Origin of the sequence: Clostridium sp. JN-1 (genome assembly GCF_003718715.1) — a bacterium.
Lineage (GTDB): Bacteria > Bacillota > Clostridia > Clostridiales > Clostridiaceae > Clostridium_AV.
Map to the genome: position 1 here is coordinate 2,709,799 of NZ_CP033465.1, position 57,671 is coordinate 2,767,469.

Annotated in this window: 57 protein-coding genes and 8 tRNA genes (2 of these 65 only partly in view); 21 read left to right on the forward strand and 44 right to left on the reverse strand. The window is 30.4% G+C overall.

The window, feature by feature from the left end; all coding sequences use genetic code 11:
* Together EBB51_RS13035 and EBB51_RS13040 are read right to left on the reverse strand one after the other, a co-directional pair.
* On the reverse strand, positions 1–588 hold the 5' portion of the coding sequence (locus EBB51_RS13035) for a TIGR01212 family radical SAM protein (protein ID WP_123054843.1). The gene continues 345 nt to the left of window position 1, outside the view; the window shows 588 of its 933 coding nt (coding positions 1–588); the start codon lies at positions 586–588; the stop codon falls past the left edge of the window.
* Between the two features lie 52 nt (positions 589–640).
* Positions 641–1,750 (reverse strand): hypothetical protein, encoded by a 1,110-nt coding sequence (locus tag EBB51_RS13040; protein ID WP_123054844.1) that lies wholly within the window; start codon positions 1,748–1,750, stop codon positions 641–643.
* Between the two features lie 169 nt (positions 1,751–1,919).
* Between EBB51_RS13040 and EBB51_RS13045 the strand changes: the two genes are divergently transcribed.
* Positions 1,920–2,816 (forward strand): radical SAM protein, encoded by an 897-nt coding sequence (locus tag EBB51_RS13045; protein ID WP_123054845.1) that lies wholly within the window; start codon positions 1,920–1,922, stop codon positions 2,814–2,816.
* Between the two features lie 18 nt (positions 2,817–2,834).
* Here EBB51_RS13045 and EBB51_RS13050 read toward each other — a convergent pair whose 3' ends face one another.
* The 3 genes from EBB51_RS13050 to murI are packed head-to-tail and all read right to left on the reverse strand — an operon-like array spanning position 2,835 to position 6,186.
* The gene (locus EBB51_RS13050) at positions 2,835–4,625 is read right to left on the reverse strand and encodes a heme NO-binding domain-containing protein (protein WP_123054846.1); all 1,791 of its coding nucleotides are present in this window, start codon (positions 4,623–4,625) and stop codon (positions 2,835–2,837) included.
* A gap of 54 nt (positions 4,626–4,679) precedes the next feature.
* Positions 4,680–5,354, reverse strand: coding sequence for a helix-turn-helix transcriptional regulator (locus EBB51_RS13055; RefSeq protein WP_123054847.1), 675 nt, complete (start codon positions 5,352–5,354; stop codon positions 4,680–4,682).
* A gap of 55 nt (positions 5,355–5,409) precedes the next feature.
* The gene (gene murI, locus EBB51_RS13060; RefSeq protein WP_123054848.1) at positions 5,410–6,186 is read right to left on the reverse strand and encodes a glutamate racemase; all 777 of its coding nucleotides are present in this window, start codon (positions 6,184–6,186) and stop codon (positions 5,410–5,412) included.
* Positions 6,187–6,536: 350 nt separating this feature from the next.
* Here murI and EBB51_RS13065 point away from each other — a divergent pair, with 350 nt between their 5' ends.
* Positions 6,537–8,435 carry a glutamine synthetase gene (locus tag EBB51_RS13065; RefSeq protein WP_123054849.1) on the forward strand — a complete coding sequence of 633 codons (1,899 nt, stop codon included), beginning with the start codon at positions 6,537–6,539 and terminating at the stop codon, positions 8,433–8,435.
* Positions 8,436–8,494: 59 nt separating this feature from the next.
* On the opposite strand, the gene EBB51_RS13070 is transcribed toward EBB51_RS13065, so the two are convergent.
* Positions 8,495–9,151 carry a Crp/Fnr family transcriptional regulator gene (locus EBB51_RS13070; RefSeq protein ID WP_190285288.1) on the reverse strand — a complete coding sequence of 219 codons (657 nt, stop codon included), beginning with the start codon at positions 9,149–9,151 and terminating at the stop codon, positions 8,495–8,497.
* 176 nt (positions 9,152–9,327) lie between these two features.
* Between EBB51_RS13070 and larA the strand changes: the two genes are divergently transcribed.
* Both larA and larD read left to right on the forward strand, forming a co-directional pair.
* Positions 9,328–10,611: a nickel-dependent lactate racemase gene (gene larA / locus EBB51_RS13075; protein WP_123054850.1), complete on the forward strand. Its 1,284-nt coding sequence runs from the start codon at positions 9,328–9,330 to the stop codon at positions 10,609–10,611.
* Between the two features lie 61 nt (positions 10,612–10,672).
* Positions 10,673–11,383, forward strand: a complete 711-nt coding sequence (gene larD / locus EBB51_RS13080; protein ID WP_123054851.1) for a D/L-lactic acid transporter LarD — start codon at positions 10,673–10,675, stop codon at positions 11,381–11,383.
* A 149-nt stretch (positions 11,384–11,532) separates the two neighbouring features.
* Here the strand turns inward: larD and EBB51_RS13085 are convergent, their stop codons facing one another.
* Positions 11,533–12,084, reverse strand: a complete 552-nt coding sequence (locus EBB51_RS13085; RefSeq protein WP_123054852.1) for a 2'-5' RNA ligase family protein — start codon at positions 12,082–12,084, stop codon at positions 11,533–11,535.
* A 173-nt stretch (positions 12,085–12,257) separates the two neighbouring features.
* On the opposite strand from EBB51_RS13085, the gene EBB51_RS13090 reads away from it, so the two are divergent.
* The 11 genes from EBB51_RS13090 to EBB51_RS13140 all read left to right on the forward strand — a co-directional run bounded on the left by EBB51_RS13090 (position 12,258) and on the right by EBB51_RS13140 (position 21,714).
* Positions 12,258–12,626 (forward strand): GntR family transcriptional regulator, encoded by a 369-nt coding sequence (locus tag EBB51_RS13090; protein ID WP_123054853.1) that lies wholly within the window; start codon positions 12,258–12,260, stop codon positions 12,624–12,626.
* Positions 12,627–12,628: 2 nt separating this feature from the next.
* Positions 12,629–13,324: an ABC transporter ATP-binding protein gene (locus EBB51_RS13095; protein ID WP_123054854.1), complete on the forward strand. Its 696-nt coding sequence runs from the start codon at positions 12,629–12,631 to the stop codon at positions 13,322–13,324.
* The gene (locus EBB51_RS13100) at positions 13,324–14,061 is read left to right on the forward strand and encodes a hypothetical protein (RefSeq protein ID WP_123054855.1); all 738 of its coding nucleotides are present in this window, start codon (positions 13,324–13,326) and stop codon (positions 14,059–14,061) included. Before EBB51_RS13095 ends, EBB51_RS13100 begins: the two co-directional genes overlap by 1 nt.
* 230 nt (positions 14,062–14,291) lie before the next feature.
* Positions 14,292–15,554 (forward strand): UDP-N-acetylglucosamine 1-carboxyvinyltransferase, encoded by a 1,263-nt coding sequence (locus EBB51_RS13105; RefSeq protein ID WP_123054856.1) that lies wholly within the window; start codon positions 14,292–14,294, stop codon positions 15,552–15,554.
* Between the two features lie 20 nt (positions 15,555–15,574).
* Positions 15,575–16,360, forward strand: coding sequence for an MBL fold metallo-hydrolase (locus tag EBB51_RS13110; protein ID WP_123054857.1), 786 nt, complete (start codon positions 15,575–15,577; stop codon positions 16,358–16,360).
* Between the two features lie 17 nt (positions 16,361–16,377).
* Entirely contained in the window at positions 16,378–16,938 is a 561-nt protein-coding gene (locus EBB51_RS13115) for a GerMN domain-containing protein (RefSeq protein WP_123054858.1), read from the forward strand.
* A gap of 118 nt (positions 16,939–17,056) precedes the next feature.
* The gene (locus tag EBB51_RS13120; RefSeq protein ID WP_123054859.1) at positions 17,057–17,557 is read left to right on the forward strand and encodes an SEC-C metal-binding domain-containing protein; all 501 of its coding nucleotides are present in this window, start codon (positions 17,057–17,059) and stop codon (positions 17,555–17,557) included.
* A 72-nt stretch (positions 17,558–17,629) separates the two neighbouring features.
* Entirely contained in the window at positions 17,630–18,109 is a 480-nt protein-coding gene (gene rlmH, locus EBB51_RS13125) for a 23S rRNA (pseudouridine(1915)-N(3))-methyltransferase RlmH (protein ID WP_123054860.1), read from the forward strand.
* 17 nt (positions 18,110–18,126) lie between these two features.
* Complete coding sequence (locus EBB51_RS13130; protein WP_123054861.1) at positions 18,127–19,944, forward strand: DUF4434 domain-containing protein; 1,818 nt, start codon at positions 18,127–18,129, stop codon at positions 19,942–19,944.
* A 100-nt stretch (positions 19,945–20,044) separates the two neighbouring features.
* Positions 20,045–21,436: an asparagine--tRNA ligase gene (gene asnS / locus EBB51_RS13135; RefSeq protein WP_123054862.1), complete on the forward strand. Its 1,392-nt coding sequence runs from the start codon at positions 20,045–20,047 to the stop codon at positions 21,434–21,436.
* 32 nt (positions 21,437–21,468) lie between these two features.
* A complete protein-coding gene (locus EBB51_RS13140; RefSeq protein WP_123054863.1) occupies positions 21,469–21,714 on the forward strand; it encodes a TM1266 family iron-only hydrogenase system putative regulator in 246 nt (81 codons plus the stop codon).
* A gap of 46 nt (positions 21,715–21,760) precedes the next feature.
* Here EBB51_RS13140 and EBB51_RS13145 read toward each other — a convergent pair whose 3' ends face one another.
* Positions 21,761–22,246 (reverse strand): dUTP diphosphatase, encoded by a 486-nt coding sequence (locus EBB51_RS13145; protein ID WP_123054864.1) that lies wholly within the window; start codon positions 22,244–22,246, stop codon positions 21,761–21,763.
* A 345-nt stretch (positions 22,247–22,591) separates the two neighbouring features.
* Here EBB51_RS13145 and EBB51_RS13150 point away from each other — a divergent pair, with 345 nt between their 5' ends.
* The 3 genes from EBB51_RS13150 (at position 22,592) to EBB51_RS13160 (ending at position 25,285) form a co-directional block, all read left to right on the forward strand.
* Positions 22,592–23,023, forward strand: coding sequence for a DMT family transporter (locus EBB51_RS13150; protein ID WP_123054865.1), 432 nt, complete (start codon positions 22,592–22,594; stop codon positions 23,021–23,023).
* Between the two features lie 97 nt (positions 23,024–23,120).
* On the forward strand, positions 23,121–24,011 hold the full coding sequence (locus EBB51_RS13155) for a selenium metabolism-associated LysR family transcriptional regulator (protein ID WP_123054866.1): 891 nt from the start codon (positions 23,121–23,123) through the stop codon (positions 24,009–24,011).
* A 74-nt stretch (positions 24,012–24,085) separates the two neighbouring features.
* Positions 24,086–25,285: a S8 family serine peptidase gene (locus EBB51_RS13160; protein ID WP_123054867.1), complete on the forward strand. Its 1,200-nt coding sequence runs from the start codon at positions 24,086–24,088 to the stop codon at positions 25,283–25,285.
* A gap of 80 nt (positions 25,286–25,365) precedes the next feature.
* Here the strand turns inward: EBB51_RS13160 and EBB51_RS13165 are convergent, their stop codons facing one another.
* From EBB51_RS13165 to EBB51_RS13220, 12 genes are all read right to left on the reverse strand, one after another.
* Entirely contained in the window at positions 25,366–26,208 is an 843-nt protein-coding gene (locus tag EBB51_RS13165; RefSeq protein WP_123054868.1) for an acetyl-CoA carboxylase carboxyltransferase subunit alpha, read from the reverse strand.
* Between the two features lie 27 nt (positions 26,209–26,235).
* Entirely contained in the window at positions 26,236–27,120 is an 885-nt protein-coding gene (gene accD / locus EBB51_RS13170) for an acetyl-CoA carboxylase, carboxyltransferase subunit beta (protein ID WP_123054869.1), read from the reverse strand.
* 40 nt (positions 27,121–27,160) lie between these two features.
* Positions 27,161–28,510 (reverse strand): acetyl-CoA carboxylase biotin carboxylase subunit, encoded by a 1,350-nt coding sequence (locus EBB51_RS13175; protein ID WP_123054870.1) that lies wholly within the window; start codon positions 28,508–28,510, stop codon positions 27,161–27,163.
* Positions 28,503–28,961 carry a 3-hydroxyacyl-ACP dehydratase FabZ gene (gene fabZ / locus EBB51_RS13180; RefSeq protein WP_123054871.1) on the reverse strand — a complete coding sequence of 153 codons (459 nt, stop codon included), beginning with the start codon at positions 28,959–28,961 and terminating at the stop codon, positions 28,503–28,505. Before fabZ ends, EBB51_RS13175 begins: the two co-directional genes overlap by 8 nt.
* Before the next feature lie 51 nt (positions 28,962–29,012).
* Positions 29,013–29,537: an acetyl-CoA carboxylase biotin carboxyl carrier protein gene (accB, locus tag EBB51_RS13185; protein WP_123054872.1), complete on the reverse strand. Its 525-nt coding sequence runs from the start codon at positions 29,535–29,537 to the stop codon at positions 29,013–29,015.
* Positions 29,537–30,778 (reverse strand): beta-ketoacyl-ACP synthase II, encoded by a 1,242-nt coding sequence (fabF, locus tag EBB51_RS13190; RefSeq protein WP_123055075.1) that lies wholly within the window; start codon positions 30,776–30,778, stop codon positions 29,537–29,539. Before fabF ends, accB begins: the two co-directional genes overlap by 1 nt.
* A 23-nt stretch (positions 30,779–30,801) precedes the next feature.
* Entirely contained in the window at positions 30,802–31,548 is a 747-nt protein-coding gene (gene fabG / locus EBB51_RS13195; protein WP_123054873.1) for a 3-oxoacyl-[acyl-carrier-protein] reductase, read from the reverse strand.
* 13 nt (positions 31,549–31,561) lie between these two features.
* Positions 31,562–32,494 (reverse strand): ACP S-malonyltransferase, encoded by a 933-nt coding sequence (fabD, locus tag EBB51_RS13200; RefSeq protein ID WP_123054874.1) that lies wholly within the window; start codon positions 32,492–32,494, stop codon positions 31,562–31,564.
* A gap of 36 nt (positions 32,495–32,530) precedes the next feature.
* Positions 32,531–33,475, reverse strand: a complete 945-nt coding sequence (gene fabK, locus EBB51_RS13205; protein ID WP_123054875.1) for an enoyl-[acyl-carrier-protein] reductase FabK — start codon at positions 33,473–33,475, stop codon at positions 32,531–32,533.
* 105 nt (positions 33,476–33,580) lie between these two features.
* The gene (locus EBB51_RS13210) at positions 33,581–34,552 is read right to left on the reverse strand and encodes a beta-ketoacyl-ACP synthase III (protein ID WP_123054876.1); all 972 of its coding nucleotides are present in this window, start codon (positions 34,550–34,552) and stop codon (positions 33,581–33,583) included.
* Positions 34,545–35,021, reverse strand: a complete 477-nt coding sequence (locus EBB51_RS13215) for a MarR family transcriptional regulator (protein ID WP_123054877.1) — start codon at positions 35,019–35,021, stop codon at positions 34,545–34,547. Before EBB51_RS13215 ends, EBB51_RS13210 begins: the two co-directional genes overlap by 8 nt.
* Positions 35,022–35,048: 27 nt before the next feature.
* Positions 35,049–36,131: a nitronate monooxygenase family protein gene (locus EBB51_RS13220; RefSeq protein ID WP_123054878.1), complete on the reverse strand. Its 1,083-nt coding sequence runs from the start codon at positions 36,129–36,131 to the stop codon at positions 35,049–35,051.
* A 304-nt stretch (positions 36,132–36,435) separates the two neighbouring features.
* Between EBB51_RS13220 and EBB51_RS13225 the strand changes: the two genes are divergently transcribed.
* Both EBB51_RS13225 and EBB51_RS13230 read left to right on the forward strand, forming a co-directional pair.
* Complete coding sequence (locus EBB51_RS13225; RefSeq protein WP_123054879.1) at positions 36,436–37,419, forward strand: DnaD domain protein; 984 nt, start codon at positions 36,436–36,438, stop codon at positions 37,417–37,419.
* Positions 37,419–38,405 (forward strand): ATP-binding protein, encoded by a 987-nt coding sequence (locus tag EBB51_RS13230; protein WP_123054880.1) that lies wholly within the window; start codon positions 37,419–37,421, stop codon positions 38,403–38,405. Before EBB51_RS13225 ends, EBB51_RS13230 begins: the two co-directional genes overlap by 1 nt.
* 133 nt (positions 38,406–38,538) lie before the next feature.
* Here the strand turns inward: EBB51_RS13230 and EBB51_RS13235 are convergent.
* The 9 genes from EBB51_RS13235 to EBB51_RS13275 all read right to left on the reverse strand — a co-directional run bounded on the left by EBB51_RS13235 (position 38,539) and on the right by EBB51_RS13275 (position 40,226).
* A tRNA-Thr gene (locus tag EBB51_RS13235) sits at positions 38,539–38,614 on the reverse strand.
* Positions 38,615–38,621: 7 nt separating this feature from the next.
* A tRNA-Asp gene (locus EBB51_RS13240) sits at positions 38,622–38,698 on the reverse strand.
* A gap of 16 nt (positions 38,699–38,714) precedes the next feature.
* Positions 38,715–38,790, reverse strand: a tRNA-Val gene (locus EBB51_RS13245).
* A gap of 9 nt (positions 38,791–38,799) precedes the next feature.
* Positions 38,800–38,874: transfer RNA gene (locus EBB51_RS13250), tRNA-Glu, on the reverse strand.
* 13 nt (positions 38,875–38,887) lie between these two features.
* Positions 38,888–38,963 (reverse strand) — tRNA-Thr (locus EBB51_RS13255).
* Positions 38,964–38,970: 7 nt separating this feature from the next.
* A tRNA-Asp gene (locus EBB51_RS13260) sits at positions 38,971–39,047 on the reverse strand.
* A gap of 14 nt (positions 39,048–39,061) precedes the next feature.
* Positions 39,062–39,137: transfer RNA gene (locus tag EBB51_RS13265), tRNA-Val, on the reverse strand.
* A gap of 9 nt (positions 39,138–39,146) precedes the next feature.
* Positions 39,147–39,221 (reverse strand) — tRNA-Glu (locus EBB51_RS13270).
* A gap of 180 nt (positions 39,222–39,401) precedes the next feature.
* The gene (locus EBB51_RS13275) at positions 39,402–40,226 is read right to left on the reverse strand and encodes a pyruvate, water dikinase regulatory protein (RefSeq protein WP_123054881.1); all 825 of its coding nucleotides are present in this window, start codon (positions 40,224–40,226) and stop codon (positions 39,402–39,404) included.
* Between the two features lie 187 nt (positions 40,227–40,413).
* Here EBB51_RS13275 and EBB51_RS13280 point away from each other — a divergent pair, with 187 nt between their 5' ends.
* Positions 40,414–41,646, forward strand: a complete 1,233-nt coding sequence (locus EBB51_RS13280; protein WP_123054882.1) for an NAD(P)/FAD-dependent oxidoreductase — start codon at positions 40,414–40,416, stop codon at positions 41,644–41,646.
* 8 nt (positions 41,647–41,654) lie between these two features.
* Here the strand turns inward: EBB51_RS13280 and EBB51_RS13285 are convergent, their stop codons facing one another.
* The 15 genes from EBB51_RS13285 to glmS form a co-directional block, all read right to left on the reverse strand.
* Positions 41,655–42,401, reverse strand: a complete 747-nt coding sequence (locus EBB51_RS13285) for an acyl-ACP thioesterase domain-containing protein (RefSeq protein ID WP_123055076.1) — start codon at positions 42,399–42,401, stop codon at positions 41,655–41,657.
* Between the two features lie 185 nt (positions 42,402–42,586).
* Complete coding sequence (locus EBB51_RS13290) at positions 42,587–43,873, reverse strand: adenylosuccinate synthase (RefSeq protein ID WP_123054883.1); 1,287 nt, start codon at positions 43,871–43,873, stop codon at positions 42,587–42,589.
* A 38-nt stretch (positions 43,874–43,911) separates the two neighbouring features.
* Positions 43,912–45,315: an FAD-dependent protein gene (locus EBB51_RS13295; RefSeq protein WP_123054884.1), complete on the reverse strand. Its 1,404-nt coding sequence runs from the start codon at positions 45,313–45,315 to the stop codon at positions 43,912–43,914.
* A gap of 179 nt (positions 45,316–45,494) precedes the next feature.
* The gene (locus EBB51_RS14035) at positions 45,495–45,620 is read right to left on the reverse strand and encodes a DUF3006 family protein (RefSeq protein WP_347560961.1); all 126 of its coding nucleotides are present in this window, start codon (positions 45,618–45,620) and stop codon (positions 45,495–45,497) included.
* A complete protein-coding gene (locus EBB51_RS14040) occupies positions 45,587–45,706 on the reverse strand; it encodes a DUF3006 domain-containing protein (RefSeq protein ID WP_347560936.1) in 120 nt (39 codons plus the stop codon). The genes EBB51_RS14035 and EBB51_RS14040 overlap by 34 nt, the downstream gene beginning before the upstream one ends.
* Positions 45,707–45,735: 29 nt before the next feature.
* Positions 45,736–46,602, reverse strand: coding sequence for an ATP-binding protein (locus EBB51_RS13305; RefSeq protein WP_123054886.1), 867 nt, complete (start codon positions 46,600–46,602; stop codon positions 45,736–45,738).
* Between the two features lie 266 nt (positions 46,603–46,868).
* Positions 46,869–47,390 carry a metal-dependent hydrolase gene (locus EBB51_RS13310; protein WP_123054887.1) on the reverse strand — a complete coding sequence of 174 codons (522 nt, stop codon included), beginning with the start codon at positions 47,388–47,390 and terminating at the stop codon, positions 46,869–46,871.
* Positions 47,391–47,571: 181 nt separating this feature from the next.
* The gene (locus EBB51_RS13315; protein ID WP_243103858.1) at positions 47,572–48,684 is read right to left on the reverse strand and encodes a Ger(x)C family spore germination protein; all 1,113 of its coding nucleotides are present in this window, start codon (positions 48,682–48,684) and stop codon (positions 47,572–47,574) included.
* Positions 48,665–49,759, reverse strand: a complete 1,095-nt coding sequence (locus tag EBB51_RS13320; RefSeq protein WP_123054890.1) for a GerAB/ArcD/ProY family transporter — start codon at positions 49,757–49,759, stop codon at positions 48,665–48,667. The genes EBB51_RS13315 and EBB51_RS13320 overlap by 20 nt, the downstream gene beginning before the upstream one ends.
* Complete coding sequence (locus EBB51_RS13325; RefSeq protein WP_123054892.1) at positions 49,756–51,240, reverse strand: spore germination protein; 1,485 nt, start codon at positions 51,238–51,240, stop codon at positions 49,756–49,758. The genes EBB51_RS13320 and EBB51_RS13325 overlap by 4 nt, the downstream gene beginning before the upstream one ends.
* Before the next feature lie 169 nt (positions 51,241–51,409).
* Positions 51,410–52,609: a methionine gamma-lyase gene (gene megL, locus EBB51_RS13330; protein ID WP_123054893.1), complete on the reverse strand. Its 1,200-nt coding sequence runs from the start codon at positions 52,607–52,609 to the stop codon at positions 51,410–51,412.
* Positions 52,610–52,803: 194 nt separating this feature from the next.
* Positions 52,804–54,375 (reverse strand): sigma 54-interacting transcriptional regulator, encoded by a 1,572-nt coding sequence (locus EBB51_RS13335; protein ID WP_123054895.1) that lies wholly within the window; start codon positions 54,373–54,375, stop codon positions 52,804–52,806.
* 235 nt (positions 54,376–54,610) lie between these two features.
* Positions 54,611–55,948 (reverse strand): Na+/H+ antiporter NhaC family protein, encoded by a 1,338-nt coding sequence (locus EBB51_RS13340; RefSeq protein ID WP_123054897.1) that lies wholly within the window; start codon positions 55,946–55,948, stop codon positions 54,611–54,613.
* A gap of 509 nt (positions 55,949–56,457) precedes the next feature.
* Positions 56,458–56,676 (reverse strand): hypothetical protein, encoded by a 219-nt coding sequence (locus EBB51_RS13345; protein WP_207667287.1) that lies wholly within the window; start codon positions 56,674–56,676, stop codon positions 56,458–56,460.
* Between the two features lie 375 nt (positions 56,677–57,051).
* Positions 57,052–57,671 carry the 3' portion of a glutamine--fructose-6-phosphate transaminase (isomerizing) gene (glmS, locus tag EBB51_RS13350; RefSeq protein WP_123054899.1) on the reverse strand. 1,207 nt of this gene lie beyond the right edge of the window, so 620 of the gene's 1,827 nt are visible here — the last part of the coding sequence; its start codon lies off the right edge, out of view — the gene reads right to left on this strand; it ends in the stop codon at positions 57,052–57,054.

Genomic DNA, 57,671 nt, shown 5'->3' on the forward strand with positions numbered 1-57,671 from the left:
AGTCTCATTAGGGAGTCCAAATATAATATGAACAACTACATCTATTTTCTTTTTTCTAAGCACACTAACTGCATTGTCAAAAACGTCTAAGGTATATCCTCTGTTTATTTTATATGCAGTATTTTCATTTGATGTTTGAAGTCCTAATTCAACCCATGTATATGCCTTACTATTAAATTTAGACAATAATTCGACAACTTGAGGCTCAAGACAATCTGGTCTCGTAGCAACAGCTAATCCTACTACATCTTCTTGAGAAATTGCCTCATTATATCTCTTTTCAAGCACATCTAAAGGAGCATATGTATTTGTATATGCTTGAAAATAAGCTATATACTTGCCGCCTTTCCACTTCTTATGCATAACACTTTTTACTTGTTCAAATTGGTGTGCAATATCGAAGTTTCTATTTCCTGCAAAATCTCCAGATCCTCTTTCACTGCAAAAAATACATCCTCCTGTGCTTATGGTACCATCTCTGTTAGGGCATGAAAATCCCGCATCCAGTGATATCTTAAAAACTTTACATCCAAACTTTTTCCTCAAAAAATAATTTAGACTGTAATATCTCTTATTATTCCAATACATACTTTTCTCCATAATCAAAATTATTTACATTTGTAAATTTAAATATATTATATCACATTTTAACTTCTTTAAAATTTTTTAAATCTAACTGCCACTTACCTATATAATTAGATACTGATTTATCATTAGCTGATTTTGGAACTACATCAAAGTTTAAATTATCCTTATCATACGAAGAGAAAAGAACATTAACTTTGTCTATAGGATACTTATCTTCAAACTTAAAAGGTATCATATCTCCGCTGTCTGCTTTATAAACTCTAAGACTTTTACTTTCATTTACTGTAGAATACTGTGCAGTTATGAACTTTTCTGTTGGTGAAAATGACATGAACTCTACTTTTGCATCTTTTAACATATCTAATGGAAATACTTCTTTCCCAATTGGCTTTTCTTTAATTTTGGTTTGTCCTTGAGACTCTTGACCTCCACCTCCTTGACCTCCTTGCTCATTATTATCTCCTCCATTAGAAGATTGAACCGCTAAAGTTTCATCAATTTTTACAATACCTAAAAAAGAATTTTTATCATAAGTAGAAATTGCTAGAGAATCTCCACCATATGAAAAACTAATTAAAGAAAACTTTTTAGGTACTAAAATTTTATTTATATTAGCTTTATCATCTTTAGAAAAAGCATAGCTGGGTAATCCTTCAAAATTTATAACAAGATTTGTATTAGCATTGTTTTTACTTCTAAGTCTTATCTCGCCATCTTGTTCAAAAGCTTCCTTTTCAATTGAATCCTTTGTATCAACAACTTTGTAATCATTATCTTCCTTAGATATTCTCACATCATACTGATCTAAGCTCGTAAAAACTTTGCTTAAGTCAGAACGACTTACCATTATCTTAAATAACCCTGCTGATCCAACTTCATTCGTTTCTGCTATATTGTATCCAAAAATTTTTAAATTTTGATTTTCACTATTAGCTGGACTTTTTGAAAGCTTTTTACTATAAAATTGACTTATATTATCTATATTGCCTTTAGCGACTGCATTCATATATGATTCAGTAACATTGGCAGCTGCTTTTATATCAAAAGCATTTGACTTATCACTTTCTGTTTTTTTGCCAGATGTACAACCTGTAAATATTAAAGGAAATATCATAATTATAAATAAAGTTATTTTTTTTACGTTCTTATGTAAAATCAACATACTATACTCTCATATCCTTCCTTTAAATAATAGTTTGTCTTTAGTTTTCCCTTAAAGTTAAATTTAATTTATAAATTATTATTTTAAATATTTAATTTTTCTTAACATCTAATCATATATACACTATAATTTAAGTTACTATATATTATTTATAATAGAAGGTGAATATATGCTGGATCTGCACAATTGCAAACTATGTCCTAGAAATTGCGGAGTAGATAGATTAAATGGAGAAGTTGGATTTTGCAAATCTCAAGAAAATGTAAAAGTTGCACGAGTATCTCTTCATTACTGGGAAGAACCATGTATATCTGGTACTCAAGGTTCTGGTACAGTGTTTTTCTCAAACTGCAATTTAAAATGTGTATTTTGTCAAAATCACAAAATAAGCTCTGATGGTATAGGTAAGGAAATAACTATACAAAGGTTGAGCGAAATTTTCTTAGAACAGCAAAAAAGAGGTGCACTAAATATAAACTTGGTTAGTCCTACTCATTACGTTCCACAGATAATAAAGTCTCTAGACATTGCAAAATCTAAAGGACTTAATATTCCTATAATATATAATACAAGTAGTTACGAGAACTTAGAAACTATACGTGCACTAAGAGGATATATAGATGTCTATTTGCCTGATTTAAAATACTTTAATGATAAATATGCTGTAAAGTATTCAAATGCAAATAATTATTTTTATTATGCATCTAAAGCTATAGAAGAAATGTTTTCACAAGTTGGAAAAGCAAGATTTGATAAAAATGGCATAATCCAAAAAGGAGTTATTGTAAGACACCTTATGCTTCCTGGTCTCTTATTTGATTCAAAAAAAATAATGGACTATCTACATAAAACTTATGGTGATTCAATATATATAAGCATAATGAATCAATTTACTCCTGCACATAATACTTCTCATTTCCCGGAAATAAATAGAAAATTAAGTCCTAAACACTATGATGTTTTAATAGACTACTGTTTATCAATTGGAATAAAAAATGCCTTTATTCAAGAAGAAGGCACGTGTTCTGAAAGTTTTATACCTGAATTCGACTTAAGAGGAATTTAATATGGGATTAATCCCATATTAAATTGTGTATCTACCAAGGTCATCTTTGAACATCTTAATTATCATCTGGAAGTCATCAACGTTACTTCCTAATTTCTTAATTTGATTAATATAATTTGTAACGCTTGCACTTACTTCCTCTGTGGAAGCAGAATTTTCTTCTGCTATAGCTGCAAGTGATTCCATATTATCATAAGCATTTGCTATAGAATTAGATTGACTTCCCAAATTATCTATTGTCTCTATCATAGACTTAGATACCATTTGTACAGCTTTAGTTGATTCATAACTCATGTCTCTTACATTATCGAGATTGCCAGTTTCACCTTGAAGTGTGTGATATTGATATTCTATTTCTTCAACCAAATTTCCTATCTCGCTGGTGAATTGTATTAAGTTTGAATTTATTTGTTCCACTGCACTCTGTGTTTGTTCTGCTAAATTACGTACTTCTTCTGCAACAACTGCAAATCCCTTTCCCTGTTCTCCTGCACGAGCAGCTTCAATTGATGCATTTAAAGCAAGTAAATTAGTTTGCTCTGAAATATCTGCAACTATTGACACTATTCCGGTAATATCTTTTGCCTTTGTTTCAAGTTCCAATCCATTATCCTTAACTTTCTGGAACTTTTTAAGTGAATTTAATATATTCTTGCTCGTATTATCTACATTCTTATAACTATTATTTATTTTTATAATTACATCTTCAATCTTTGACTTATTTTTGTCTTCAGTTTTAACTATGTTCTTTAAACTTTGAATATTTTCATTTAATATTGAAACAGTATTTTGCGTGTTTTGAGCTTGATCTACTGAAGAATCTGCTACTTGTTCAACTACTTGAGATATTTCTGTGGATGTATTGTTCATGGAATTTGATATATTATTTATGTCATTTACAAATGTATCCATTTCATCAGTAATACCCTTTATCCCAGTAAACTCCAGTCTCATACTATCCTCATATTTTTTTAGCATACTAAATGTATCCTCGAATAAATCATAGGTTTCTATGTTCTCTGTATCTATATAACTTTTATCAGTAATTTTATTAATCTCTTGTTTTATGGCAGTTTGTGGTTTCATAAGTTCATTTACAGATATGAATGCTGAAAATGCTGATACTATAGAAACTATTATAGATTTAAGTATTCCAACTAGTGGTGTACTTATAATTAAAGTAATTATAAAAGTAAATATACCTGCTTTAGCTCCTACATTTTTAATAAATCCAAAAGAAAGCAGTTTATTGAACTTATAAACCTTTTTTAAATATACTCCCTTTTCAAACTTCATTTTTAATTTTATATAGTCATCAGACCTATCTAATTCATCAACTTTTACTTTTTCGTTGAAAAACTTTGAACTTCCTTCTATTAATCCCATCAAGTAATCAAACATGCCTCTTTTTGATTTGTATTCAAATATAGCTTCTTTACCTGATACTGGTGTGACCTTTATTAAAGGCGGTTTTGCTCCAGGTATCTTTTTAGTTACAATATTATGAATATTAAACATAGAACTAAAAAATGAATATAAGTTTTCATGTTTAAAAAATGATGGGAAATCATTGTGAAATGTCTTTATATTATCCGCACCTATTTTTCTCCATAAATCCTTAACATCTACATTATTATGCTTTGCTATATGGTTTATTACTTGATTTACTTTTGAATCTTCTATGCTTTCTGTAGGTGAAAATATCTTATCTGTACTCCAACCTGCATCCTGCATAGCTCTATTTACTGGGTCATCACCATATAAGCTTCTGCAAGTTTTCATCCATGTAGAAACTACTGTACCTTTCATTTATATCACCCTTTACTCATTTTGTATTTATCTCAATACTTTTGATATATTAATTTAAAGTTCTATTTCCAATCTATTAAATTTAACTAAAATATTTAAATTTTTTATTTCAACTGTTTCCGTTCTTAAACTTTTTCTATTGCTTACAAGAAGTATTTTATTGTTATCTAATTTTTTTACTTGTCTAATAGCTCTATCACCTTCATACTCTACAAGACATATTGAATTATTCACAATTTCATGTGTTGTAAATCCAAATGCTATATCTCCCTTATCCATTCTAAAACCTATCATATCATCATCTTCTACTTTTACATACAGTACCTTATCTTGAGAATATCCTTCTATTTTATTATTTATAATTGGAATTTGTTTAAATCCTACTTTTTCTTTTAAATTATATTTATATATAGGTATATTTTTTAAAACTGATCCAAGAGCATCATTCCAAACATCACTAACATCTTTAGTTTTAGACTTTTTAAAATAAGAATTACTTTCACTTTTATCTTCATTAAAAACTTCTTCTTCAAATGACATAGTTATGTCATTTATTTGTTTTCCGAGTACCTTTGATATTCTATCAATTAAATTTTGATTTATTATCTTCCTTCCATTTTCAACATCATTTATAAAGCCTTCACTAACTCCTAATTTTTTAGCCAACTGCTTTTGTGACATAGAATTACTTTCTCTTACACTTCTAATTTTTTCTCCTACCCTACTCATATATATTTACCTCCGCATAATATGTATAACATCATTATCTATATGACTTTAAACTTTAATATTTAAGCAGATTATAACTTAATTTTATGATAGCCTCATCATTTAGTGAGTTAAATATTTCAACCTTTCCTTTTGAATCTGTATTATTTTTAATGTTATATTCCACTAATTGTCTTTCTAATTGTCTTGCAGTTCCAAGACTTCCATCTATAATAGGAACGCTTAAATTAAGCACTGCTTTAAGTGACTCTTTAATAAAAGGATAATGAGTACACCCAAGAACTACAGCTGCTATACCTTCTTTTTCATATGGTTTTACCATTTTAGTTAAATATGCCTTTACTTCCTCACCATCTGTATTCCCATTTTCTATTAATTCAACAAGGCCAGGACAAGGTAATGGTAATATATCTGAAACATCAGCATAATTATCCATTAAATTTTTAAACTTGCTTTCTGCCAAAGTCATAGGTGTTGCCATTATAATTATCTTGCCTTCTCTATGTAATTCAACTGCTGGCTTTAAGGCTGGTTCTACTCCAATTATTGGCATACTAGCTTCATACTTATCTCTTAAATCTATTATTGCAGCACTTGTAGCTGTATTACATGCAATTACAATTGCTTTTACATTCTTTTTTATCAAAAATTCAACTGAATTAAATGTTAATTCTTTTACTTCGTTAACACTCTTTATTCCATATGGAGCATTAGCAGAATCTCCAAAATAAATAAAGTTTTCGTTTGGAAGAACTTTTAATGTTTCTTTTAAAACACTTATTCCACCTACTCCTGAATCAAAAAAACCTATTGGTCTATCTTCCACTTTCACTTTACCACCTCATAAAACTTAAAAAATATTATAATATATTCATTATATAATAAAATAAAAATATATAAAACTATAATCACATTATGTATACGATATCATTGCGATAATGTAGTGTTTTTATTTAATTAAATATTAAAAAAGCTGTACTAAATTGAAAGTTTATTTAAATAAACTTTCAATTTTCTATTGACATATGTAAATATTAATTATAAAATCATGAATATATAAAAATGATAAAATGTTAATATTAATAATCAATATATATAAAAGAGTAAATATTCTTCAATTTTCAAAGTAAAATATTGGGGATTAAAAAAAAACTCTTTTATTTCTTTTTAGGAGGTAAATATATGATAAAAGATCTGATTTATGTTATCTCGAAAGAGAAACACTCAGAAAAAGATTTGAACGAAATTTTAACTACTCATCCGGAAATAAAATTTGTATCATTACTTGCAATTGACTTGGCTGGTAATGCAACTGACGAAAAAATTCCTATTAATATATTCTTAGATGATATAACAGGTTTCCTAAAGGGCGCAATTCAAACTGACGGCTCTTCTGTTGTACTCCCCGGAATTGCCACCTTAAATAATGCAAAAGTAGATATGTTAGCAGATCTTGATGTTAACTGGTTTATCGAATATAACAATGAAAATTTAGATCCTATAAGTGGAAAACCTGTAGGAACACTGAGAATCCCCTGCTTCTTGTATCATGAAAATTCACCAGTAGACTCAAGACATATTCTAAAAAACTCTGTTCAATATTTAAGATCAACTCTTCTAGATTTATTTAAAAAATACCCAGAATCACTATCAAATTTTGAAATTAAATATGATGATATAGATGATGTAATTATTACTTGTGCTACCGAACTAGAATTTTGGGTAAAAACTCCTAACGATAAATCTAGTGTTGAAGAATTATCTACTTCACAAGTTCTGCAGGAACAATACTGGTCAAAGATAAAAGGATGCGTTAGAACAGCGCTTGAACAATCACTTTCATTAATGGAGACATATGGTTTAGAACCTGAAATGGGACACAAAGAAGTTGGTGGAGTAAAAGCTAAATTAAATGAATCAGGAAACTTTACTCACATAATGGAACAGCTTGAAATAGATTGGAAGTATTCTACTGCATTACAAGCTGCTGATAATGAATTATTAGTAAAGAGTATAGTTAAAGAGGTTTTCAGAAGTAATGGATTAGATGTAACTTTCCTTGCAAAACCGATGGATGGTGTTGCTGGAAGCGGAAAACACACTCACCTTGGTATAGCTTTAAAGCTTAAAAACGGCAAAAGAATCAATCTGTTTGCTGCTCCAATAAAACACTTCTTAAGTATTTTTGGGTATGCTTCAGTAATGGGAATTCTTAAGAATTATGAAGTAATAAACCCATTTGTTTCTTCAACAAATGACTCATTAAGAAGACTTAAGCCGGGTTTTGAAGCTCCTATATGCATAGTTACATCAATAGGAAATTCTGTTGATATTCCATCTAGAAACAGAACTGTATTAGTTGGAGTAATAAGGGATGTCAACAATCCTTTAGCTGCAAGATTTGAGCTTAGATCTCCAAATCCTCATACAAACACTTATTTAGTTGTTTCTGCTTTATTCCAAGCAATGATAGATGGAATAAAATATGCAGTAACTAATGGTAAAACAGAAGATGACCTTTTAGCTGAACTTTCTAAGAATCCCGGAGATGAAGCTGATTACTTGGAAAAATCCAGGGCATACAGAAGTGAAGAGGATGTGTTTGAAGACTTTACTGATGAAGAAAGAGAAAATTACTTTGGTAAAGCACCTAACACAGTATATGAAAACTTATGTGCTCTTGACAAATACCCTGAAAAGAAAGCAGTTCTTCTTCAAGGCGGCGTATTTAATGAAAAACTTATAAACAGCTTTAGATTAGGAATTACTACAAAGTGGATTATAGAAATGAATAATAGAATTATACCAAATTATGCAGATGAAATAAGAGGTTGTAAAATGCTTCATTCTATAGACAAAGCATTAGATTTAGATGTTGCTAATTGGATGAGGATAAACGACTTAAGGTACTATCTATTAAAGGATTCTTATGAAAAGCAGAGTTTATTTACAAGAATAAAGAATGCTAGTAAAATTAACAACTATGATGAAGTTTCAAATCTTCAAATAGAACTTGATGAAAAAATCAATGAATTAAGAGATTTATACAGCACTTATAAAAAGAACTTACTAGACATCTAGTATAATGAAAATGCACTGCCTTAGGGCAGTGTATTTTTATTTAAGTAATTCTTCTAACATTAATGCAGTACAAAACCAAATAAGTAATCCACATCCAATATGTGTATTTTTTGATCTTCAATATCAATTACTTTTTCCTTTTTTAATTCATGAAGAATACGATTTACACTATTTCGAGTTGAAATTCCGCAGAATCCTCCTATGTCTTCATTAGTTATCGGAAAATCAATTAGGTATCCTATTTTTTCTCTTTTGCCAAACTTATTGATTAAGCTGTATAAGAAAGCACAAACTGCACCTTTTTTACTATTCATAGTCATGATTTGTTGGTTATGTATGCTTTTTGATAATTCACATCTATAATATTGATTTATATATCTTTGTAACTGTATATTACTATGTACATATTTCCAAAATGTAACCCGTGGAATTTTATAAAAAATTGCCTTTTGAGATTCAATCCTTACATTAAAAGGCGAAGATGTATATTTGCTGACCTCATCTTTCAATAAAGATATAATATTCGGTACACAAATATAAGATATGTTAAACTCACGTCCATCTTTTAAAATAATACTTGTTTTAATTATTCCTTTTTTTAAAACATAAGTATATTGTTCTTCTAATCCATAGTATGTTAAATATGTATGATATCTTTTAGTAACAACTGGTGTATTATGCATTTCTAAAAAGTTTATCAAGAACCCTAAATCCACATATATCCCTCCTTATACTTTTTCATTAAAACAGCTTAAATCAATTATTAATTTAAAAAAATTGTCAAAACACATAATTTAATGTGACATTTGTTAACATTTGTTGACATCATATGATATTTTATCACACTATAACTTAATTATATACTAATTAACGAAAGAGGAGGATAGATATCATGTTAAAATTTAAATTACCATATGATTCTAAGAACGTTAATTTTGAATTGAGTGAAAAAAATTTTGCCGGACTATTGGAATCGAAGCAGGGAACTTATGAGTGTAAAGAAAGAGAAAATGAAATTGTTGAAAAATCATTAGACAATGTAATAGGCAGTACTTCTTTGGAAGAATTAGCAAAAGGGAAAAAAAATATTGTCATCATTAGTAGTGATCATACCAGACCAGTTCCTTCTCATATTATTACACCTATTTTATTGAGGAGAATTCGCAGCGTATCTCCTAATGCACGTATTCGTATTTTAGTTGCTGCAGGATTTCACAGACCAAGTACAAGGAAAGAATTAATCGCCAAATATGGACAAGAAATTGTTGATAATGAAGAAATAGTAATGCACATTTCAAAGGACGATGCATCCATGAAAAAAATCGGCATTTTACCAAGTGGTGGAGAATGTATCATAAATAAAATTGCTGCTGAAGCTGATTTACTTTTAGCGGAAGGATTTATAGAAGCACATTTCTTTGCCGGATTTTCTGGCGGTAGGAAATCAGTATTACCTGGTATTGCTTCATATAAAACAATTATGGCAAATCACAGTGGAGAATTTATAAATAATAAGAATTCCCGTACTGGAAACTTGTGTCATAACTTAGTTCACGAAGATATGGTTTATGCAGCAAGAGCTGCTAAATTAGCTTTCATTATTAATGTAGTATTAAATGGCGATCATAAAATTATTGGATCATTTGCCGGCGATTTAGAAAAAGCCCATCTAGCAGGCTGTAAATTTGTAAATAGTTTGGCTTGTGTAAATAAAGTTGATTGTGATATAGCTATTTCTACAAATGGTGGATATCCTCTTGACCAAAATATTTATCAGGCAGTTAAAGGGATGACAGCTGCAGAAGCAACTTTAAATGAAGGTGGAGTAATCATTATGGCCGCTGGATGTAGAGATGGACACGGCGGACAAGATTTTTATGATAATATAGCTAATGTAAAAGATCCAAAAGAATTCTTAGATTTAGCAATTAAAACCCCTAGATCAAAAACTTTACCAGAACAGTGGACATCGCAAATTTTAGCTAGAATTCTAGTTCATCATAAGGTTATTATGGTTTCTGATTTAGTAGATCCTTCGCTAGTTACTGGTTTACACATGGAAATTGTGAGGACCATTAACGAAGCATTAAATCGTGCATTTGAATTAAAAGGAAAGGATGCAAAGGTAGCAGTAATACCTGATGGATTAAGTGTCATCGTTAAGCCTAAAAATTAACATAAAGTATTAAATAATTTGAAGTAAAAAATTTATATAAATCACAACAGGAGGAATAAACATGTTTCACAATTTAATTGCTGAATTTTTAGGTACTGCACTTATGATTATATTTGGTGTAGGAGTACATTGTGATGAGGTATTAAAAAATACTAAATATCGCGGAAGTGGACATTTATTTGCAATTACAACATGGGCATTTGGAATTTCAATTGCTTTATTTGTTTTTGGGGGTGTCTGCATTAATCCCGCTATGGCTTTAGCTCAAAGTATATTAGGAATGATTCCTTGGTCTTATTTTATTCCTTATTGTATAGCAGAATTCTTAGGTGCCCTTATTGGTGCATTAATTGTATATGTACTGTATGCTGACCACTTTAAAGCTAGTGAAAACGAAGTGGATCCAATTGCTATTAGAAATATTTTTTCTACTAACCCAATTATTCGTAATTTGCCAAGAAACTTTTTTGTAGAGATGTTTGCAACTTTTATATTTGTATCATCTATTTTAGCAATAGCATTAAAAAATGAAAGCATGCTGCCAATAGGAGTTGGTCTTTTAGTATGGGCAATCGGTATGGCACTAGGAGGTCCTACTGGATTCGCAATGAATCAAGCTCGTGATTTAGGTCCAAGACTTGCATTTCAAATACTGCCAATAAAAAATAAAGCCGACAATGACTGGCAATATGGATTATTAATACCTGGTATAGCACCCTTTGTTGGTGCTGCATTAGCTGCAGCATTCATACATTGTTATTTTGGTGTTTGATATTGTATATGGCAAAATTAATATTTCTATTTACTTTACAATTATAAAATAAGGTTCATAAACACCTTTTTATAAAATATCTGTTAAAAATAATACAGGATAATAAATTATCCTGTATTAAATATAAACTTAACTTTATGGCTGTGAAATTAAAAATCACGCAGTTCAAAAGTTTTTATAATATTAGACTTTCTATTGTTTACACTTTTCCACAATTCCATCTTATCTATTTTGACAGTATTGATTAATTCATTCCTTTTTACACTTTCACATGCCGCTACATATTCTTTGTTATTCCATTCCTTTAACCCAAAATTAGCTTTTGCGAGAGGTATATAAAGATCATTATTTTCGAAGTTATTTTCCTTAACATTAAATTTATGCAGTCTAAGCATTTCATTTATCTGTCTTGCTAACCTTATGATATATCCTTTACTTTCAACTTTAATATCTACTACTCTAAAATTTGTATTAAAACTTAAATCATTATTTATTTCAGCTTTAAATTTTTTATAAGGTTTCAATATATCAGAAACAACTTTGCAAAACTTATCTATATCTGGGTCTTCTAATACTTCCATATCTATATGAGGCATATGTATATTTTTATAAAGCTTATATCTTCTGCATATGTTCCTTTGTACTTTTTCTATATTAGAGCAAGAATTTTTATCAAATAAAGCTACTAAATAATACTTCATATTTTTTTAATCCTCCAAATCATTTCCCCATAAAATATAACTAAACTTAGTATTAATTATATCATTATATTAAAATGTCTGCAAAATGATAATATGCGAAAAATCGTATTGACTTGTATATTGTTTTAGTGTATTGTTAATATAGTACACTAAAACAATATGGAGGTATCATAATGGGAATAACATTTAATGACAAGATCCCAATTTACTTGCAAATAGTTAACTTTGTAAAAAGGGATATAGTATCTGGCAAACTTAAGCCGGGAGATAAACTTCCTTCAGTAAGAGAAATGTCTGCAAACTTCAAAGTCAATCCAAATACCCTCCAAAGAGCATACCAAGAGTTGGAAAGGGAAAATATAACTTATACTCAAAGAGGTACAGGGAGTTTTGTAAGTGAGGAGACTGATATTGTGAATCAACTAAAAAAAGAGATGGCTAAAGAATCTATATATGAATTTTTAAAACAAATGAAAAGTTTAGGATTCAGCTCAAGGGAAATAATTAATATTGTAAGACAAGAACTAGGGGAGGAATTATAGATATGGATATTCTAGTTAAAGCGTCAAACTTGAAAAAGAATTATTTCAATAAAAAAGCTTTAAATAATATAAATTTAGAAATAGAAAAAGGTAAAATAGTAGGACTTTTAGGTCCAAATGGCAGTGGAAAAACAACATTTCTTAAAATAGCAGCTGGTATATTAAAACAAAACAGCGGTGAAATATTAGTAGATGGTAAAAAGCCTGGAACTTATACAAAATCAATAGTTTCCTACTTGCCAGACAAGGACTATTTATTTAAATGGATGAAGATAAAAGATGCTATAAGTTTCTTCAATGATTTTTATAAGGATTTTGATAGAGAAAAAGCATATGAATTTTTAAAATTCATGGATTTAGATGAAAATAGCAGTGTTAAATCACTTTCAAGAGGTATGTCTGAAAAATTGTATTTAACTCTAACTCTTTCGAGAAAAGCAAAGCTCTATATATTGGATGAACCTTTAGGAGGAGTTGACCCTACTACAAGAGAAAAGATATTAAATGCTATATTAGATAACTACAGTAAAGATAGTTCAATGATAATTACCACACACCTTATAAGTGATATTGAAAGACTCTTTGACGAAGTTGTTTTTATATCTAATGGAGAAATAGTATTACAAGGCGATGCAGAAGAACTTAGACGTGAAAAACAAGTATCAATTGATGAGTTGTATAGGGAGGTTTTTAAATAATGTTAAAACTAATTAAGTATGAGTTAAAAGGCTTATATAAAGATATTATTATAATGGCTTCTTCAATTATTATTTTAAACTTATTGCTATATACACGAATCAATTCATGGCAAAGCGGTTCTATAATTGCATGTTCATCTCTTATAAGTTTTGCTGCTATGATTATAGTATTTATATGGAACATAATGTTATTTTCAAGGGATATGTATCAAGATAGTGGATATCTTTTATTTAGTATACCTGAGAAAGGCTGTGTTATTTTAGGTGCTAAAGTTTTAACAGCTTTAATTCAAGCTGTATTTATTGGATGTATAGCTTTTATATTTAACTATATAACTTATTATACAACTGAAAAAGTTATGCTAATGCAAATTTCAAATGCATTACATTTAATTAATATTAAAGGTGCAGTACTCGTTATCTTAGCATCTATATTTCAATATATTTATCTATTAATACTAATATATTTTTGCATATCATTAAGTAAGATGGCCATTAAAAGCAGAAGATTTGGTAAGCTTGGGAGCTTTATAATATTTATAGTTATTTCTATTATACTTGCTAAATTACTCGAGACTATAGTATTTATATTCCCTCAATGCTTTGATTTAACTTTGCTTTCAACAGATACAGGTATACTTTCTGTAAATATATCATCAATCATATTTAGTATTTTAACATTCATATTATTCTTCACTGGATGTTCTTATATTCTCGAAAATAAAATTGACTTGTAAAAGCGAATATAACTAGGTAATTTAATTCTAATGATGATACTTGCCCCTAAATTTTAAATTTAGGGGCTTTTTTACATTATATTACACAAAACATCGTGTTTATATTTTTAAATTTATTGTTAAAATATCATGGAATTATGATATAATAAAATTTGTGTAATAATTTGAATTTTAACATGTTGGTTTTATTATAAATATTAAATTTTGATTATGATAAGGATGGGTACATAATGAATAAATTAGTTATTAACGGGGGAAAATCCCTCTTTGGATCTATAGAAATAAATGGTGCTAAGAATGCTGCTGTTGCAATATTACCTGCTGCTATAATGGCAAGTAAAAATGTATGTACTATAGATAATATACCTAATATAGAGGATGTTCATTGTCTTGAAAGAATTCTTAAAAGTTTAGGATGTAATTTAAAAATAAGTAAGAACTCTGTTGAAATAGATAGTACTAATATAAATAACTTAAATGCAAATACAGAGGATGTTAGAAAGATGAGGGCTTCATATTATCTTATAGGGGCGCTGCTTGGTAGATTTAAAAAAGCAAGGGTAGAACTCCCGGGAGGATGTCCTATAGGGGTTAGACCTATAGATCAACATATAAAAGGATTTGAGGCTCTAGGTGCACATGTAGAGATAAAACATGGTTCAGTTGTAATATCAGCTGATAGATTAATTGGAACAAACATATTTTTCGATGTAGTAAGCGTAGGTGCAACTATAAATGTAATGTTAGCTGCATCTTTGGCTGAAGGAGTAACTACTCTTGAAAATGTTGCAAAAGAACCGCATATAGTAGATGTTGCTAACTTTTTAAATAGTATGGGTGCCAATATAAAAGGCGCTGGTACAGATATTATAAGAATAACTGGTGTAAAAGAACTCAAAGGATGTTCTTATAGTGTTATACCTGACCAAATAGAAGCTGGAACTTATATGATTGCTGCTGCTGCCTGCAGCGGTGAAGTTACCCTGCAAAATGTTATTCCTAAACATTTAGAATCAATTTCTGCAAAACTCATAGAAATGGGTGCAGAAGTTAAAGAAGATGGTGATTCTATTACAATAAAATCTGACAAAACATTAAAGGGTGTAAATATAAAAACACAGCCTTACCCTGGTTTCCCAACAGATGTACAACAGCCAATGAGTGCCCTTTTAAGTGTATCTAAAGGTAGAAGTATCATCAATGAGAGCATATGGGAAAGCAGATTTAAACACGTAGATGAGCTAAAGAAAATGGGTGCTAATATAAAAGTTGAAGGTAGAACTGCAATTATAGATGGAGTAAGTAACTTAACAGGCGCTGTTGTCAAAGCTACAGACTTGAGAGCTGGTGCAGCTATGGTTATAGCTGGACTTATTGCAGAAGGAACTACTGAAGTATTGAGCATAGAACATATAGACAGAGGGTACCCAAACATTGAAGATAAGTTCAAAGCTCTAGGTGCTGATATTAAAAGAGTTTCTTATTCTGAATAGTATCTTATAGGAGAGTTGCCATGATTTTTTGTCCTTTATATAGCGGCAGCAGCGGTAATAGTATATTTGTTGCTGCACATAACACTAAAATATTAGTTGATGCTGGTCTTGCCGGCAAGAAAATAGAAAGTGCTCTTTCACAAATTGGTGAAAATCCACAAGATATAGATGCCATATTTGTAACTCATGAACATATAGATCATATAAAAGGAGTAGGTGTTCTATCTAGAAAATATGACATACCTATATATGCAAATGCACTTACATGGAAGGCTATGGCTAAATCTATTGGCAAAATAAAAGAAGATAATATAAAAGTACTTGACAATAAATATATTAACATTAAAGATATGGATATATTAAGTTATAAAATTTCTCACGATGCTGCATCCCCTTTTGGATATTCCATAAATTGTGGAAGTAAAAAGGCTTGTATAGCAACGGACCTTGGATTTTTTCCAAAAGAATTAAATCACATCTTAAGGGATGCTGATGTGATCTTACTAGAAAGTAATCACGATACAGAAATGCTTAAGTTTGGACCATATCCTTATGTACTAAAGAGAAGAATACTTAGTGACCTAGGTCATTTGTCTAATGATGACTGTGGAAAAGCAATAGTTAGTATTACAAATGGTAAATTTAAAAATATCATATTAGGACATTTAAGCAAGACAAATAATTATCCCGAACTTGCTTATCAAACTGTACTAAACGTACTAAACAGTGCAGGGATTAAGGTAAATTTAGATTTAAATTTATCAATAGCAAAAAGAGATATGCCTAGTAACTATATAAAATTTTAATAAAAAAGGGTGAAGCTATGAAAAAAACTCTTTGTTTAATAATATCGTCTGCTGCCGTGATATCATCCTTATTTTATGGATGTAGTAGTAAGGATCTTTTGAGTTCAAACAACAAAGAAAAAGAAAAGCAAATAGTTTTATCTAATGAAAAGGAAAATACCTTAGACTTAAATTTGTATTTTAATTCTTCATCTTCACCAAACAACCTCAAGATGTTGAAAGAAGAGAGGATAATAAAAAAAGACGAGCTATTAGGTGAAACTATCATAAATGAGTTGATTAAAGGTCCTTCAGTCAAAAGTGAATCAAAACCATTACTTCCTAAGGATACTAGACTTATAAGCTTTTCTGTAAATGACAACATTGCATATATAAACTTTAGTAAAGAAGCAAATATATCAATGTCACCGCAAGTTGAAAAGGCTTGTTTGGAAAGCATTATTTTGTCTCTTAATCAGATTTCTTCAATACACAAAGTAAAGCTTTCTATTGAAAATAAAGATGTTAACATATGGGGAAATCATTTTGATTTATCTAAACCGCTTGGCAAAAATGACCTTGATAATTCTAAATTGTAGTAACTAATATAATCTTGCTAAGTTATTACACATTTTCGTGCTAAAACATTGTTGAAAAAAAGTATTTTTTTTATTATAATGTTTTAAGTAATATGTATTTTTAAAGGAGAAAAAAAGTATGAGTTTATATAAAGATTGGACAGATACAGTTGTAAGTTTTGTAAAAACAAATGGAGAGGCTGCTTTTTGGAAAGAATATGGTGCTATTGAAAAGCATCTTTACACAAAAGTCCTAGCTGATCACAGTGAATGTATTGATGGCATTATAAAAGACTTGGCAGAAAATTTTGAAGTACAGCCAGTATACTTTATGGGATTTTTAGATGGAATAAATGATAGCTTAAAAGAACATTTAGATTTGGAAAATTTAGATGATAATTCTTCCATTAGTATTAAAGTTGACTTTGAAAAGTTATATTTTAATATGTTAGATGCTAAGGCTGATTATTTATATCACCTTCCTCAATGGGACTCAATTTTTTCAAAAGAAAAGAGAAGAGAAATTCATAAGACATGGGCTGCTTCTAAAACTGTTATAAATAAAAATAAAATTGGTAGAAATGATCCTTGCCCTTGTGGAAGCGGCAAGAAATATAAAAATTGCTGTGGTAAAAATTAAGCTGCAGTACACAGCTAAAAATCCTTACATTTTAGGTAAGGATTTTTTTAATTTACCATAGGAGATGATATAATGAAAATAGATATAGTATGCGTTGGTAAGATTAAAGAAAACTATTTAAGAGATGCTATAAAAGAGTATTCAAAAAGGCTTAGTAGATACTGTAAGCTTCAAATTTTAGAGGTTCCAGATGAAAAGGCTCCTGAAAATTACTCAAATAAGGAAAAGGAGATAATTAAAAAAAAGGAAGGTAAATCGATTTTAAAACATATAAAAGAAAATAGCTTTATAATAACACTTGATCTTAGGGGAAAAATGCTCTCATCGGAAGAAATGTCCTCTTTTATTAAAGATTGTTGTATCAAAGGACATAGTAATTTAGTCTTTATAATAGGCGGCTCCCTTGGTTTATCAGATGAAGTATTAGCTAAAGCTAACTTTTCACTTTGTTTTTCAAAGATGACTTTTCCTCATCAACTCATGAGAGTAATACTTATGGAACAATTATATAGGAGTTATAAAATAATGAATAATGAACCTTATCATAAATAGGAGGGGTTGGTTAAACTATGAAACTAAAAAAAAACATTTCTAAAATATGTGTATGTGTTTTTATAATTTTTATATTTGTATTTATATATTTTAATAGTCCTTTAAAGAAAAGTACCAAGCCGCCTAGAGCTGATGGAACTTTTATTCAAGTAGATCTTGCACAAAATTGGAATGACGAAAAGTGGAAAAAAGAACTTACATATTTAAAAGAAGCTAATATGCACTATATAGTACTATCTGGCGTTTCTATAACTAAAGACAATATAACTCAAACAGCTTATAAAAGTTCTATTCCTGGATTTCAAAAAATATATGGTAATTACGATCCTGTAGATCTTTGTTTGAAAAATGCTGAAGATTTAAACATGAAAGTCTTTATAGATACAAACTTTAATAGTGACTGGTGGAACAAATCTGGAGATGATGCAAACTGGCTAAATGAACAAGTTGTTAAAATGAATTCTGCTGCCGATGAGTTGTATTCAAAATATCATTCTAAATATCCAAATTCGTTTTATGGCTGGTATTTTCCATATGAAGTTGATAATGCAAAGTTTTCAACTCAATCTCAATTTCTAGTACTATCTAATGCTGTAAATAATCATCTTAAGCACTTGGTAAGCAAAAATGAGAGGCTTCCATTTTTAATGTCTCCTTTCATGAATTCGTTTTGCAGTAGTGCAAATGAATATGCTGAAAACTGGAAGGTGTTTTTTAAAAACACACAGCTTAAACCTGGAGATATATTTTGTCCTCAAGACTCCATAGGCAGTGGTAAATTAAAAATTGATGAAGTAAACGAATGGTTTACTGCCTTAAAAAAAGCTGTGAACTCAAAAAGTGGTTTATTGCTTTGGGCAAACGCAGAAACCTTTGATTATAGGGACAGCTCTAGTTCAACACTTGATCGTTTTACAAAGCAGCTTAAGCTAGAAAGTCCATGCGTTGATAACATTATATGTTTTTCCTATAGCCATTATTATAGTCCAAATAATATAGATGATGGATTTCATAAAGCTTATATTAAATATTTAAAAAAAGGTACCTTAAGTAATGTGAAAATTAACGAACCTAAGGATATCTATGTATCTTCAATTTCGAACAATCAATTTTTAGTGTCCTGGGATAAGCCGGATGATACTAAGAATATATGTGGTTATAAATTATATCGAAATGGTGTTTTGATATATCAAAACATTGTACAGAGAAAATATGGTGGAAATATTGATGAAACTTCTAATAAATTTGTAGATAAGCCTTACCTTGGTACAAACATAAATAAATGCACATACGAGGTTAGAAGTTTTGATTTCGATGGTAATCTATCTAAACCTTCAAAGTCAATTACAGTTAATATAACTCCTGCATCCGAAATGCCTAACTTGATTTCTAAAGGATGTAAGTATACAATATCACCTAATCCTCAATCAACGTATGCTGATAATGGACTTAAATTAACAGATTCTTTATATTCGCCAAATAATAAAGTTAAAGACAATTATTTTATAGGGTGGTATAATGATCCTGTAGAGATAACTGTAGATTTAAATCAAATTTGTAGTATACGTCAATTTTCAATTGACTATTTAAGTAATCCTACTTCGTGGGCTGAACTTCCTGAAAAGGCTTCTATATCGGTTTCAAAGGACGGAAAAAACTATGAACCAGTTGGTATGCTAAACTTTCCTACAGTTCCTTTTTCAGAACGTGATGGAGCAAAGTATAAAATTTTCTTGACTCTTAAGTCACCTGTTGACGCTAGGTTTGTAAAATTCTTTTCTGTTACTAAACCAAGTAATTATACTTTTATAGATGAAATAGAAGTTCGAAATTAACTTATAAAAGTCATAGAATACTTTTATCTTATAAGGTAAGAATTAAAACTAGATTGACACATTATACTACAAACATTATAATTTTTCAGGAGGAAAACATATGAAAACAATTTTAGTAAAACAACTCTATAGACAATATGAAAGCTTTGATAATGAGGAAGTCGAATTAACTGGATGGGTTAGAACAATACGTGATTCTAAATCCTTTGGATTCATTGAATTAAATGATGGAACATTTTTTAAAAATGTACAGATAGTTCTTGATGAAAGTTTAGATAATTTCAAAGAGATATGTAAATTACCTATAAGTACTTCTCTTAAAGTACTTGGTACTGTGGCTGTTACTCCAAACTCAAAACAACCTTTTGAGATAAAAGCAAAAGCTATAACAGTTGAAGGTAATTCATCTTCAGATTATCCTCTTCAGAAAAAAAGACATTCACTTGAATACTTGAGAACAATTGCACACCTAAGACCAAGAAGTAATACGTTTTCAGCAGTATTTAGAGTGCGTTCACTTGCAGCTTATGCTGTTCACAAATTCTTTCAAGAGCAAAATTTCGTATATGTAAATACTCCGATAATAACTGGCAGCGATTGTGAAGGTGCTGGTGAAATGTTTAAAATAACAACTCTTGATTTTAATAATATGCCTAAAACTAAAGATGGAAATGTAGACTTTTCTAAGGACTTTTTTGGTAAAGAAACAAATTTAACTGTAAGTGGACAGTTGTCTGCCGAAACTCTTGCTCTTGCATTTAGAAACGTATATACATTTGGACCTACCTTCAGAGCTGAAAATTCAAATACAGGAAGGCATGCTTCTGAATTCTGGATGATAGAACCAGAAATGGCCTTTGCTGAATTAAAAGATTATATGGATACAGCTGAAGGACTAGTTAAGTACATAATAAATTACGTAATGGAAAATGCTCCTGAAGAAATGCAATTTTTCAATTCATTTATTGATAAAGGATTATTTGATAGATTAAAAAATGTAATTAATTCTGAATTTGGTAGAATTACCTACACAGAAGCTGTTGATATTCTTGAAAAATCAGGTCATGAATTTCAGTATCCTGTACATTGGGGAATAGACCTTCAGACAGAGCATGAAAGGTACTTAACTGAACAAGTATTTAAAAAACCTATATTTGTAACTGATTATCCTAAAGATATAAAGGCATTTTATATGAGGATGAATGAAGATGGTAAAACAGTTGCTGCAGCTGATCTATTAGTACCTGGTGTTGGAGAAATAGTAGGTGGAAGTCAAAGAGAAGAAAGATATGATGTCCTTGAAAAGAGAATTGAAGAATTAGGTTTAAACAAAAAGGACTACTGGTGGTATCTTGAACTTAGAAAATACGGTGAAACCAAACATTCAGGATTTGGATTAGGATTTGAAAGAATATTAATGTACTTAACAGGAATGCAAAATATAAGAGATGTAATCCCATTCCCAAGAACACCTGGTTCTGCAGAATTTTAATATACAGTTAAATTAATTATGGGGGTATTTTCATGGAAAAAAGGATAGGTGTAATAGGTATAGTCATTGAAAATATAGAAAATGCACCTAAAGTAAACAGTATACTGCATGACTTTGCACACATAATAGTCGGAAGACTTGGAATACCTTATAGAGAAAGAGGTATTTCAGTTATATCTGTAATTATAGATGGTACTACTGATGATGTTAGTGCACTGACTGGTAAGCTTGGTAAAATAGATGGCATAAATGTAAAATCTGCAATGACTAAAAAATGATTTTTTTAAAAGAAAGAAGTAGAGGTACTTCTTTCTTTTAAAAATCTTAATATCCAACTTTCTGTCTTTCATGATTCACACAATTTTTTTTATAATATGCTTCTTCTATTTCTTCTTTTGAAAATTTTAAACTATTTCCAAGAGTTAAGAAGTCTTCAAATAAAGTTATGTAATGATCTTTTGAATTGCAAACTATAAAATCATTTATATCTATATATAGATTTGAAAATTGTCCAACAATATCATACTGCGGATTTCTTCCTTGAACTTCTACGTCTGTGAACCCTTTCTCAATTCCAATAGTTAGTATAAAGTGAAGACAATCTACAAATTCCTCTAGTATAACCTTCTTATCAGAAGGTTGTTTGTTACTCCAAAACTTAAAACATCTAGTCTCATTAGCAAGTTCTGCTAGCTCAACTTGAAGAGCTAACACCTTTTTAGATAGTAAAGATTCATCTTCTAAATTATGATTCCTTTCAATATGCTGATCTAAATTTTGCTGCAATTCAAATAGTCTCTGTAAATTCATATAAAAAAACCACCTTTCCATCCTTATAATTAAATATAAATAATTCTTCATATGAACTTGTTTTATTTAATATAATTGCTCCTATATATATTTTAGCGAAATTTAATAAATATTAAAACAATGGGCAAACGGTTACATAAAAAAAATTTTTATAATCTAAAAAATTTTTATATTTCTATAAATTGATATGTTATAATACAAATTTTATCTAAAAATTTCAGTCACCTGTCATACTTCGTGTAGATAATATCTTTTATGAATATTTTATGTTATTTTATACATAAACTTAAACTTATAATAAAAATTATTATGGTTAAAATAACTTTAGAAAAGGTGGTGTCATAAATGTTTGCTGTTATATCTTCCTTAATAGCAGGTATCTGCATGAGCTTTCAAGGAGTTTTTAATACAAGATTAAATGAAAAGATAGGAATATGGGAAACAAACCTTATTGTTCAAGGTATAGGTTTAATTGTAACCTTGCTAATCGTACTTGTACTTGGAACTGGAAACTTGAAAAATATAAAAAGTTGTAATAAATTATATCTTTCAGGCGGCGTACTTGGTGTAATCATAATATATACTGTCATACAAGGTATAGGAAAACTTGGACCAACATGCTCAACTGCAATTATACTGATAGCTCAACTTGTATCTGCTAGTTTAATAGATGCTTTTGGACTTTTTGATACACAGAGGATTAAATTTGATTCACCTAAAATAATCGGTGTTTTTGTTATGATTTTAGGGATTATAATCTTTAAATATAAACGCTAATAGACTAAATTCATATATAAGGATATAATATAAAGTAGTTATATTATATTGTTAAATTTTTATTTAAATTTAAAGTTTACTACAGGGGGATATTTCAATGGACTTTAAGCAAATAGAGGCCTTTATAAATGTTGCAAAATTCAAAAGCTTTTCTAAAGCAGCTAATTCAACTTTCTTATCTCAACCAGCTATAAGTTCTCATATAGCTAGTTTAGAAAAAGAACTAAACGTTCAGTTATTTGACAGAACTTCTAAAGAGGTTATTTTAACCCCCGCTGGAGACTCATTTTTAAAATACGCATTAGACATTTTAAATACTAGGGATAAAGCTATATACAATTTAACTAACTTTAATGGAAATGTAAATGGCAGGCTAAAGCTTGCTGCAAGTACTACTCCATGCAATACCATTGTACCTCAATTAATAAAAAAGTTTCATAGTATATATCCAGAAGTATCTTTTGATGTCATAGAGCAAAGTTCCGGTAAGATAATTCAGGATATAGTAAAATTTGATTGTGAAATAGGTATAGTAGGTGAGCTAGTAAGTGATGAAAGAATTAAAAATTATAAGTTAATTGAAGATGATTTGATTTTAATATCACCACTTGAGTTAAATCTTTCACATTTCGTGAAACTCGAATCAATTTTAAAATTTCCATTCATACTTAGAGAACAAGGCTCTGCTACCCGTAAAACTTTTGAAAATGCTTTACAAAAAACTAAATTTAATATTGGAGATATAAATTTACATTTCGAAGTTAATAACCTTGATACACAGCTTCAATTCGTAAAACATGGACTAGGTATATCCGTAGTGTCAAAACAAGTATTTAGAGATTACATATCTTCTGGAATGATAAAAGAAAGCATAATTGAAGACTTATCCTTAAAAAGATCAATATATATGGTTTTAAGCTCTAAAAGAACTTTAACCCCAACATCTAAGGCATTTTTTGACTTATGTAAAGAGGATTTTAAATTTTAATTATATATTCACGAACATATGATAAAAACATATAATATATCATGTAATGGTATTAATGTTAAGAGGAGTATCATATGTTCTTTTTAAGAAATAAATTAGATCCAAACTTGAAAATATCATTAGTTAATAACTGTTATAAAAAATATAAAGTAATAATTCATTGTAAACACATGCCTGATGTAATTGAAAAGAAAGTAAAATCACATCATGGGAAAGTAATTTACTCTTTGTACCTTATAAACTGTATAATTGCTATTTTATCAAAAGACGCTGTAGAAAGATTAATAGAATATCCTCAAGTTGACTATATAAGTTTAGATAATTACGCACTTCTATGTGCTTCTAATATCCTTTCATTAAATGGTATATGCTATAAAATAAACAGTACACTTACTGGTAAAAATATTGGAATAGGTATAGTTGACAGCGGTATATATCCTCATTGTGATTTGCTCAACCCAAGGAATAAAATTAAGAGATTTGTTGACTTAATAAATTGCTGTAATTACCCTTATGATGATAATGGGCATGGTACATTTATGAGCGGCATATTATGCGGAAGCGGTTATTTATCAAACGGCAAATACTCAGGTATAGCAGAAGACAGTCACATATATATGGTTAAAGCATTTAATAGTTTGGGCAGGGGCTGGATATCGGATATTCTAAATGCAATATACTTAATAATAAGTGAGCGAGAGGCTTTTAACATAAGAATATTATGTCTTCCGTTTGAATTGCCTTACAATAATTACTTTATTATATCTTTATTTTCAAAGTTATTTGAAATTGCAGCTAAGTATAATATTATTACCATTGTACCAGCAGGTAATAACGGCGAATATGATGGCAGTATTTCTGGTATAGCAACATTAGATAACTGTATAACTGTAGGCGGCATAGATACTACGAGCTATTCGCCTAAACTTTATAAATATTCATCATGCGGTCCATTTAAAAAACTTAATAAGCCAAATTTAGTTGCTGCTGCTGTAGATATATGTTCTTTGAATTCAAATATTAACTATATATCTGAAAGAAATGGTCATAAAATATATCCAAGTAACCTTAAAATTCCTTATGCATGTTACAGCGGAACTTCCTGTGCTGCTGCATATATATCAGGTATTTGTGCTCTTTTATATGAGAAGAATCCAGACTTAACTTTTAAAGATATATCATCAATTATAAAAGTATCCTGCAGCCCTATAAACTTATCGAGATATAAGCAAGGCTCAGGAGTTTTGGATTTAGATAAGTTACCTCTTGACTAAAAATATTCGTAAAAATAAATATATTGACAATCTTTAAAATTCCTTAAAAGATTATCAATATAATATATACTATAATCAAATTATTCCGAATACTTTCCCATATTTCTAAACTTATTATACCTTTTTTCAATAACTTCTTCTATAGGCTCTTTCTTTAACATAGATATACCTTCAATTAGATGCTTTTTAATTGAAAGTGACATCTTGTTTACATCCTTATGTGCTCCACCAAAAGGCTCTTTAATTATATCATCTATTATTCCATACCCTTTTAAATCTGCTGCTGTTATTTTCATAACTTCAGCAGCTTCTTTTGATCTTGAAGCATCCTTCCAAAGTATACTTGCAAATCCTTCAGGAGATAGTACAGAATATACTGCATTTTCAAGCATCCAGACTTTATCTGCTACTGCAAGAGCAAGTGCTCCTCCACTGCCTCCTTCACCAATTACAATTGATATTATAGGCGTTTTTAGTGATGACATTTCTAAAAGGTTTTTAGCTATTGCCTCACCTTCGCCTCTTTCCTCGGCACCAGCACCACAAAACGCTCCTTGTGTATCCACAAAACATATTATAGGTCTTTTGAACTTTTCTGCCTGTTTCATAAGTCTTAGACTTTTTCTATACCCTTCTGGATGAGCTGATCCAAAGTTTCTCTTTATATTTTCTTTTGTATCTCTTCCCTTTTGATTTGCAACAATAGTAACAGGCTGACCTTCGAGAAGTGCTGCCCCTCCAACTATTGCTGGATCATCTGCAAAACATCTGTCTCCATGAAATTCTATAAATGATTCAAAAATTCTATCAATATAATCAAGTGCTGTAGGCCTTCCTATCATTCTAGCTAGAGCCACTCTATCCCATGCAGTCTTTCCATCAAACTTACTCATTATATGATGTACTTTTTCTAACTTTTCCATAACACAGCTTCCTTTCTAAAAAACATATTACTCATTAATAGAATGGATGAATAATATATCTCTTAATGTGATTTTTAGTTCCCTTCTAGGTACTATTTTATCTATAAAACCATGTTCTAATAAAAACTCTGCTCTTTGGAATCCTTCAGGGAGTTTTTGTTTGGTAGTTTGCTCTATAACTCTTTTCCCGGCAAATCCAATTAAAGCCCCAGGTTCAGAAATAATTATATCTCCAAGCATTGCAAAACTAGCAGTAACTCCACCTGTTGTAGGATCTGTCAATACAGTTATATACAAAAGTCCCCTATCACTAAACTTTTTCAAGGCAGCACTTACTTTAGCCATTTGCATAAGAGAAAATATACCTTCCTGCATTCTAGCACCACCTGAAGTAGTAAATATAATTAGTGGTAATCCAAGATGAGTTGCTTTTTCAACTGCTCTCGTAATTTTTTCTCCTACTACAGATCCCATACTTCCCATCATAAAAAAGCTGTCCATTACACAAATCACAACTTCTATTCCAGATATCTTTCCTTTTCCAGTAACAACTGCTTCATTTAATCCAGTGCCATTTTTCATGTTTTCTATTTTACTTTCATAACCTTTAAAATCCAGTGGATTTACAGTATTAATATTAGCATCAAATTCCTCAAAAGTATCTCTATCCATTATAAGTTTAATTCTTTCTTCTGGTGTCAGCCTAAAATGATATCCACAGCTGCATACCTTATAATTTTCTTCTAAGTCATTTTTGTATAAAACACTGCCGCACTTTTTGCACTTTACCCACATACCATCAGGTATACTAGGCTTTTTATCCAAATTCACATCTGAAATATTAGATTCGTCCTGCAAATTTTGCTGACTTACAGTAATATACTTTGTTTTTTTAAATAAATTACCTATCAAAAGTAGTTCACCCCCTAATTAGAGTCAATTAAATAATAATTTACTTTTTATCCTTAAACATATTCTCAATAAACCTAGTATTATAATTTCCATCTATAAAGTTTCTATCATTTATCAATTGAAATTGAAAATCTATGTTTGTCTTTACGCCTTCTATTATAAATTCTCCTAATGCCCTTCTCATCCTGCAAATAGCTTCATTTCTATCCTTACCATAAACTATTAATTTGGCTATCATAGAATCATAATAAGGAGGAATAGTGTAACCAGAGTATACTGCACTATCTACTCTCACATTAAATCCACCTGGAATGTATAAGTTCGTAACTTTTCCAGGACACGGCATAAAGTTATGTATTACATCCTCTGCATTTATTCTGCATTCAATTGCATGACCATGTATCTTTACATCTTCTTGTGAAAAACCAAGTTTTTCTCCTTCTGCAATTTTTATTTGTTCTTTTATTAAATCTATACCTGTAATCATTTCAGTTATAGGATGTTCTACTTGAATTCTAGTATTCATTTCCATAAAATAAAACTTATTGTCTTTATCTAATAAAAATTCTATTGTTCCAGCATTGTTATAATTTACAGCCTTAGCAGCCATTACTGCTGTTTTTCCCATTTCTTTTCTTAAACTATCAGTCATAACAGGAGAAGGTGCCTCTTCTAATACTTTTTGATTTCTCCTCTGCATAGAACAATCTCTGTCTCCAAGATATACGATATTACCATAATTATCTCCTAGTATCTGTATTTCAACATGTCTTGGGTTTTCTATAAACTTTTCTACATAAATATTCTCATCATCAAATGAAGCCTTAGCCTCTGCCTTTGCATTTTCATATGATTTTAAAAGATCCTTTTGTTCATAAACTATCCTTATACCTTTTCCTCCGCCTCCAGCAGAAGCTTTTATCATAACTGGATACCCTATTTCCCCTACTATTTCGAGCAGTTCATTTTCATCCTTTATTGCACCTTCTGATCCAGGAACTACAGGCACATTAGCTTTCTTCATTATACTTCTAGCATTTGATTTATTACCCATGCTGTCAATACATTCAGGTGAAGGTCCTATAAATGTAATATTACATTCTCTGCACATGCTTGCAAACTTACTATTTTCTGATAAGAATCCAAATCCAGGATGTATTGCTTCAGCACCTGATAAAACTGTAGCACTTATTATATTTTTTATATTCAAATAACTGTCTTTTGATGCTGCAGGACCTATACAAATTGCTTCATCTGCCATTTGTGCATGAAGTGCTTCCTTGTCAGCTTCTGAATAAACTGCTACTGTTTCAATTCCAAGTTCTCTGCAGGCTCTTATTATCCTAACTGCTATTTCTCCTCTATTAGCTATTAATATCTTATTAAACACTTTTATCACCTATTGCAAACATTATTTCAGCTTCTGCTGCTTTTTTATCATCAACATAAGCTGTACCCTTACCAAAACCTATTGGTCCCTTTACTTTTGTAATTTCCACTTCTAATTTAAGTGTATCACCAGGTACCACTTGTTTCCTAAATCTAGCTTTGTTTATTCCTGCAAATAGAGGTATTTTCCCTTTAAATTCTTCTTCACTTAAAATAGCTACAGCACCAGCTTGAGCCATTGACTCTACTATAAGCACTCCTGGCATTACAGGCTTTTCCGGAAAATGTCCTTGAAAAAAATATTCATTTATAGTTACATTTTTATAAGCTATAACCTTTTTTCCAGGCTCCATATATTTTACTTTGTCAACAAGTAAAAAAGGATATCTATGTGGAAGTATTTTTTTTATCTCATTTATTCCTAAATCAACACAAAATTCCGAGTTATCCATATCATTTTGCCTCCTTACAAGTTTTTATCCATATGATTTAAGTAGTAAAATCTATACTGTTTTTATTTTAAACATAGGCTGACCATACTCAACCATTTCAGCATTTTCAACTAATATCTCTGCTACTTCACCATCTACATCGCTTTGTATCTCATTCATAAGCTTCATTGCTTCTAATATACAAAGTGTATCTCCTTTTTTAACCTTGGATCCTACACTTACAAATGGCTCTTTATCTGGCCCAGATGAACTGTAGAAAGTTCCAACGATTGGTGCAGTTATTTCTTTTAAATTCTTATCTTCAACCTTATTTTCATTCTTTATTTCAGTTTCAATTTCATTTTCTTTATCTTCTTTTTTTTCATCTACTGCTTCTTTTACACTTACAGTTTCACTTTTACTTTGATCTAAATTATGCTGTACTGGGACAGGTTGAGATTCTATTAATCCACTCTCTCCTTCTTTTTTCATAATTATAGAAACATCTTTCCAATTTACTTGTAGGTATCCAACTTTAGAATTATCAACTGCTTCGATTAATTCCTCAACTGATTTAAAATCAACATTACTCAACATTACTCACTCCACTTTTTTAATAAAATTACTGCATTATGTCCGCCAAATCCAAGAGAATCGGACATAACATATTTAAGATCAGCTTTTCTGCCTTTATTTGGCACATAATCTAAGTCACAATCCTCATCTGGAACCTTGTAACCAATTGTTGGAGGTATAAAACCATCAGTCAATGCCTTTACTGATATAACTCCTTCAATAGCTCCAGCTGCTCCAAGTAAATGTCCTACCATAGACTTAGTTGAACTTATAGGAATTTTTTTAGCTTCTTCTTCTCCAAACACTTTTTTAATAGCAACAGTTTCAAACTTATCATTTACCTGTGTGCCCGTTCCATGAGCATTTATGTATGAAACCTCACTAGCTTGTATCCCAGCTCCTTCAATAGCAATCTGCATAGCTCTTGCTGCGCCCTCACCATCTGGAGATGGAGATGTTATGTGGTAAGCATCACAAGTTGAACCATATCCAACTACTTCAGCATAGATTTTAGCTCCTCTTTTTTTAGCATGTTCTAATGACTCCAATATAAGTATTCCGGAACCTTCTCCCATTATGAATCCATTTCTTTCTTTATCAAAAGGAATTGATGCCCTTAAAGGATCTGTGCTTTTACTTAAAGCAGTTAAAGATGTAAATCCTGCTATAGATAATGGAGTAATTGATGCTTCTGTACCTCCAGATATCATAACGTCTGCAAGATCATCTTTAATCATTCTAAATGCTTCTCCTATGCAGTTAGTTCCCGTTGCACATGCAGTAACTATGTTAGTACATGGTCCTTTAGCTCCAAATCTTATGGCTATATTTCCTGCTGCCATATTGCCTATTATCATTGGTATAAATAGTGGATGAACTCTATTAGGTCCTCTTTCAATAAGTTTAACTTTTTCACTTTCTATGTTTCCTATTCCACCTATACCAGATCCAACTACAACTCCGAATCTTTCCTTATTTATTTTTTCCATATCAAAGTCAGCATCAGATACTGCTTGAGCAGCTGCTGCCAAAGCAAACTGACAAAACCTATCTAACCTCTTTGCTTCTTTTTTCTCCATATAGTCTTCGGGATTAAAATCCTTAACTTCTGCAGCTAATTTTGCCTTAAATTTTTCTGTATCGAAAGCTTTAATAAAGTCTATTCCACATACACCATTTTTTATATTATTCCAAAATAATTCAACATTATTTCCAACTGGTGTTATTGCTCCTAAACCTGTAACAACAACTCTTCTTTTCATTTTTTCACCAACCTTATACAAAATTACATTACCATTCCACCATCTACATTTATCACATGTCCTGTAACATAGTCAGCTTGAGGTGATGCTAAAAAGCATACTACATTTGCTACATCCTCGGGAGTACCAAACCTCTTTAGCGGAATTGTACTCAATGTAGATTCTTTAAGTTTATCTGATAAGCCTTCTGTCATGCTCGTTTTAATAAATCCAGGTGCCACAGCATTTACTGTAATTCCCCTTGATGCAAGTTCTCTTGCCACCGACTTTGTAATTCCTATTATTCCTGCTTTAGCAGCTGAATAATTGACTTGACCTGCGTTTCCAGCTATACCTACTACAGAAGATATATTTATAATTTTACCACTTCTTTGCCTAACCATTATAGGACTTACATGTCTTATACAATTAAAAGTACCTTTTAAGTTTACTTCTATTACCTTATCAAAGTCTTCCTCTTTCATTCTAAGTAATAATCCATCTTTTGTTATTCCTGCATTATTTACAAGTATATCAACTGACCCAAAAAATTTGTGAGTCTCATTTATAATATTCTTTGCATCTTCAAATACACTTACATCACCTTGGACTTTAAGTGCTTTTACACCTTTTTCTTCTATTTCTTTGATAAGCACATCTAGTTCATCACTATCTTTTCTATAATTAACTGCAACATTAGCGCCCATTTGAGCTAAGTCAAGACATATAGCCTTACCTATTCCCCTTGCTCCTCCTGTTACAATTGCCGTTTTCCCTTTTAATAATTCCATTTTATCCTCCATTCTATTTGAGTTTTTCTACTGCACTTTTTAGCGATTCCAAGTCCTGTATATTTAAAATTGTAAGTTTTCTATCTACCCTCTTTACAAATCCACTTAGTGCCTTTCCAGGTCCAATTTCAACAAATTTGTCTGCACCCATATCTATCATATTTCTTATACTTTTTTCAAATAACACAGTACTCATAACCTGCTTTTTTAAATATGGCTTTACATCATCTTTGTTCTTTACAATTTCGCCAGTAACATTTGTAATAACTGGAATTTCAAAATCCTTAAGGTTTATATTTTTAAGTTCCTTTTCAAGTTTATCTGCAGCAGGTTTCAACATAGAAGTATGAAATGGTCCGCTTACAGAAAGTTTTACTGCTTTATGTGCTCCACTTGACTTTGCTTCTTCACATGCTAAGTCAACTGCTTTCTTTTCTCCTGCAATTACTATTTGACCTGGACAATTTAAATTAGCTATTTCAACTATACCAGAAGTTTCGCATCTTTTACATATTGTTCTTAAGCTTTCTTCATCCAACCCTATTATTGCAGCCATAGCACCAATTCCAATTGGAACTGCTTCTTGCATATATCTTCCTCTTTTTTTAACCAATTGTACAGCTTGCGTAAAATCCAATACCCCACTTGCAACAAGTGCTGAATATTCTCCAAGACTTAATCCTGCTGTAACATCAGCCTTAATTCCACTTTCCTCTAGTGCTCTTAATACTGCTATACTCATAGTTAAAACTGCTGGTTGAGTATTTTCAGTACTATCCAATGACTCCTTAGGACCTTCAAAACACATTTTACTTAGTGGAAATCCTAAAGCTCTATCTGCCTCATCAAATATTTCTTTACAAACATCTATATTTTCATATAATTCCTTGCCCATGCCCACATACTGAGCTCCTTGACCAGGGAATAAAAAAGCTGTTTTACCCATAACTACCCCACCTATTTGTATTATATTTACATATTCTTATTTTTGTATCATATTTTCTACTCTGGTTAAGCTTGCTTCAAACTCAGAAAATATTTCTTTTACTATTTCATCACAACTTTGTTCTTTATGAACAAGTCCTGCTATTTGTCCAGCCATAACAGATCCATTGTCAACATCGCCATCACGGGCAGCTCTTGAAAGTGCTCCTACACCTAACTTTTCAAGTTCTTCTAAAGGTGCTCCTTGTTTTTCCAAAAGCTTAAATTGTCTAGCAAGTTTATTTCTAAGTACACGCACAGGATGACCTGTTCCAGTTCCTGTAACTTCAGTATCTATATCTTTAGCCCTTATTACTCTATCCTTATAATTTTGATGAACAGTACATTCATTTGCGACAAGGAATCTAGTACCTAATTGTACTCCTTGAGCTCCAAGCATAAATGCTGCTGCTGCACCTCTTCCATCACCAATACCTCCGGCTGCAATTACAGGTATATCTACTGCATCAACTACTTGAGGTACTAATGTCATTGTAGTCAATTCTCCTATATGTCCTCCTGACTCACATCCCTCTGCAATTACTGCGTCTACACCTGATCTTTGCATTCTCCTTGCTAAGGCAACTGAAGCAACTACCGGTATTACTTTTATACCACTTTTTTTCCACATATCTATGTACTTTCCAGGATTTCCTGCCCCTGTAGTAACTACCTTTACTCCTTCTTCGCATGCCATCTTAGCAATAGTTTCAGCAGTTTCTGAAAGAAGCATTATGTTTACTCCAAATGGCTTATCTGTAAGCTCCTTTGTTTTTCTTATTTCTTTTCTAACCCAATCTACGGGTGCATTACCTGTTATAATGCCAAGTCCTCCTGCATTGGATACAGCTGCTGCTAAAGAACTATCTGCAATCCATGCCATTCCCCCTTGAATTATAGGATATTTTATACTTAACATCTCGGTAAATTTAGAACTAATCATAGTCATTCCTCCTATATTCTTGCAGTTTAATAATACTATCTATTATTCCACTAAATTTCCTTATTTTTTTATTATAAATCCATTTACATTTCATAGAGTATAGACTTACCATTCAATTATCATTCCTCCGTATGTAAGTCCTCCTCCGAAACCTATAAGTAATATCTTATCTCCTGATTTTATCAATCGCTTCTTTACAATTTCATCCAGCGCTATTCCTATACTAGCAGCAGAAGTATTCCCATATCTATCTAAATTCAAATAAAATTTATCTCTATCGATGTTAAGTTCCTTAGCTGCAAAATCAATTATTCTGCAGTTAGCTTGATGCGGAACTATATATTTTATATCATCGGCAGAACATCCTGCATCTTTTAGAAGCTTTTTAACTCCTTTTATTATACTTTTAACTCCAAATTTAAATATTTCTCTTCCATCCATAGTAGTTTTATGATTATCACTACTTTCAGCTTTTACATATAAATTTTCTACAGGTACACCTTTAGACATTAAAAAACGTCCTTTACTTCCTACAGATCCACTATATGATGATAATATTTTATTTTTATCTGAAACTGTAACTAAAGCTGCTGCAGCACCATCTCCGAATAGTATACATGTGGTTCTATCTGACCAATTTACAATTTTAGAAAGTGTTTCAGCTCCTATTACAAGTACTATCTTTGAATATCCTGTCCTTATAAATTGATAAGCAATATTTAAACCATATACAAATCCTGAACATGCTGCAGATATATCAAAACAAGTTGCATTAACTGCACCTATTTTATCCTGCACTAAACATGATGTTGATGGGATAAAATTATCCGGTGTAGCTGTAGCAACTATAATTAAATCTATATCTTCAGGTTTTATATTTGTGCCTTTCAAAGCATCCATAGCAGCCTTTGAAGCCATATTAGAAGTGTTTTCGCCTTCTGATATTCTTCTCTCTTTTATACCTGTTCTACTCTTTATCCACTCATCATTAGTATCGATAACACAAGATAAGTCATCATTGCTAACAATTCTAGGAGGTACATAACTACCTGTACCTATTACTTTAACATTATTCATCATCATTCTCCTTTGAGTTATTTCTTAAATCATGCCTTAATTTAAAAAATCGGTTTAACTTTTTCAAAGATTTAATTAGTATCTTTTTCTCTTCTTCTGTTATACCTTTTATGGTAGCATTTATCATATCCGAATGAAACTCTTGATGAATTTTATAAGCTAACCTGCCTTTTTGAGTTAATTTTATATAAACTACCCTTCTATCTTTCTGACTTCTGTTTCGTTCTACATATCCTTTTTTTACTAAATGATTTATAGATGTTGTTAATGTGCTAAGTGTTATATATAATTCAGATGCTACCTGCGTCATGCTTTTAGGTTTATTCATTCCTACGGCTTCAATCGTATGAATTTCATTAACAGATAAATCTTTAAAAATCCCTGACTTAAGGGATTTTTGTTCTATTTCCAATATATCATTAAATGTATTAATTAAAAGTTCATTTAAAATATGTATAGATTTGCTCAATTCATTCATCACTCCTGAGTTAAAAGCCTAATTACAGTCTTCTAAACTCTTTTCAGCTTGTAATATTAACTCCTGCATCAATTGCTTTACAGTAACAATCTTATCTATCTTATATGCAGAACTTCCAGTAAATATGAGTGCATTCTCAAGTTCACCTTTTACAGCATGTATTAAAGCTTTTGAAATACAATATGGAGTCTTTTTAGGATCGCACTTTTTTAGACAATTATAACACTTAGTAGGTGCCAATCTTTCTAACTCCATCTTACTTATAAACTTATTTCTTATAGCTCTGCCAGGTAATCCTACAGGACTTTGTATTAAAGTTAAGTCTTCCTTTTTTGAATTAACATAGGCATTTTTAAAGTTTATATCTGCATCACATTCATAAGTTGCCACAAATCTTGTAGCCATTTGAACTCCGGAGGCTCCAATCTTTAAAAATCTTGCAATGTCTTCTCCTGAATAAATACCACCTGCAGCTACAATGGGAATATTTTTATTATATTTTTCTTCAAATGTTTTCATTACATCTATAACTTCTTTTACTATATCTTCTAATTTAGTTTCATTTTTTAATAATTGATCTTTACTAAATCCTAAATGTCCGCCTGCTTCTGGTCCTTCAACTACAACTAAATCAGGTAATTTAGAATGTTTTTTTATCCACTGCTTAGTAATAATATTTGCTGCCTTTCCTGATGAGACAATAGGTGCTATCTTTATAGAACTGTTTTCAGTAAACTCTGGCAGCCTTAATGGAAGTCCAGCTCCAGATATTATTATATCTACATTTTCTTCTACACATACTTTTACTAATTCTTCATAATCACTTATAGCAACCATTAGATTTACACCTAATACACCTTTTGGGCTTAAATCTCTTGCTTTTCTTATTTCTTTTCTCAAAGCTCTCTTATTCGCTTCTGTAGTATTAGTTTCAAAATCTGGCTCTCTATAGCCAATTTGAACACCAGATATTACACCAATACCACCCTCATTTGCTACGGCAGAGGATAGTTTATATCCAGATACTCCTACTCCCATGCCTCCTTGAATAATGGGTACTCGAGCTGTAATGTCTCCTATAACTAATGGAGGTAGTTTCATTTGATCGTCCCCTTTATGTAATTTTTAATTATCAAATAGTTTGATAATCAAAGTATATATTAAAAATAAATTAGTGTCAACGAAATACGCTGGGCAATATACTTCCCTATTTTAATTATAGCAGAATTACTAAACTTCAAATAGTTAATTTAAAATAAGTTTACCCACATTTTTATTATTTCTCAATTCAGTATAAATATAACATATCCTATTATATATCTACTTGCATTTTTGATTGTTATAAATTTTGTATTTTGTTATAATTACTTATTAGTTATTAATAATTTCAAAGGTGGAATAACGTATGAGTACTTTCGTATTTAAAAATAAAAATTTATACTATACTCCTTTAAGTAATGTTTTTATAGATAAATTTATGCCAAAAGCACGCGGTGAATTTGTAAAAGTATATATATTGGGTTTAAAATACTGCATTTCTGGAGAACTTGGTGTGAGTTCAGAAATTATAGCCACTAACTTACACTTGCTAGAAACAGATGTATTAAATGCCTGGAACTATTGGAATGATGAAAATGTAATTAGATTGATTCCTATAGACAACATGGGTAATTATAATGTAGAATTTCTTGATTTAAATGAAATGCCTCAGGAAAAAGATCAAAATATAAACCTTTTAGAAGAATTAAATAAAAATTCTACAAAAGACATGCTTCAGGACATAGAAAAGCTGTTATCAAGACCACTCTCCTCTAAGGAAATGACTATGTACATAAGTTGGTTAAAAGATTTTAACTTTTCTCCAGAAATCATTTTATTACTTATTCAATATTGTGCATCAAAAGGCAAAAATGATTATAGATATATAGAAAAAGTCGCAATTAGCTGGTATGATTCTAAAATTAAAACCATAGATGATGCTCAAAGCTTTATAAAGAGGAACGAAGATAGGTGGATTAAAATCAAGAAAGTATTAAACTACCTTGGTATAAAAGATGCAGCAATAATGAAACCTCAAGAAGATATGTTAGATAAGTGGATAACTTCATTTAACTTTCCAGTCAATGTTATATGCAAAGCTTGTGAGATATGTTTTCAAAGAATTAATAAATCTGATTTTAAGTATATTGATGCAATTCTCTCAAATTGGTATAACGAAGGAATTAAAACATTAGAAGATGTCTATAAAAAAGATAAGAAGAAAGCTTTCATTAAAAATAATTCAAAATTTAAATCTACTAAGAATAATTCAGGTACTTTTAATAATTTTGAACAAAGGGACTATAATTTTAACGACTTAGAAAAAAAATTGCTAGGGTGGGATAAATAATGATTAAAAAATATCGCTCAGATGTTTCTAAAGTCTATGAAGATATACGCAAATCTGAAGAAAAGTTACTTCAGGCACGAAGAGAGGAAGTAATGGCGAAAGTTCCTGAAATATTTAACATTGAAAAACAGATAAGTAAACTGTGTTTAAAACTCTCAATGAATATTTTAAATAATATAGGAAACAAAGAAAAATACCTTAAAACATTAAAAGAAAAAATAACAAATTTAAGAGTAAAGAAATCCGAACTTCTAGTAAGCAATGGGTATAAAATAGACTTTTTAGATATTCACTATAAGTGTCCAAAATGTAAAGATACTGGGTTTATAGGTACAAAAAAATGCGATTGTTATAAGCAAAAGCTTGTAAATCTATACTATCAAAATTCAGATTTAAAAAACTTACTTGCAAAAAATAACTTTGATGAATTTAACTTTGAACTATTTTCCCCTCAAAGAAGTGATAATGAATACAAAAGCCCTAGGAAAAACATGCAAAAAATAGTATCAGACTGCTGGACATATATAGAGAACTTTTCAACTTCAAATGAAAATATTATGTTCTTTGGAAACTCAGGTACTGGTAAAACATTTTTGTCAAATTGTATAGCAAAAGAGCTGTTAGATAAAGGCTATTTAGTTGTTTATAGAACTGCTGAATTACTAATTCAAGATTTAAAATCCATACGATTTAATAATGACAGTGAATTAAAGGATTTAATGCTAAATTGTGACTTACTCATAATTGATGATTTAGGTTCGGAACAGATAACAGACTTTTCAAAAACGGAACTATTTAACTTTTTAAATGCAAAATTATTAAAACAAAAAAAAATGCTTATATCAACTAATTGTAGTTTAGAAACTTTATTAAAAAACTATTCAGAAAGAATATCATCACGACTTTTAGGAGAATTTACATTATATAAATTTTATGGAGAAGATATAAGAATAAAAAAGAATATACATAGTAAAAAGCACCAATAAAATGTATATTCTTCAAAAATATATTTTAAAACATTAAAAGCATAGAGCAGCTATTTTATACTCTGTGCTTTTATTTTTTAAACATTATATTAATCAAACTAAAAAAGACATTATAAATTTATAATGTCTTTTTTGGTGCTGGCAGAAGGCCTCGAACCCTCGACCTACTGATTACAAGTCAGTTGCTCTACCAACTGAGCTATGCCAGCAAACTTATGGCGACCTAGAAGGGTATCGAACCCTCGACCTCCGGCGTGACAGGCCGGCACTCTAACCAGCTGAGCCACTAGGCCACATTTTTTAAATGTATGGTGGGCACAACAGGGCTCGAACCTGTGACCCTCTGCTTGTAAGGCAGATGCTCTCCCAGCTGAGCTATGCGCCCACACATTAATGGTGACCCCTACGGGATTTGAACCCATGATACCACCGTGAAAGGGTGGTGTCTTAACCGCTTGACCAAGGGGCCTTATTTATAAAATTGGTGCTGGCAGAAGGCCTCGAACCCTCGACCTACTGATTACAAGTCAGTTGCTCTACCAACTGAGCTATGCCAGCGAACTTATGGCGACCTAGAAGGGTATCGAACCCTCGACCTCCGGCGTGACAGGCCGGCACTCTAACCAGCTGAGCCACTAGGCCACATTTTAAATGTATGGTGGGCACAACAGGGCTCGAACCTGTGACCCTCTGCTTGTAAGGCAGATGCTCTCCCAGCTGAGCTATGCGCCCACACATTAATGGTGACCCCTACGGGATTTGAACCCATGATACCACCGTGAAAGGGTGGTGTCTTAACCGCTTGACCAAGGGGCCTTATTAGCTTATCAGGTGTTTATCTTGGCGACCTGACATACACTATAATACAAAATTTTATCCAAAGTGTCAACACTTTTTTTAAAACTTTTTTTTTATTAATTTAATACTTTGGATATAAACGCTTGTAAATCAATACTTCAGGCAGTCTTTTTATATTAAAAGTATTTTTGTGTCAATTTATATCTCCTTATGACCTATATAGCCTATATGCTCCATTATAATTAAAGCTGTATCTTCTATTGCCCTTTTTGTTACATCAATTACTTTACAACTTAATCTTCTCATTATTCTATCTGCATAGTCTAATTCATTAAGCACTCTTTCTGCATTAGCATATTGAATTTCCCTTGAAAGCTGATAAGATGATGCAATCCTATCTAATCTATGTTTCCTTATTTCTATAAGCTGCATAGGATCTATAGTTAAACCTATTATTTTATTTCTGCTTATTTCAAATAATTCCTTTGGAACCTCAACTTCAGGCATTAAAGGAACATTTAGTGCCTTTATTCCCTTATTAGCAAGATATACACATAGTGGAGTCTTTGATGTCCTTGAAAGTCCTATTAATACCACATCTGCATTCTTTATACCAGAGTTGTCCTTGCTGTCATCATATTGTATTGCAAATTCCATGGCTTGTATTTTTTTGTAGTACTGAGAATCCATTTGCCATACTGCACCTGGTCTATAGTCTGGTATCTTATTTAGTATAATAGATGCCATACTTATACATGGTCCAAGTACATTGGTTATATGTATACCCTCTTCAATACATCTTTGCACTAGAAACTCCCTTACATCCACTAAAACTATAGTAGATATAATCATTGTATTTTTTTTATCTTCTATGTTGTTTATAAACTCATTTACAACTTCAAAACTTTTTATATATGGAATCCTCTCTACATTTACATTTTCACAAAACTGACTTGCAGTAGCTTTTGCTACTTGTTCAGCCGTTTCACCTATTGAATCTGATACTGCATAAATAGTAAGCAACCTAATTCCCCCTTTTATTTTTATAACTTTTTGATAAAATATACAGATTATATTAAATACAAATATAGTATTACACAAATATGATATAATATAAAATAACATTATTTAAATTTAGACTGAAATTTTAAATTTATATGTAAAAATTCCACGACTTTAGTGATAAATTATAGATTAGGGCGGTGTTAACTTGTTTCATGATGTATTAATAATAGGCGGCGGTGCTTCAGGCATCATAGCGGCAATCACTTCAAAAGATATGGGAAAGGATACAGCTATAATTGAAGGGTCTTCAAGAATAGGAAACAAGATATTAGTTACAGGTAATGGTAGATGTAATATAACGAATAGTAATATATCAATAGATAGGTATCACAGCGAAAACAAAGATTTTCCGAAATACACACTAGACAATTTTTCTCTATCTAATACCATAGATTTTTTTAAAACTTTAGGACTGCCTATAACAAATTTAGAATCCACAAAAATGTATCCGCTGTCACTTCAATCTTCTTCTGTACTTGATATATTTAGAATGGCTGTAGAAGACCGCAGTATACCTGTATACTTGAATACAAAAGTTAAGGATATAAATATATCTTCGAATGGATTTAAAGTAACAACAAATACTGATACTGCATTTTCATGCAATAAAATCATTTTATGCTGCGGTGGAAAATCAGCCCCTAATACCGGTTCTGATGGCTCTGGGTTTACTTTGGCACGCAACCTAGGTCATAACATAATTCATCCTATACCGGCATTAGTTCAGCTAAAATTAGCCTATAAAAACTTAAAAGCACTATCAGGGGTGAAATTTAATGGTAATGTTCAAGTATTTGTAGATGATAAACCTCTAAAAAGAGAATTTGGAGAAATACTTTTTACAAACTATGGTATTTCAGGTCCTCCAATATTACAATTAAGTCGTATAGCTTCATATAATCTATATAAAAATAAGTCTGTAAAATTAAGTGTAGATATGATGCCCCATATGGATAATGATGCTTTAAAAGAATCTTTAGAAAATCATTGGGGAATGTTTAGTTATCGAAGTGTTTTTGACTCTTTTATAGGAATAATAAATAAAAAAATCATTCCTATTCTTTTAAAAGAAGCTTCAATTAAAGATATACATAAACCATCTTTTGAACTCACCTGGATGGAAAAGCAAGAAATATTTGATCTTCTAAAAAATTGGCAGTTTACAGTTTCAGATACCAATACATTTAAAAACTCACAGGTAACTGCTGGTGGAATAGATACAAAAGAAGTAAATAGAGTAACTCTAGAATCCAAAATAATAAAAAATATGTTTTTTGCTGGAGAGGTTTTAGATGTAGATGGAGACTGCGGTGGATTTAACCTTCAGTGGGCATGGAGTTCAGGATTTACTGCAGGAAAAAGTGCTGCGAAATCATAAACAGCACTTTATTTTTTGTTCCATACTGTTTTTAACTTAGCTGCTTCTTTTCCTTCTGCATTTTGAACTTCATGTATGCACATTACAGCATCTTCATTCTCTTCTATTTCTGTAACAACCTTTATGGATTCTCCATAAGTTAACTCCTTCTCATAAATTATATTTATATCATTTAGTTCATAATTATTTACTACATCTATTGGTACTGTTTCTAGAGCCCAATCAACATACTTTACGTTATTTACATGCTGATTTGTATCTATATCTGTATATCTTATATTAAAATTTTCTTCACTATCTATTTTTTTAGGTGATCCTACTTTTTCCATACCTAAAACTTTATTATTACTTTTATCTATGCCATATGCATTATACATATCATCTGTAATTCTTATACTTTTTCTTTGTTTAGTATCTATAAAAAACCACAGTGAATTTGCATCTGCAATAACTTCTCCGCCTTCATCCAATACTTCAAATGTCCTGTAAGCATAAAATTTTCTAAAAGAATATGGCATTGTTCTAACTCTTATTTTCTCATTAAACATAGGATATCTTTTTAAATGTATATCCCATTTATAAATTACCCATGCTGTACTTTTTTCCTTTAAATATCCAAGTCCAACTCCTAAATTTTCAGATTGTTGTATGGCGACATCACTAAAAAAATTCATAAGGCTTGTAATTAAAAGTTTTTTTTCACAATCAATTTCATAATAATGTATTTCATATTCTTTTTCTGTAACTATACGCATTCTATTACAATTATTATTAATTATTTCAACTTTTTTTAACTTGTTTTCCATGTAAAGTTAACCTCCAATTTTCATTAGTAATTAAGTATACTATACATAATCTAGCCAAGTATATCAATTTAATTTATTAAAAAAAGCCGCCTGATATTATTAAACTTATCAGGCGGCTGTAATTATTACAACTATTATATTTCACTTACCTTAATTGTCTGATCTCTTTTTGGACCAACTGAAACTATTGATACCTTTGTTTCTGTAAGTTCCTCTATTTTCTTTAAGTAAGCTTTTGCATTTTCAGGAAGATCTTCATAAGTTCTTGCATTTTCTATGCTCTCATCCCATCCATCAAGTTCTTCATATATAGGCTCACATTTAGCAAGATCCTCTAAACTTGCAGGTACATAATCTATTACTTTGCCATCCATCTTGTATCCTACACATACCTTTACTTTTTCAAGACCTGCAAGGGTATCTATTTTAGTTACTGCAAAACTTGTAAGTCCAGAAATTCTAGCAGATGTCTTCAATATAACAAGATCAAGCCATCCACATCTTCTTGCTCTTCCAGTTGTAACTCCATATTCATGTCCTTTTTCCCTTATCCAATCACCAGTCTCGTCAAATAATTCAGTAGGGAATGGTCCTTTACCAACTCTTGTAGTGTATGCTTTAGCTATGCCTACTATGTTACTTATCATTGTAGGTCCTACACCAGCTCCAGTACATACTCCTCCCGCAATTGTATTTGATGATGTAACATATGGATAAGTTCCATAATCTATGTCGAGAAGTGTTCCCTGTGCTCCTTCAAATAAAACCTTCTTGCCGCTTTTTATGTTTTTGTATACTTCTACTGATATATCTTTTACAAAAGGTTTTAACTTTTTGGAGTACTCAAGATATTCATTATATATATCAACGAAGTTTAAAGCATTTCCGCCAAAAACCTTTGTTATAATATCATTTTTCATTTCAATATTATGCTTTAGTTTTTCTTCAAAAACTTCAGTATGCATTAAATCACAAACTCTTATGCCGCTTCTTTCAGCTTTATCAGTATAACAAGGACCTATTCCTTTTCCAGTTGTACCAATATCATTTTTTCCTCTTGATTTTTCTTTTACGCCGTCTAAAACTCTATGATATGGCATTACAACTTGAGCCCTATCACTTATCATAAGATTTTCTGGGGTAACTTTAACTCCAAGACCCTCTAAGTAGCTTATTTCTTCAAATAAAGATTTTGGATCAAGTACTACTCCATTTCCTATTATATTTAACTTATCTTCATAAAGTATACCTGATGGTATTAAATGAAGCTTATACTGTTTATCTCCAACTTCTACGGTATGACCTGCGTTATTTCCACCTTGAAACCTGACAACTACTTCTGCGCTTTTAGCAAGGTAATCTGTCATTTTACCCTTTCCTTCGTCTCCCCATTGAGCTCCTAATACAATAAATGCTGACATAAAAGTTCCTCCTCTTTTACATAGGTATTGGTAAATAATTATCTACTTGTAATATCTCTGGCAACAACTACACCTGTTACAGATGCCTGCATAAGTCCTCTTGTTATACCAGCTCCATCACCTATGGTGTATAAATTTTCTATTGATGTTCTAAAATTATTATCTGTTTCAAACTTACTTGAATAAAACTTTACTTCAACTCCATATAATAAAGTATTTTTGCTGTAAAGTCCAGGTGCTATTTTATCAAATGCTTTTAAAGCTTCTACAATTGAAGTCAAGTGTCTTTGAGGCAGCACAAAACTCAAGTCACCAGGGACTGCTGACTTTAATGTTGGTATTGTGGTAGACTTCTTTATTCTAGAATAATCTGTTCTTCTTCCATTTAATAAATCACCAAGTCTTTGAACCATTATTCCTCCACCTGTAAGCATATTGCCAAGCTCTGCAATGTACTTTCCATAGGTAATTGGCTGATTAAAAGGTTCCGTAAATGTAGTCGATACTAGCATTGCAAAATTAGTATTTTCTGTTCTCAATTCTTTTTCAGAATAACTATGACCGTTTACTACAGCTATCGATCCATCATAATGTTCTTCTGATACTACTCCCCCTGGATTCATACAGAAAGTCCTAACTTTATTATCAAATGTATCAGAATAGTACACTAATTTAGCTTCATATAAGTATTTAGTCAAGTGGTCCATTATTGAGTTTGGTACTTCAACCCTAACACCTATATCAACTGCATTATTTGTAGTTTTGACTTCCAGCTTTTTTGCTTCATTTGCAAGCCACTCAGCTCCACCTCTTCCAGGTGCAGCAACTAAATACTTACATCCTACAGAAGATTTACCATCTGCATTTTTAAGTACAACTCCGCTGACCTTTCTGTTAGATACAATTATATCTTCTACTTCTGTAAGTTCACTAAAATCAGTTTTAGTATTATTGATAAGATGATAATACATCTTCTTTAATACATTGTAAGCAAGCTCTGTCCCAAGGTGTCTTACTGGACACTCTATTAATCTAATATTATGTTTACTTGCTTCATATTTTATACTATCTATGCTCTCATTATTGAGACCATAAACAGTCTTGTTTGCTCCAAATTTTAAATATACATCATCACAATACTTAATTAAATTCTTTGCTTTATCTTCAGAAACATATTCAAGTATTCTTCCTCCTACTTCAGGACTTAAAGATAACTTTCCATCTGAAAATGCTCCTGCTCCAGACCAGCCAAATGTTATACCGCAGGGTTTGCAATTTACACACTTTCCAGTAATCCTGGCTGGACACTTTCTATCCTCTATATTCCTTCCTTTATCCACTATAAGGATATTTAAATTATGATTAAGTTTTGTGGCTTCCAAAGCTGTAAAAATTCCAGCTGGCCCTGCCCCAACTATAATAACATCATAACTTTTTTTCAAAGCTCATCCCTCCTACTTTATGGTATCAAAACTACATCAATAAATCAATACAAAATACGAATATTTTTGCATTTAATGAGTATAAGATTCGTAGCATTGAGTACTAATTAAAAACATAACATGAAAAATAATCAAGTTTAAAAACAAAACGGATGTATAGTAATACCTATACAACCATTTCAACGATTCCACATATCATCTGCTAATCCTTTAATTCTTGATTTTCTTTTAACCGTTTCCTCAAAGTCTATTTTTATACATTTATCTATAGTTAATACATCGCCTTCCTTTGCCTCGCAGGAAATTTTTTTTTACATATGTTTATTATGCGCCCATCCTCTAATTCTACAACTGCAAATTTACCCTCAAATCTATCTATTACCCCTTTCAAACTATCACCTTCTATAAACTTAAATTAAACTATAAAGGATATAAAAATAATGAATCTTCATATATAGTATTATTTTTAATTATAGGTTGTAAACTTTCTCTATCATTTTTATTATCTACATCAATGTCTATTAAACTAGATTTTTTACTTATTTCTAAAAGTAAATCAAATGAGAATGTTGTTCCAATATTCTTTTTGCTTACTACATTAATTTGGCTGTCCATAACTTTCACAATTTCACTGACTATGTAAATACCTATCATCGAATCATTAAGATTCTCAATGCAGTACTTACCATTAGGCTTATTCAAGTTTTCAAAAAACTTTAATACATTATTTTTGCAAAACGCTGTACTGCTAGTTTTAACTTTAAATCTTAAATCAATTTGTTTTTGAGAGCTATTAATAACTTCAATCATAAATGATATCATTCCATGTTTTGTGAATTTTATTGCACCTTCTATAATACTAATCAATACTTGTCTTAACTTAACAATATCCCCTATTAATACATTGGGTATGCCTTCATCGATATCTATTTCAAATTTGACATCATTACAAATAGCTTCTTTGCTTGATGGTTTTACTATATCATCTATAAAGTCTTTAAAGTTAAATTCTACTTTTTCAACTTTCATATTGCAAAACTGTATCTTTAAAAAATCTACTGCAGTATTTAATACATTTAATACATTCAATGTGTTTGACTTTATTAAATTAAGGTATTGTTTTTGTTCAATATTTACATTAGTCATAAGACTTAAATCGGCCGCACCATTTATATTATTTATAGAACTTCTAACATTACAATTTACACTTTCTAGGAACTTGTCAATATTTAAAATGCACTTTTTATACTCTTCTTCATTGTTATAATGTATTATAGTATTATACAATTTTAAACCCTCCTAAAGTAAGAATTATCATATAGATTAAGAGTTGATTTGTTATGCTAGAGTTGATTTCAAAGTAAATTTTTTAGCCTATTATAATTTTATCATACTTTTACCATATTTTCTATTATATTGTATCAAATATACCTTTTATATTAGGGAACATATTTATTCCGCCTTGTGAATTTTCAAGTGTCTTTAACAAAAAAAGAGCTTACTAAAGCTCTATTATCATATTTAAAATATTCTATTTTACCATTCACTTACACTTACAACTTACCTTCTTTTAAAAAGGCTTTTACATTTTTATTTTTAATAATCTTAATGAAGTAATATGCAATTATAACAAAACCTATTAGTTCCGGCATGTAATAGTTAGAATCTGAAACAAGCCTTACAAAATCATTTTTAATCCAGCTGCCTTCGGGTCTAGTAGGAAACTTAAAGCCAAGAATTGGCCAAAAAAGTATCTGAGGATACAGCCACATGCTGTCTAGTACCAAATGAATAAAACTAGCTATTCCTAAAAATAAAACGTTACTTTTTTTATTGTTTTTTATAGAGTACACTCCAAATAACATAATTATAATGGGAAACAGCAGTGTATGTCCAAATATACGACTATTGTGAAATATATTTCTGAATAAGAAAGCTCCTATAGGCTTGTCTATAATATCTGGTAATATTAATCCTATAAGTACAAACCTATAATCAACTTTAATATTACAGTCTAACTTTTCTACAACTTTTATAGCTCCTGTAGTTAAACCTAAATGTCCAAAAAAAATCATATAGCACCATCTCCAATATTATAAATTATTAATTGTCGGTTACTTAATACTATAAATTTAAATTTATAATATTTCAATTTTAAAATAGAAAATAGATAGATTGGTTGCTTATAAAAAACTTAACCTACAAGGTAAATTTTTTATAAGCTAAAACCTCTTTGTAGTAAATACATTTAAAATATCAATAATCTCCTCTTCCCTGATCACTTACCTTTGCATGTACTCTAACTTGTATATCAGACTTTGTGACTACATCATTCCAGTCTATACCCTTTCCTCTTCCATATTTAGCAGCTGCAACTTCTCCTAGATCCAAAACATCAACTTTATAATTATTTTTTATCTTACCTATAGTTTCATTACATAATTGTTCTGTTGATTTTTCAATATCTCTTTCAAATTCTTTAACTTTCTTAGGTTCTGTATTCATATTTTCATAAAGTTCATTACCTATTATAGAACCTGTTAATTTCAAATCTATTATAAATTTGTATTTACCATTTTCCATATAACAATTAGCTTTTCTCTTTGACTTAGCATAAAAATTTATAAATTTTTTTGGACTTTGCTGGAGTGTTAACATCCCTTTTACATTATTTTCCTTCAAGAGATTTATCATTTTTGTATCCTTGATATCAGCCTTTCCAATCATCTTATCTTTATTAAATATTGCAAGCCCTGTAGTTTGAATTTCTCCATCTTTTAACTCTATATATGGAAGTAATAAATTTCTTCCTTCAGCGTCTACCCTAACTATCATATCCAGTACAGTATATTGCTGCTTGAAAAAGTTGAATTGCTCCAAATTTTTTACCATTCCTTCAACATATTCTGCTGAACTAGTATAACCTTTCACTTTATGCTGCAGCATATCCCTTGCATTTCCCTTACACACCACACATACAGCTCTATCATTTAAGTCTGGATTATTTAAGTTTACATCAATAAAAGTTTTTATACCATTTCTTGAAGCCCCTTCTCCAAAGAAAAACACCCTAATTAATCCTAATACAATCTTCTTACTTTCTTTTAACTGCCTTTCTTCCCTAGTCTCTCCAAAACTTTTAGCTTCTCCAGTTATTACATTAGAAGATGTTTTGTTTCCACCTTCAAAAGTTTGTATTAACATTGATATAATATATGATCTATTAGAAAGATTAGCTTCTGAATCAACTCCAACTCCAATAGGTACATCCAAGTTTTCAATGACTTCACCTTTTGCTCCAACAAATGATACAATAAAAATTAAAAGAATTAAAATAATCAATACAACCTTATTTTTTTTCAAAATCATCACCTTTTTTAAAACGCATTAAAGTTGTTATTACTAAAATATAAATTAAATTATATATTACATAGCATTTAAGTATGATATTAGTATAAGCCCTTCTTGTAGTTGGATTTCCATATAAACTTGCTAAAAGTATAATTATTGGATATAAAATTATTGCAAACTTTTGAGTGGATACTCCTTTTATTACTCTACTCAACCCATAACAAGATGAAAAATAGTAAACAGCAAGACATCTTAAAATTACTAATGCCCATAGTGACACAAATACATATCTGAAACTTGTTATAATCGGTATATTCAGGGTATCAGCTAATGTTAAAGTCGGCCATAAATATTTAGGTGAAATATCTATTCCCAAATAATATATAGCTGAAAAAGTAAACCATGTATAAACACATGCAGTAAAAATTACAGATGTTATACCGCATTTCATAAATTTCTTCTTATCTTGTAAAAATGGATAAATTAAAAATAATACTTCTCCACCAGTATAAAAGAAAAGCATTTCTTTTGAAGCTTTAAATAGATCTTTAATTCCACAGCCAAACACAGGCATCAAGTTTAAGTAACTTCCATATCTTAAAGCCGCACCTGGTATAAAAACAAATGCTATTGCCATGTAAAAAATTACTTCATTTAACCTTGCAAGTGGTTTAATTCCTTTATAAGCTATATAAGCTATAACTGTGAGTGTACATAAAAATATTTGATAACTTTTTAAAAAAGGAGTCGTATATACTTTAAATACATTAGCTAATGCAGAAAGTTCTGATGTTGCCATAAAAATAAAAAAAGTTAAAAATATAATATTAAAAATATTTCCTAATACATTTCCAAGACACTTTTTGCTAAGTGTTATTATATCGTCATTAGGAAATTTTCTACAAACATAATATGCTATTATTACTATAATTAATGGATAAAATGCTCCTATTATACAACTTATCCATCCACTCTGTTTAGCATCTTTTATGACAGAATTAGGTAAATACAGCATTCCAACTCCAGTAAATATTGATATTAAAAACATTGTAAATTGGCTTGGGGTCATAAATGTATTTTGGGGTTTATTCATTTATTTTTCCTCCCAGGTCTTTTTTGTCTTACCGGATTGACATTTGGTATAACTTTAGGTCTTTCTCTCATATATTTTATAGGAACTCTTATAAATGTATCTTTCATATCACTTAAATTAAATTCAAAGTATGGTACACTAAAGTTTTCAAGTGAACAAAGATATGCTAATATAAAAAACCAGCCAATTATTATTCCAAGCACACCCAGCCAATTAGAAAGTATAAGCATCGGGAATGACAAATATCTTATTGCAATTGACATTTGATAATTTGATATTACAAAAGAAGCAACTGTTGCGATGCCTGCAACTAATAATGTAGATGAACTTATAATTTTAGCTTTAAGTGCAGCATCACCAATTATAATACCTCCAACTAAACTTAGGGTCTGACCAACTTTACCGGGTAACCTTAATCCACCTTCTCTTAAAAATTCTATAGTTACTTGCATAGCTATAAGTGATATAAATGGTGTGAATACTATGCCTTTCCTTGCTTCAATAAGTGATTGAGCAAATTGAGCAGGTATGAGTTCAGTATTAAACTTAATAAAAGTTATATAAATTGCAGGAAGTGTTATAACAATAAATGCTGCAATAAATCTTAATAATCTTACTAGTAAAGTTTGCATAGTTCTGCCATAATAATCTTCTACAGTTTGAAAAAATTCTATAAATGTAGTTGGATAAGTTGTGACATATGGAGTACCTTCAAGTAAAAATGCTATTCTTCCTTCCATTAAAGCAGCTTGTATTACATCAGGTCTTTCACTTCCTATAGTCTGTGGAAATATACTAAGATCATGTTCTCCTATAATTTGTTCAATTATAGTACTAGCTCCTACAAAATCTTTATCTATTTTAGTTACCTTTTCTTCTATGCTTTTTAAAAATTCTTTATCAATTATATCGTCAATATACATGATTACAAGATTAGTTTGGCTTCTTCTGCCAACTTTAAACTTATGTATAGTCAAACTTTTGTCCTTTATTCTTCTACTTAGCAGACTTATATTTGTTTCTAAATTTTCTACGAAACCTTCCCTTGGACCTCTTAATGAAATATCATTAGTTGGTTCCGAAATTGACCTATAATTTCCACCTGCAGTGTCTACTACAATAAAATTTGAAACACCATCAATTACTATTACGGTTTTACCATCATTTATATTGTCCGGCAGCTTATTTACATCAGTTTCTAAACTAGTATTACTTGCAGCAATATATTTTTTACACAAGTAGTCAGCTAAATTCTCAATATTTGATATATCCTCATGTACATGCAGCATTAATGGATTTAATATGTCTCTATTTATTATATTTTTATCTGTCTGACCATTTAAATAAATTGCAGCTGCCCCTAAAGTATTATTACTGCCAATAAACATATTCTTTACTATAAGTTCAGATTTGTTTCCCATCAAGTTTCTTATATTTTGAACAGTAGAATCAATTGCAAATTGGCTGTCGCTGCTGTGCATTTTGTCACCTCCTCATTCATTGATAAGTTTATTATTCTCTTTTTCCTGATATTTATTAATAAATTAATTCTATCTATATAAAAAAAGGACTTAGCATTAAAGTTAATTAATACTAAGTCCTTTTGTTCAAAACATTATAGGTTTTGAAATTTTGATTATATTATTAAATTTATTTTACTATTAAATCAAGAGCTTGTTTTAAATCAGCTATTATATCTTCTGCATTCTCTAGACCAACAGATAATCTTACAAGACCATCACTTATTCCAGCAGCATGTCTTTCTTCTGCTGTATATGGTGAGTGAGTCATAGAAGCAGGATGCTCAATAAGAGTTTCAGTATCTCCTAAGCTTACTGCAAGTGCAGCTAATTTTAAATTGTTCATAACTATTCTACCTTCTGCTACACCGCCTTTTAATTCAAAGGAAATCATAGCACCTGGAAGTTTCATTTGAGATTTAGCAAGGTCATGATATTTGAAACTCTCAAGACCAGGATAATATACTTCTGAAACAGCAGGATGTGATTCTAAGAATTTAGCAACTTTCACAGCATTTTCGCAGTGTTTTTCCATTCTTATAGGTAAAGTTTTCATTCCTCTTATAATAAGGTATGCATTAAAAGGACTAAGTACTGCACCAGTCATATCTTTTAATCCAAAAAGTTTAACTTGATCTATAAATTCTTTTTTACCAACTGCAAATCCAGCGATAACATCTCCGTGTCCATTTAAGTATTTAGTTGCAGAATGAACAACTACATCAGCACCTAATTCTAGAGGCTTTTGGATATAAGGAGTACAGAATGTATTGTCTACAAATACAAGACAATCCTTATTGTTCTCATGAGCTATAGCAGATATTTTTCTAATATCAGTAATTTTTAATGTTGGGTTTGCTGGGGTTTCAAGATAAACAACCCTTGTATTTGGTTTTAAAGCTTTTTTTACACTTTCAATGTCTGTTACATCAACAAATGTTACATCAACACCAAATCTTGTAAGACCATGATTTAAAAGTGAAAAAGTACATCCATATAAAGTATCTGATGCAACTACATGATCACCAGCTTTAAGTGCAGACCAAAGTGCAGAAGAAATTGCGCCCATACCGGATGCAGCAACTGCAGCAGCTTCACCGCCTTCTAGTAAAGCTAATTTATCTTCAACTTCTGTACAAGTTGGATTTCCAAGTCTAGAATATACATATCCGCCTTCTTCACCAGCAAATCTTTTTCCACCTTGTTCTGCTGATTCAAATATGAAAGTTGATGTTTGATATATTGGAGACGCTAAAGAACCAAATTGTTTATCGCCAACATGACCTCCATGTATTGCTATTGTATTAAATCCTAGTTTTTTATTTTCCATAATAGTTAGCCTCCTAAAAGTTTTTTATTTACACCATAATATAAAGCAAACTTCATGCCAGTTGTACAAGCACAGCATTTGCAATAGGGTGTAAATGTTTTCGACCGTTTCTTTTAAATAAGTGTAAAATTTTATTTACATATGTAAATAAAATTTTACACTTATTTAAAACCTGCGTAATAACTTATTATAAATTAGTGAAAGTTTATCCCATACTTGTTCAATTTATTTATTATAGTAGTATGAGATACACCAAGAGCTTTTGCAGCTTTTCTACAGCTTTTACAATCTTTCATAGCAGAAATAAGAGCTTTTTTTTCAGCAGCTTCTACTACATCTTTTAATTTAAAATTAAAGTCATTATTTTTCGAATCTTCTTCATGATTTGTAGTTTTTTGAAAATTCATGATCAAATTTTCTTTTTTTAAAAAAAGTCCATGACACAAATTCATAGCTCTTTCTACAACATTTTTTAATTCACGTATGTTGCCAGGCCAATCTAATTTTACAAGTTCTTCTATAAACTCCGTTTCTGCACCTTTTATATTTTTACCTACTTGTTTATTCAGTGTTTTTATGAAAAAGTTAACTAATATAGGTATATCCTCAATTCTATCCCTAAGACTAGGAATATATATAGGTATTACATTTAGCCTATAGTATAAATCTTCTCTAAAAGTATTTTTTTTGATCATATCCTCTAAATTTCTGTTAGTTGCTGCAATTATCCTTACATCTACCTTTTCCTCTACAGCACTGCCTATCTTTCTTATAGTGCCTTCCTGTAAAACTCTTAAAAGCTTTGCCTGAATGGGAAGAGATAGTTCTCCTATTTCATCTAAAAATAAAGTACCATTACTTGCTGCTCTAAATAAACCATCTTTACCATTTTCTACTGCCCCAGTAAAGCTCCCTTTTACATATCCAAAAAGTTCACTTTCTATAAGATTATCTGGAAGAGCAGCACAATTTATGGCTAGAAAATTTTTATCTGCTCGTAAGCTTAATTTATGTATAGCCTTTGCAAATAGTTCTTTGCCTGTACCACTTTCGCCGCGAAGAAGTATAGTTGAATTGCTTTTTGCCACAGATGTACATATTTTCTTAGTCCTTACAATGGCAGGGCTATTACCTATAATATCTTTAAATACAAATTCTTCTTTTGAAGTAATGGCATTTGACATTTCTATGGCTTCATTAATATCTTTAAGTGAGGCAACAGCAGCTATAGTTTTTCCTTTATCATCTTTTATAGAACGTCCTGAAGTAATATAGTGAAAGCTGCTTTTAACACCTTTTTCATTAATTTCAATGTTGTCATAATTTTTCCCAGTTTTTAAAAGATTAATAATAGGCCAGTCCAAGTCTAAAAGTTCTTTTATATTCTTTCCAACTATATCTTCTCTTTTTATGTGGAATATTTTTTCACAATAATTATTAAAGAGTTCCACTTCTCCGTTATAGTTTATAGCTAGTACACCATCTTGTACAGCATCTATAATAGCACGAAGTCTTCTTTCATTTTTTTCATAAGAAAGCAGCTCAATTTCATGAACTTTTAAAACACCATCTATACTAAGTAGATTTTCAATAATATTTAACTTTTTTCCTTCTTCTTGTAAAGCTTCTACCTTTATATATACTTTGTTTGGAAAAACTTCAAGAGAATGAATACTTATGTTATTTTCATAAAGTTTTTTTAAAATATCTAAAACCATTCCTATTCGATCACATGAGGTTATTTCAAGTCTTAAGTAATTTTTCATAAATATCCCTTTCCTTTTTAAATATAGTAAAATAATACTACTATTATAATTTTATATTTAAAGTAGTAATCGTTTCAAGTAAAAGTTAATGAAAGTTAATGAAAGTTAAGCACGGAAACATTAAAATAGTATAAAAGATAAGCAAACTGCAAAATGTAGTTTGCTTATCTTTTATGTTATTTTAATTCTTTGTTAAAGGGCGTGTAATTTATAAATTATAAAAAATTACTTACTTTTAAGCAATAGTAGAAGCTTCATCATCTTCCAATTTTAATGCACCTTTGGCTGGAGTTTTAAACTTTGGTATTCCAAATGCTATAGCCAGCACTGATGCAATCCCTAAGAGATAAGGGTAACAAAGATATTTCATTATTAAAAATGGTGAAATTGCCGCAAGACTAGACGCAACCAAAAGTTGGGCACCATAAGGTATACATCCTTGTATAAAGCAGGCAAAAGTATCTAAGAGGCTGGCAGTTTTTCTTCTATCTACACCATAGTTTTCAGATAAATCTTTGGCTAGTGAACCAACTATAATTATAGAAACAGTGTTATTAGCAGTACATAAATCTACTAAACTAACTAATATACCAATACCAAGTTCAGCACCTTTCTCGGAGTGAATTCTCTTTTTTATTGTATTTAATAAAAAGTCTATACCACCATTGAATTTTATTAATTCACCTATACCACCAATTAGTATCGATATTATAGATATGTCCTCCATACCTGCAATACCTTTTGCACAAAGTTGAAATACCGTAAATATATCAAAGGAACCATAAGCAAGACCTATTATAGCTGCTAATACGATACCTCCAACTAATACTAATACTACGTTAAAGCCTGTTAAAGCTATTGCAAATACAGCTATATAAGGCAATATCTTAATAAATTGATAGTTATAAGGTCCTGTATGATTGACTTGCATACCTAAAGTTAAAAATCCATATATAATTAAAGTTATAATAGCTGCAGGAAGTACTATTTTTACATTAGCTTTAAATTTATCTACCATTTCGCAGTCTTGAGTTTTTGTAGCAGCTACAGTAGAATTTGATATCATAGATAATCCATCACCAAACATAGCTCCACTAACAACAGCAGCAACTAAAAATGGGACAGGTAAACCTGTTTTTTGTGCAATTCCCATTGCAATAGGTGTTAATGTTACTATGGTTCCAACGGAAGTTCCAAGTGACATGGATAAAAAAGAACCAATTATAAATATGCCAGCTACCATAAAGCTTGGTGGAAAAATAGCTAGTCCCAAGTTTACAGTAGAGTCTACGGCGCCCATAGCTTTACTTACTTCTGCAAAAGCACCTGCTAAGATAAAAATTAAACACATAAGTATTATACTAGAATCTCCAGCACCTTTACAAAATCTTTCAACTTTTAATTCTATAGGTACTTTTTTGTTTTGAAGTATTGCTATTGTGGATGCAATTATTAAAGCTACAACCACAGGCATTTTATAAAAATCTTGCATTACAAGTGAAACGCCAAGAAATAGTACCATAAATACAATTAATGGTAGTAGGGCTATAGCATTACCTTTTTTTTCATTCATTATTTTGAATACCTCCTCCAATGTTTTTGTGCAAATTTCAACATAGTTATATATTTAATAACAGCATTTATTATGCCAAAAAATTCAAAAGTTATAATAGCTTGAATTTTAGCAAAATAAGCTGATTAATAAAAAATTCGTAAACGTTTTAAACCACTTTGCTAATTAAACTGTAAAAAAGTATTTACAATTGTAAAACTTTTTTTACAGCTGCAGTATAAGTGTTATTTTATATGTAAACTATAATTTCAAAATCAATAATTTAATTCAATATAAAAGTTTTTAATATTACTGATATAGTTCTATAGCAATATCAAATACAGAATTTGCACAAAATTTAAAAATATTTAACATATGAATAATATACTAGGCTTAACTACAATTGTTGAATACTTCTCACACAATACATATAGTATAATATGTCGATTAAATTAAACAAAGGAAGTACACAGAAAAAAGCCGCACACTCCCACAAAATTTGAGACTGTGCGGCTTTATTTTATTTTATTCTAATCTCTAAGTTCATTTAGATCAGGTTGTTTATCGAAAATCAACTTTTCTCCCTTGTTAATCGATATAAATGGAATTCCAATCTTTCCATTTTTCTTAAATTCTTCGAATTCAGGTCTGTTATCTCTGTACTTAAGATACATCTTCAAATTAAACATACTTTCAGTAATATCAATAAATGCAAACTTAACATTATTTTCGGAAAGGAACTCTTTCACAGGCTGACAATCTGGTCAGCACTTACTCCCAAAAACAACTATTTTCTTCATTTTCATTCCTCCAATACAAAATTTTAAATAAAGGTCAGCACTCTGCTGACCTTTGCCATATATCTACCTTGTGGATATAAATAACATCTTAGGTACCTAATACAATATATTCTACACAATCACCTTATTTCCTCTAAAGTGCATGAACTTTTTTAATCATTTTAAAGTTTTAAAAACTCTGCAAATCAAAAAACGCTGCCGTATTAGCACATTTTTTTATGATAATACGACAGCCCTTTTATATTCAGAAATTTCATTCAAACTTTGTTTCAAAATATCAAACTTTATTTCAAAACTACAACTTGTTCTTGCACTGCAGTCATACTATTCAACTGTAACTGACTTAGCAAGATTTCTTGGCTTATCAACATCGCATCCCTTTTCAACAGCCATATAATATGCTAAAAGCTGTAGTGGAATTACTGAAAGAACTGGTGAAAGTATATCATTAACTTTTGGTACATAAATTACTGAATCAACCGTTTTTTCCATGTCTTCATTTCCTTCAACTGTGAATCCTAAAACACTTGCTCCCCTTGTTGTTACTTCTCTTATATTACTTATCATTTTTTCATATAAATCACTTTGAGTGGCAAGTGCTACAACTATAGTTCCATCTTCTATTAATGCTATAGTACCATGTTTTAACTCTCCACCTGCATAAGCTTCTGAATGTATATATGAAATTTCTTTTAATTTAAGAGATCCTTCCATTGCTACTGCATAGTCAATTCCTCTTCCAAGGAAGAACATATCTTTATGCATATAAGTTTTTGAAGCAAACTTTTGAAGTACTTCTTTATGCTCAAGCATTTGTTTTGCTTTTTCAGGAAGAGTAAGCATATCATTCTTTATTTCTTCTATCTCTTCTTTACTTAAAGTATTTTTATTTTGTGCAAAGAACAATGCTATCATATACATAGTAATAAGCTGAGTTGTATATG

What these genes read in the sequence shown, in the direction of transcription:
- EBB51_RS13320 (WP_123054890.1), bottom strand. Translation starts at nt 49,759, where the DNA reads ATGAATAAACCCCAAAATACATTTATGACCCCAAGCCAATTTACAATG.
- EBB51_RS13105 (WP_123054856.1), top strand. Translation starts at nt 14,292, where the DNA reads ATGAATAAATTAGTTATTAACGGGGGAAAATCCCTCTTTGGATCTATA.
- fabK (WP_123054875.1), bottom strand. Translation starts at nt 33,475, where the DNA reads ATGATTAGTTCTAAATTTACCGAGATGTTAAGTATAAAATATCCTATA.
- EBB51_RS13040 (WP_123054844.1), bottom strand. Translation starts at nt 1,750, where the DNA reads ATGTTGATTTTACATAAGAACGTAAAAAAAATAACTTTATTTATAATT.
- EBB51_RS13285 (WP_123055076.1), bottom strand. Translation starts at nt 42,401, where the DNA reads ATGCGTATAGTTACAGAAAAAGAATATGAAATACATTATTATGAAATT.
- EBB51_RS13310 (WP_123054887.1), bottom strand. Translation starts at nt 47,390, where the DNA reads ATGATTTTTTTTGGACATTTAGGTTTAACTACAGGAGCTATAAAAGTT.
- larA (WP_123054850.1), top strand. Translation starts at nt 9,328, where the DNA reads ATGTTAAAATTTAAATTACCATATGATTCTAAGAACGTTAATTTTGAA.
- EBB51_RS13090 (WP_123054853.1), top strand. Translation starts at nt 12,258, where the DNA reads ATGGGAATAACATTTAATGACAAGATCCCAATTTACTTGCAAATAGTT.
- EBB51_RS13150 (WP_123054865.1), top strand. Translation starts at nt 22,592, where the DNA reads ATGTTTGCTGTTATATCTTCCTTAATAGCAGGTATCTGCATGAGCTTT.
- fabD (WP_123054874.1), bottom strand. Translation starts at nt 32,494, where the DNA reads ATGGGTAAAACAGCTTTTTTATTCCCTGGTCAAGGAGCTCAGTATGTG.
- asnS (WP_123054862.1), top strand. Translation starts at nt 20,045, where the DNA reads ATGAAAACAATTTTAGTAAAACAACTCTATAGACAATATGAAAGCTTT.
- EBB51_RS13315 (WP_243103858.1), bottom strand. Translation starts at nt 48,684, where the DNA reads ATGATTTTGAAAAAAAATAAGGTTGTATTGATTATTTTAATTCTTTTA.
- EBB51_RS13160 (WP_123054867.1), top strand. Translation starts at nt 24,086, where the DNA reads ATGTTCTTTTTAAGAAATAAATTAGATCCAAACTTGAAAATATCATTA.
- EBB51_RS13290 (WP_123054883.1), bottom strand. Translation starts at nt 43,873, where the DNA reads ATGTCAGCATTTATTGTATTAGGAGCTCAATGGGGAGACGAAGGAAAG.
- EBB51_RS13085 (WP_123054852.1), bottom strand. Translation starts at nt 12,084, where the DNA reads ATGAAGTATTATTTAGTAGCTTTATTTGATAAAAATTCTTGCTCTAAT.
- EBB51_RS13130 (WP_123054861.1), top strand. Translation starts at nt 18,127, where the DNA reads ATGAAACTAAAAAAAAACATTTCTAAAATATGTGTATGTGTTTTTATA.
- larD (WP_123054851.1), top strand. Translation starts at nt 10,673, where the DNA reads ATGTTTCACAATTTAATTGCTGAATTTTTAGGTACTGCACTTATGATT.
- fabG (WP_123054873.1), bottom strand. Translation starts at nt 31,548, where the DNA reads ATGGAATTATTAAAAGGGAAAACGGCAATTGTAACAGGAGGAGCAAGG.
- EBB51_RS13100 (WP_123054855.1), top strand. Translation starts at nt 13,324, where the DNA reads ATGTTAAAACTAATTAAGTATGAGTTAAAAGGCTTATATAAAGATATT.
- EBB51_RS13110 (WP_123054857.1), top strand. Translation starts at nt 15,575, where the DNA reads ATGATTTTTTGTCCTTTATATAGCGGCAGCAGCGGTAATAGTATATTT.
- EBB51_RS13210 (WP_123054876.1), bottom strand. Translation starts at nt 34,552, where the DNA reads ATGAATAATGTTAAAGTAATAGGTACAGGTAGTTATGTACCTCCTAGA.
- EBB51_RS13230 (WP_123054880.1), top strand. Translation starts at nt 37,419, where the DNA reads ATGATTAAAAAATATCGCTCAGATGTTTCTAAAGTCTATGAAGATATA.
- EBB51_RS13095 (WP_123054854.1), top strand. Translation starts at nt 12,629, where the DNA reads ATGGATATTCTAGTTAAAGCGTCAAACTTGAAAAAGAATTATTTCAAT.
- EBB51_RS13340 (WP_123054897.1), bottom strand. Translation starts at nt 55,948, where the DNA reads ATGAATGAAAAAAAAGGTAATGCTATAGCCCTACTACCATTAATTGTA.
- EBB51_RS13115 (WP_123054858.1), top strand. Translation starts at nt 16,378, where the DNA reads ATGAAAAAAACTCTTTGTTTAATAATATCGTCTGCTGCCGTGATATCA.
- EBB51_RS13045 (WP_123054845.1), top strand. Translation starts at nt 1,920, where the DNA reads ATGCTGGATCTGCACAATTGCAAACTATGTCCTAGAAATTGCGGAGTA.
- EBB51_RS13140 (WP_123054863.1), top strand. Translation starts at nt 21,469, where the DNA reads ATGGAAAAAAGGATAGGTGTAATAGGTATAGTCATTGAAAATATAGAA.
- EBB51_RS13225 (WP_123054879.1), top strand. Translation starts at nt 36,436, where the DNA reads ATGAGTACTTTCGTATTTAAAAATAAAAATTTATACTATACTCCTTTA.
- EBB51_RS13325 (WP_123054892.1), bottom strand. Translation starts at nt 51,240, where the DNA reads ATGCACAGCAGCGACAGCCAATTTGCAATTGATTCTACTGTTCAAAAT.
- EBB51_RS13120 (WP_123054859.1), top strand. Translation starts at nt 17,057, where the DNA reads ATGAGTTTATATAAAGATTGGACAGATACAGTTGTAAGTTTTGTAAAA.
- accB (WP_123054872.1), bottom strand. Translation starts at nt 29,537, where the DNA reads ATGTTGAGTAATGTTGATTTTAAATCAGTTGAGGAATTAATCGAAGCA.
- rlmH (WP_123054860.1), top strand. Translation starts at nt 17,630, where the DNA reads ATGAAAATAGATATAGTATGCGTTGGTAAGATTAAAGAAAACTATTTA.
- fabF (WP_123055075.1), bottom strand. Translation starts at nt 30,778, where the DNA reads ATGAAAAGAAGAGTTGTTGTTACAGGTTTAGGAGCAATAACACCAGTT.
- EBB51_RS13220 (WP_123054878.1), bottom strand. Translation starts at nt 36,131, where the DNA reads ATGAAACTACCTCCATTAGTTATAGGAGACATTACAGCTCGAGTACCC.
- EBB51_RS13050 (WP_123054846.1), bottom strand. Translation starts at nt 4,625, where the DNA reads ATGAAAGGTACAGTAGTTTCTACATGGATGAAAACTTGCAGAAGCTTA.
- EBB51_RS13165 (WP_123054868.1), bottom strand. Translation starts at nt 26,208, where the DNA reads ATGGAAAAGTTAGAAAAAGTACATCATATAATGAGTAAGTTTGATGGA.
- EBB51_RS13145 (WP_123054864.1), bottom strand. Translation starts at nt 22,246, where the DNA reads ATGAATTTACAGAGACTATTTGAATTGCAGCAAAATTTAGATCAGCAT.
- EBB51_RS13155 (WP_123054866.1), top strand. Translation starts at nt 23,121, where the DNA reads ATGGACTTTAAGCAAATAGAGGCCTTTATAAATGTTGCAAAATTCAAA.
- fabZ (WP_123054871.1), bottom strand. Translation starts at nt 28,961, where the DNA reads ATGGATAACTCGGAATTTTGTGTTGATTTAGGAATAAATGAGATAAAA.
- EBB51_RS13065 (WP_123054849.1), top strand. Translation starts at nt 6,537, where the DNA reads ATGATAAAAGATCTGATTTATGTTATCTCGAAAGAGAAACACTCAGAA.
- megL (WP_123054893.1), bottom strand. Translation starts at nt 52,609, where the DNA reads ATGGAAAATAAAAAACTAGGATTTAATACAATAGCAATACATGGAGGT.
- EBB51_RS13335 (WP_123054895.1), bottom strand. Translation starts at nt 54,375, where the DNA reads ATGAAAAATTACTTAAGACTTGAAATAACCTCATGTGATCGAATAGGA.
- EBB51_RS13055 (WP_123054847.1), bottom strand. Translation starts at nt 5,354, where the DNA reads ATGAGTAGGGTAGGAGAAAAAATTAGAAGTGTAAGAGAAAGTAATTCT.